The following is a 52202-nucleotide window of genomic DNA, read 5'->3' on the forward strand; positions in this document are numbered from 1 at the left end:
GCGGCGCCGCCGCTCCTGACCCAAAAGCTCACCACTCTTATCGTTGCTATTAGTCATAAACATAACCGTTTGCCTATCCCTTATCGTAAGGGGGAAACGGTGTCCTGTCTTTCATGGGGCTCGTTCATTGTGGACGATAACCCCTTGCACCGGCCACAAGCGGTAGTACACCTGGATGCCCGGGTCGTCATTGGGCCTGCGGGTGTTGATCAGGTCAATCGGCTGGCCGCTGGGCGTACGCGAGCGCACCCACTGGAAATAATGCCCCGGTTCGCCGCCCTCTAAATAGATATGGGCAAGGAACAGATGCTCGTAGAGCCAGCGCGCCACCAGGCTTTCCCGCGCACCGGGCTGATTGAGCAGGTTTTCCCATTGCTGTACTTGCAAGGCTTCCTGGGCACTCGGCGCCAGCCCTTGTTCATCGATGGGCACACCGGAGGCCAACCAGCGTTGCAGGGTTTGGTACTGCTGGTTGGTCAGGCCAGTGACTGCCAGGGGCATACCTTCCTTGGGGTGGTCGCTGGCATAGGCATCGAACTCCTCCGGCAGCGGGCACATGTTTTCCCGGTTCAGGCCCAGCACAATCTCGGCGGGCAACTTGGCATTGGGCGCCAATGGCGTCTTGTGGCCCAGGTCGAGCATCCGCGCCATCAACGCCGCCTGGCTGCCTTGGGCGTCCAAAACCGAACCGAAACCCAGCGCCTTCCACTGCGCCTTGCCGAACGCATCGTAAAACAAGCGCGTGGGCTGCGAAGCCTGGCTGCGCTCACCGTCGTAGACCGCAACCTTGCTCGCACCCCGTGCGGCGCCTTCGCCGCTGCCCAGGTTGAGCTGGCAGGCCGAGTCGTAGCAGGCATGGCAGGCCACGCACTTCTCGGTGAAAATCGGCTGGATATCACGGATATAGGAAAGGCTCTGCGCGGGACCTTGTGCCTGTGTGCTGCTGGCGATCAGCGCAAGAACGACGCTGATGATGAGGCGAAGTGACATGTTTCCGGTCCCGATTTAATGCATCCGGTGAAAATCCCGGTGATTCTACCGACCTGCACCCTCGCCCAACATGAGCGATATTCATGCAAAAGCTGAACATGCTCTAAAAGCGCACAGGTTTGCTATGATCCACTCCCTCCGTAATGCCTGACCAGAGTAGTCCCATGTCCGATCGTAGCGCTCGTCTGCAAGCCCTTCACCAAGCCCTCAAGGAACGCATCCTGATCCTCGATGGTGGTATGGGCACGATGATCCAGAGCTACAAACTGGAGGAAGAGGACTACCGTGGCAAACGCTTCGCCGATTGGCCAAGCGACATCAAGGGCAACAACGACCTGCTGATCCTCACTCGCCCAGACGTGATCGGCGGGATCGAGAAGGCTTACCTGGATGCCGGCGCCGACATCCTCGAAACCAACACATTCAACGCCACTCAAGTGTCCCAGGCCGACTACGGCATGCAAGGGCTGGCCTATGAATTGAACGTAGAAGGCGCCCGCCTGGCGCGCAAGGTTGCCGACGCGAAAACCCTGGAGACCCCGGACAAGCCGCGCTTTGTCGCCGGCGTGCTCGGCCCGACCAGCCGTACCTGTTCGCTGTCGCCGGACGTCAACAACCCCGGCTACCGCAACGTGACCTTCGATGAATTGGTGGAAAACTACACCGAGGCCACCAAGGGCCTGATCGAAGGCGGTGCGGACATGATCCTCATCGAAACCATCTTCGACACCCTCAACGCCAAGGCCGCGATCTTTGCCGTTCAAGGCGTCTATGAAGAGCTGGGTGTCGAGTTGCCGATCATGATTTCCGGGACCATCACCGATGCGTCCGGCCGGACTCTGTCGGGCCAGACCACCGAAGCGTTCTGGAACTCCATCTGCCACGCCAAGCCGATTTCCGTCGGCCTGAACTGCGCCCTCGGTGCCAGCGAGCTGCGGCCGTACCTGGAAGAGTTGTCGAACAAGGCCAGCACCTACGTTTCCGCGCACCCGAACGCCGGCTTGCCCAACGAATTCGGTGAATACGACGAACTGCCGGAAGAGACCGCCAAGGTCATCGAGGAATTCGCCCAAAGCGGCTTCCTCAATATCGTCGGCGGCTGCTGCGGTACCACGCCGGGCCATATCGAAGCCATCGCCAAGGCCGTGGCCGGCTATGCGCCACGCCAGATCCCCGACATCCCCAAGGCCTGCCGTCTGTCGGGCCTGGAACCGTTCACCATTGATCGCAGCTCGCTGTTCGTCAACGTTGGCGAGCGGACCAACATCACCGGTTCCGCGCGCTTCGCAAGGCTGATCCGTGAAGACAACTACACCCAAGCCCTGGAAGTCGCCCTGCAGCAGGTGGAAGCCGGCGCCCAGGTGATCGACATCAACATGGACGAAGGGATGCTCGATTCGAAGAAGGCCATGGTGACCTTCCTCAATCTGATTGCCGGCGAGCCGGACATCTCCCGGGTACCGATCATGATCGACTCCTCCAAGTGGGAAGTGATCGAAGCGGGCCTCAAGTGCATCCAGGGCAAGGGCATCGTCAACTCCATCAGCATGAAGGAAGGCGTGGAGCAGTTCATTTATCACGCAAAACTGTGCAAGCGCTACGGCGCTGCGGTGGTGGTGATGGCCTTCGACGAATCCGGCCAGGCCGACACCGAAGCGCGCAAGAAGGAAATCTGCAAACGTTCCTACGACATCCTGGTCAATGAAGTCGGCTTCCCGCCGGAAGACATCATCTTTGACCCGAACATCTTCGCGGTCGCCACCGGTATCGAAGAGCACAACAACTACGCCGTCGATTTCATCAATGCGTGTGCCTACATCCGTGACGAACTGCCGTATGCGTTGACCTCGGGTGGCGTGTCCAACGTGTCATTCTCATTTCGTGGCAACAACCCGGTGCGTGAGGCGATTCACTCGGTGTTCCTGCTGTATGCGATCCGCAACGGCCTGAGCATGGGCATCGTCAACGCCGGCCAGTTGGAGATCTACGACCAGATCCCGGCCGAACTGCGCGACGCTGTGGAAGACGTGGTGCTCAACCGCACCCCGGAAGGCACCGACGCCCTCCTCGCCATTGCCGACAAGTACAAGGGCGACGGCAGCGTCAAGGAAGCCGAGACTGAAGAGTGGCGTAGCTGGGAAGTCAACAAGCGCCTGGAACACGCCCTGGTCAAGGGCATCACCTCACACATCGTCGAAGACACCGAAGAATCCCGGCAGTCGTTCGCCCGGCCGATTGAAGTGATCGAAGGCCCGCTGATGTCTGGCATGAATATCGTTGGCGACTTGTTTGGCGCCGGCAAAATGTTCCTGCCCCAGGTGGTGAAGTCCGCCCGAGTAATGAAGCAGGCCGTGGCCCACTTGATCCCGTTTATCGAGCTGGAAAAAGGCGACAAGCCAGAAGCCAAGGGCAAGATCCTCATGGCGACGGTAAAAGGCGACGTGCATGACATCGGCAAGAACATTGTCGGCGTGGTGCTCGGCTGCAACGGCTATGACATCGTCGACCTTGGCGTGATGGTCCCAGCCGAGAAAATTCTGCAAGTGGCCAAGGAACAGAAGTGCGACATCATCGGCTTGTCCGGCCTGATCACGCCGTCCCTGGATGAGATGGTGCACGTCGCCCGCGAGATGCAGCGCCAGGATTTCCACCTGCCGTTGATGATCGGTGGCGCTACCACGTCCAAGGCCCACACGGCGGTGAAGATCGAGCCCAAGTACAGTAATGACGCGGTGATCTACGTCACCGACGCCTCCCGCGCCGTGGGTGTGGCGACGCAGTTGCTGTCCAAGGAATTGAAGGCCGGTTTCGTCGAGAGAACCCGCCTGGACTACATCGAAGTGCGTGAGCGCACCGCCAACCGCAGCGCCCGCACTGAACGCCTGAGCTACCCGGCGGCCATCGCCAAGAAGCCGCAGTTCGACTGGAGCACTTACACACCCGTCAAGCCCACATTCACTGGCCCCAAGGTGCTGGACAATATCGACCTGAAAGTGCTGGCCGAGTACATCGACTGGACGCCGTTCTTTATCTCCTGGGACCTGGCCGGCAAATTCCCGCGCATCCTCACTGACGAAGTGGTGGGTGAAGCCGCCACCTCGTTGTACGCCGACGCCCAGGAAATGCTCGCCAAGCTGATCGACGAAAAACTCATCAGCGCCCGCGCCGTGTTTGGCTTTTGGCCGGCCAACCAGGTGCAGGACGATGACCTGGAAGTCTACGGTGATGACGGCAAGCCTCTGGCAAAACTGCACCACCTGCGCCAGCAGATCATCAAGACTGACGGCAAGCCGAACTTCTCCCTCGCCGACTTCGTCGCGCCCAAAGACAGCGGTATCACCGACTACGTGGGTGGCTTCATCACCACCGCCGGCATCGGCGCCGAAGAAGTGGCCAAGGCCTACCAGGACGCTGGCGACGACTACAACTCGATCATGGTCAAGGCCCTGGCCGACCGCCTGGCCGAGGCCTGCGCCGAATGGCTGCACCAGCAGGTGCGTAAGGACTACTGGGGCTACGCCAAGGACGAGCAACTGGATAACGATGCGCTGATCAAGGAGCAATACAGCGGCATCCGCCCTGCCCCTGGCTACCCTGCGTGCCCGGATCACACCGAGAAAGGTACCTTGTTCCAGCTGCTCGACCCTCAAGCCCGCGAAATGCAGGCCGGGAGCAGTGGCGTGTTCCTTACCGAGCACTACGCGATGTTCCCGGCGGCAGCGGTCAGCGGTTGGTACTTCGCCCACCCGCAGGCGCAGTACTTTGCCGTGGGCAAGGTCGACAAGGACCAGATCGCCAGCTACACCGCCCGCAAAGGCCAGGACCTGGCTGTGAGCGAGCGCTGGCTGGCACCGAACCTGGGTTACGACAACTAACGGCGCTGGATTGACTATGCTGTCCATACACACCTTCACCGGGGGATGTATGGACGATCCAGCCAACCACAAACCGCCAACCTTCTGGCAGATGCTTCACAGCGTGATAGCCGCCGCCTTCGGCGTGCAAAGCGGGAAGAATCGCGCCCGCGATTTTACCCACGGCAAACCCAGTCATTTCGTGGTGCTTGGCATCCTGTTCACAGCCATCTTTGCCCTGACGCTGTTTGGCATCGTCAAGCTGGTGTTGCACTTGGCCGGGGTGTGAAAGCGATCAGTGCATCAGCAGTTGCAAGCTGAAAGGGTAACGGTAGGTCGCGGGCCTGCCTTCGGCTGACAGCGCCCGAAAATCCACGTCATAATCCTGGTGAGCATTGATCTCTTGAAGGCGTCGGGCCTGTGCGGGGTCAATCAGCTGGAACAACGCCTCTTGGCGTTCCCGCTCGCCATGCAGGCCGATGCCCACACCCCTGGCATCGTCATGCACCAGTACCATCGCCCAACCGCCCAGGGTGAAGTGCCCAGCCACCAACGCGCTCAACCGTCCATCAAGAAGCGCTGCAAGCACTTGGGGTGAGCTGTTGACCGCACTGAACAGCACATCCTTGCCCGGCCTGCGGCCGCTGTTCTGCAGGGCGGTCATGGCGCCCAGAGCCATCTCGTCATTGGCCGACCACACCAGCGCGGTCTGCGGATAACGCTTGAACAACAGTGTTGCCTGCTCAAAGGCGCGCAGGCGGTTCCATTCGCCGTAAACCAATTGGCGCAGGCGTACTTCGGGATGCTCCCCCAGGGCTCGCTGCAAACCTTGTTCGCGCAGCTGTGCGGTGGGGGTGTTCTTGGCGCCGGAGAAGGCCAGCAAATCGAGGGTTTGGCCGGCGGCGACCGGGCCATGGATGCGCATCAGTTCCTTGAGCATCAGGTAACCGCCCTCCTCGTCGTTGGCGACGAGGCTACCAATCCAGTTGGGATATTTACGTGCGTCCAACAGTTGCACCTGGTCAGGCGTCAGGGCGTTATTGACGATCAGCAACTTGACCCCGCTGCCCTGGGACAGGCGTAGGATTTGCGGGGCGATGTACTGCTCGTTGACCAGCACCAGGTAGTCTGGGCGCTGGGGGCCTTGTAAAGCTTCGCGGGCCTGCTGGAGGGTGTTTTGCGGATCGCGCTCGGAATAACGCACGCGCAAATCCAGGCCGAGGTCCCTGGCGGCGGCCTGCATGAATTGCGCATAGTTGACCCAGAAGGCTTCGGTCGAGGTGCCAGGGTTGAGAAAAACCACCGACGCTGCATGGGCCATCGCCCAGAACGGCATACTCGCCACCAGCAAACACTTGCAGAGAACCTTCAGCATCATTACCTGAGCCCCGGATAGTTGCCGCCCAGTGTAATGGCAATAAGCCGGTCAATCTCGGCTAATCGCCACGGCGGGACAACCCCCAAAGCTCAGGCAACGTCCTTTATTGATGGCTGACCCAGAACACAGCCGTTGAAACCACCAAAATAATCAGAAAGAGAATGGCCCAGGCGTCCACGGAACTGTCGCTTTTGCGGGCTTTAGTCGGATTGCTCATCGCATCGCCTCTTGTCGGTTTTATGGGTGATTGCATTAAGACTCGCCCACAGTAAAGTCCATGATTGCCCCCGTGACAAATGTGGGTAATCCGATAATCAATCTCATTAGTCGATTTGGTTCTTTGCATATGCTTAAACATCACTTTTGCTCATAAACGCAAACTGGTATCGTGCGCCGGCTCCGTTGGAGTGCGCGGCCGTGCGCGCAGATTTGCCGAGAACAGGACCTATATGTACGTATACGACGAATACGATCAGCGCATCATCGAGGACCGCGTCAAGCAGTTCCGTGATCAGACCCGACGCTATCTGGCAGGCGAGCTGAGCGAAGAAGAGTTTCGCCCTCTGCGCTTGCAAAATGGCCTTTATGTTCAGCGCTTTGCGCCAATGCTGCGGGTTGCCGTGCCCTATGGCCAACTCACTTCGCGCCAGACGCGAATGATGGCCAAAATTGCTCGCGACTTCGACAAGGGCTACGCCCACATCAGTACCCGCCAGAACGTGCAGTTCAACTGGCCGGCCCTGGAAGATGTGCCGGACATTCTGGAAGAACTGGCCACCGTGCAAATGCACGCGATCCAGACCAGCGGTAACTGCCTGCGCAACGTCACCACCGACCAGTTCGCCGGCGTTGCAGCCGATGAGGTGATCGACCCCCGCCCATGGTGCGAAATCGTTCGCCAGTGGACCACCTTCCACCCGGAATTCGCCTACCTGCCGCGCAAGTTCAAGATCGCTATCAATGGCTCGACCTCGGACCGCGCGGCGATTGAAGTCCACGACATTGGCCTGGAGCCGGTGTACAACGCCGCCGGTGAGTTGGGCTTCCGTGTGCTGGTGGGTGGCGGCCTCGGTCGTACCCCGGTGGTCGGCGCCTTCATCAACGAGTTCCTGCCGTGGAAAGACCTGTTGAGCTACCTCGACGCCATCCTGCGGGTCTACAACCGTTATGGCCGTCGTGATAACAAGTACAAGGCGCGGATCAAAATCCTGGTCAAGGCCCTGACGCCTGAAGTCTTTGCGCAGAAAGTCGACGCCGAGATGGAACACCTGCGCGGCGGCCAGACCACCCTGACCGACGCCGAAGTGCATCGCGTCACCAAGCACTTCGTCGATCCGGACTACAAGGCCCTGAGCAATCTGGACGCAGAGCTGGTCGAACTCGACCAGCAACATCCAGGCTTTGCCCGCTGGCGTGTGCGCAATACCCTGGCCCACAAGAAGCCAGGCTATGTCGCCGTGACCCTGTCGCTGAAACCAACCGGCGTAGCGCCGGGCGACATCACTGACAAGCAACTGGACGGCGTCGCCGACCTGGCCGAGCGCTACAGCTTCGGCCAACTGCGCACCTCCCACGAACAGAACATCATCCTGGCAGACGTTGAACAGAGCCAGTTGTTCACCCTGTGGGGCGAGTTGCGCGAACAAGGTTTCGCCACGCCGAACATCGGCCTGCTGACCGACATCATCTGCTGCCCGGGCGGTGACTTCTGCTCCCTGGCCAACGCCAAATCGATCCCGATTGCCGAATCGATCCAGCGCCGTTTCGACGACCTGGACTACCTGTTCGACATCGGCGAGCTGGACCTGAATATCTCCGGCTGCATGAACGCCTGTGGTCACCACCACGTCGGCCACATCGGCATCCTCGGGGTGGACAAAAAAGGCGCAGAATTCTACCAAGTGTCCCTGGGCGGCAGCGCCAGTCGCGATGCGAGCCTGGGCAAGATCCTGGGCCCGTCCTTCGCCCAGGAAGCCATGCCCGAGGTGATCGGCAAGTTGATCGACGTCTATATCGAGCAGCGCACCGAAGATGAGCGTTTCATCGACACCTACCAGCGCATCGGCATTGACCTGTTCAAGGAGCGTGTCTATGCAGCGAATCATTAAGAACAACGAAGTGGTCGACGAAACCTGGCACTTGCTGCCCAAGGACACGACCTTCGATGGCATTTCCAACTGCGACGACCTGATTGTGCCGCTGGCCCTCTGGCGCGAGCATGCTCACGCCCTCAAGGCCCGCGACGGCGGCCTGGGTGTATGGCTGGACGCCGATGAAGAAGCCGAAGAGATCGGTGACGACGTGGAACACTTCCAGGTCATCGCCCTGAACTTCCCGGCCTTTACCGACGGTCGCAACTACTCCAACGCCCGTTTGCTGCGTGACCGTTATGGTTACAAGGGTGAGTTGCGGGCGATTGGCGATGTACTACGCGACCAGCTGTTTTACCTGCGCCGCTGTGGGTTTGATGCCTATGCATTGCGTGCAGACAAAGACCCGTACGAAGCACTGGAAAGTCTCAAGGACTTCTCGGTGACGTACCAGGCGGCGACGGATGAGCCTTTGCCGTTGTTTCGCCGGCGTTAAGCTTTAGCCCGCCACACTAAGCCCTGAACCCCGGATAGCTGGAGTTCAGGGCTTTTTTGTGGGCGTTGAAACGATCGTCACCCGGTGAAACATCTTTCGTATGGCCCAGGCCATGCCACTCAAGGTGAACATTGGCAACCATCGAGTTGTCCCCTATTGATCAGCTCACTGACGATTGGAGTTCTTCATGGCGAAAATCACCCTGGCCCAGCAACTGGCGACCACTCTTGAACAAGCAGGCATCAAACGCATCTGGGGCCTGACCGGCGACAGCCTCAATGGCCTCACCGACGCGCTGCGCACTATGGACAGCATCGAGTGGATGCATGTGCGCCACGAGGAAGTTGCCGCCTTTGCCGCCGGTGCAGAAGCCGCGGCCACTGGCGAGCTGACGGTGTGTGCCGGCAGTTGCGGGCCGGGCAACCTGCACTTGATCAATGGCCTGTTCGATTGCCACCGCAACCACGTCCCGGTGCTGGCCATTGCCGCGCAGATCCCGTCCTCTGAGATCGGCCTGAACTACTTCCAGGAAACCCATCCCCAGGAGCTGTTCAAGGAGTGCAGCCACTTTATTGAACTGGTGACCAACCCCGAACAGATGCCCCATGTACTGCACCGCGCCATGCGCTCGGCAATCCTCAATCGTGGCGTGGCGGTGGTGGTCATTCCTGGGGATGTGTCGCTGCTGGAAGTCGAAGACACATTCAAGCCCTGGCCCGCGTTGCTGGCGCCACGTACCTTGCCGGCGGTACAGGACCTGCAACGCCTGACCGACATCCTTGAGCACAGTAAATCCGTCACCCTGCTGTGCGGCAGCGGTTGCGCGGGAGCCCACGATGAAGTGGTGGCCCTGGCCGACGCCCTTGGCGCCCCGGTGGTACACGCGCTGCGAGGCAAGGAGCACGTGGAATGGGACAACCCCTTCGATGTCGGCATGACCGGGTTGATCGGCTTCAGCTCGGGCTATCACGCGATGCTCAACTGCGACACGCTGATCATGCTGGGCACCGATTTTCCCTATCGCCAGTTCTACCCCACCGACGCGAAGATCATCCAGGTCGACCGTAACCCCCAGGCCCTTGGTCGTCGCGCCACGCTGGACCTTGGGATCGCCGCCGATGTCAGCGAAACCATCCAGGCGCTGCTACCACGCCTGACCCGCAAGGCTGACCGCAGCTTCCTTGAGGCGTCCCTCAAACACTATGAAAAATCCCGGCAGGGCCTGGACGACCTGGCACAGCCATCAAAGGCCAACCGACCGATCCACCCGCAGTACGTCACCCGGCTGCTCAGCGAGCTGGCGGATGACGATGCCATCTTCACCGCCGATGTCGGCTCACCCACCGTGTGGGCGGCGCGTTATCTGAAGATGAATGGCAAACGCCGGCTGATCGGCTCGTTCAACCACGGTTCGATGGCCAACGCCATGCCCCAGGCCATCGGTGCCCAGGCAGCGTTTCCCGGGCGCCAGGTTATATCGTTGTCGGGAGACGGTGGTTTCAGCATGCTGATGGGCGATTTCATTTCCCTGGCGCAGTTGAACCTGCCGGTGAAAGTCATCGTCTACGACAACGCTTCATTGGGCTTCGTCGCCATGGAGATGAAGGCCGCCGGTTACCTAGACACTGGCACGGAGCTGAAAAACCCGGACTTTGCGGCCATGTCCAACGCCATGGGTATCCTGGGGATTCGCGTGGAGCAATCCGAAGACCTGGAGCCGGCGCTACGCCGTGCCCTGGCTCATGACGGCCCGGTGCTAGTGGATGTGGTGACGGCGACCCAGGAACTGGTCATGCCACCGAGCATCAAGCTGGAGCAAGCCAAGGGCTTCAGCCTGTATATGCTCAAGGCGGTGATGAGTGGACGCGGGGACGAGGTGATTGAGCTGGCGCGGACTAACTGGTTGCGGTAACCGAACACCACCCTGTGGCGAGCGGGCTTGCCCGCTCGCCACAACCTCAACCCTTCTGCTTTTCCACCCACTTTGCGTAGGCATCAATAAACGCTTGCAGGAACGGCTTGGTCTTCTCCGACACTCTCCCCGACTCATCAAACGCATTGCCAGCGCCGCCCAGGTAGGCTTCCGGCTGCTGCATGCAGGGCACGTCAAGGAACACCAGGGACTGGCGCAAATGGTGATTGGCGCCAAAACCACCGATAGCGCCAGGCGACACACTGATCACCGCACCAGGCTTGCCACTCCAGGCACTTTGGCCGTAAGGACGGGAGCCGACGTCGATCGCATTCTTCAGCGCGGCGGGCACAGAGCGGTTGTATTCGGGGGTCACGAACAACACCGCGTCGGATGAGCTCACGTGTTGACGGAAAGTACTGTAGGCTGCGGGCGGTATTGGGCCGTCAATGTCTTCGTTATAGAGCGGCAACTCGCCGATTTCGACAATATTGAGTTTGAGGTTGGCAGGTGCTAACTCGACCAATGCCAGGGCGACCTTACGGTTGATCGACTCTTTTCTCAAGCTGCCAACCAGTACGGCAATCGTGTAGACCTTGCTCATTGGGGTTTCCCGACGTCTGACTAAAGGAGCTTGTAGTTATAGAGCCTTCACGGCCCGACCACCAGCAGGTTCTGGCAATTCCCCTGACGTTCATCTTGCACTCGCCCGTGTAAGTAACGTCTGAAAAAGTCAACGAATAGTATTTTTTTTCCATAGGTAAACTACCCCGCTCCTCTACGGTCTACAGAACCGCAAATCGAGTGTTTATCTCCAGAGGTTCTAAACAGATGGCAGCAGTACTTGTCGGACAGTTCCATGCCAGAGACGCGGAAGGTCGCGTTTATTCCGTGCATGAGTTCCAGGAATCCACCCCGCCGCTCGACGGCCTGGCTGGCTCGGCGCCCACCACTACCTACAAGCTGGCCATTGGCGACCGTGTAGAAAAAATGGAAGGCGATGAATTCCGATTGATCCAGTCGGGCACCATAATCGTCCGCGAATCGCAAACGACCCACGCTTCATAAGACTTGGTTTCAATACAACGTCTCAGAGGCGAACCTGCTCAGTCCTGGCCATTGATGGCGTGGTGACTGGGCCGGGACGGCTCGACTCCCCCCTCCAGTACTTTTGCATCCCTTATTCAAGCCTGTTCGCCGAGCATCACGTACTTATTTCTCGCGTTCCGACTTCCCCCATTGAATCCCCAATCGGCTGAACATAGACTCCGGGCATGCGTTTACGTCATATCGAAGTGATTCAGGCCATCTTGCAGACCGGACACCTCGGCACGGCCGCCGAATGGTTGCAACTGCCCGTGGCCGATGTTGACGCCGCGCTCAAGGATGCCGAGCAACAATTGGGATTCATGCTCTTCGCCAGCGTGCGCGGGCGGCTGCAAGCTACCCGTGAAACCCTGGAACTGCAGGCCCACATCGCTCATATCCATGAGGCGCTGGAGCCTCTGCAGCGCCTGGCCAGCAGCCTGAAACACCATCACTCCCCGACGCTACGCGCCCTCTGCACACCGCCACTGGCCAACCAACTGCTACCACAAAGCATTGCCCTGCTGCGTCGACGGTTCCAGGACACGCCGTGCAACCTGTCGAGCCAGCCAACCCGGGATATCGTCAAAAGCCTGCTGCTGCACGAAGCGGACCTGGGCCTGAGCCTGCATGATCCTGAACACCCGCAGATTCACAGCACCGTGCTGGCCCAGGGCAAACTGCAACTGCTGGCGCCCCACGGCTGGCTCAAGCCGCGACAGAAGTACATTGCGCTGCAGGAGTTGGCCGGCCAAGCAATGGTCGGCCTGGAGGGGCAAGATCCGCTGAGTCGATTGCTGGACAGCAAGCTACAGGCACTGCGGCCGCTGCCGGTAATCCAGACGCGGGTGCAGACTTACCAGATGATGCGCAGCATGGTGGAGGCCGGGGAAGGTCTGGCGATTGTCGATCCGTTCACCGCCAGCGGCGCGCGAGAAGCAGGGCTGGATGCCTGCCCGCTGTCACCACCGATTCTGGTGACGCTGTATGCATTGACGCTAAAAGACAGCGTCGCTTCCCCGGCGCTGAATGCCTTGGTGGAAATCGTCACGCAAAAGGCCGAGGGGTTGCTGGCGGGCGCTGTGACTTAACCCGAAGAGATCAAACCGCTTCCAGCTCTGACTTGAACAACCGATACCAGAAAATTGCCACTTCCCTGGTCTGCGGATCAATCCCGCGATACCGCAGGTGATCAATCCCGCCCATCACATACCCGCAACGCTCATACAAACGGCACGCGCCAAGATTGTTGTTCTGGGTTTCCAGCATCATTCCCTGCAGGCTTTTCTTGCGGCTCCAGAACTGCGCCACATCCAGCAACGCCTTGGCCACCCCATGGCGACGCGCAGGCAGCACCACTGCCAGCTCATCAACGTGGGCAAAACCGTTCCAATTGGTGCTGACCACTACATGCCCCACAGGGCGGTCATCCAGGTAGGCCATGAACACCGCGCTGTCGGCTGCATCGCGGTAGCTGGCGAACTCTTGCGGGTCGATGCCGTAGCACTTGCGGTACGGCAAGATCTGCTCAAGCGCCCATTGATCGACACGCTTGCCGATCTCCGGTACGCCATAGGCGCTGACATCAAAACTGAAATCGTTGCCCCATACGTAGGGTTCAAATCCCTCGTCGGCGACTCGAACACTGAGCCCCGGGTACTTCGGATTCATTACAGCTTGCATAACCATCCTTAACACTTGATGCAATCGACGGTGTAACAACGACCACCGCCGTCGTCTTCGTGTTGCAATCCATGAACATCGGCAACAAAACCGGGAAAGCTGCTATCGAAGGTCCGGGCAAATGCCAGGTAATCAATGATCGAACGAGTCGATTCGGTAAAGCGTTCCCCCGGCATAATCAACGGAATGCCCGGTGGATAAGGCACCAGCATCACCGCTGCAACGCGCCCTGGCAAGGCATCGATGGACACGGCCTCGACTTCACCACGGACCAATTGATCGTAGGCATCCGCCGGTTTCATCGCAATCTCCGGCAAAACCGTGTACATCCGCTTGAGGTGTTTGGCCGTTGCGTTGCTGCGATAACAGCTGTGCAACTGATCGCACAGGTCTCGCAAGCCCATGCCTTGATAACGCGCGCAGCCTGTTTGAAATACGCAAGGCAAACAGCTTGCAAGGCTGACATTGGCGTCGTAATTGCGTTTGAACTCCAGCAATTCGGTCAGCAGGGTACTCCACTTACCCTTGGTGATGCCCATGGAGAACAACACCAGAAACGAATAAAGACCGGTTTTCTCCACCACCAACCCACGCTCCCATAGAAATTTACTGACGACTGCGGCCGGAATTCCGCACTCACCAAGGGCGCCTCCCGCGGTCAGCCCGGGCATTACCAGAGTGACCTTGATCGGGTCCAGTAGCACGTAATCTTCGGTGATATCACCAAAGCCGTGCCAGTCGGCCTGCGGTTGCAATAACCAATCAGCAGTCGCCACACGGTCAATACCCGCCACCGAAGGTGGCTGCCAGATGGAGAACCACCAGTCTTGCGCGCCAATGTGCTCACGCAGGTTGGCCAGCGCACGGCGAAAGCTCAGGGCCTCGTCAAACATTTCCTGTAGCAGAGAACGCCCCGCTGGCCCTTCCATCATTGCCGAGGCGACGTCCAGGGAGGCGATGATGCTGTACTGCGGCGACGTGGAGATATGCATCATGAACGCTTCGTTGAAGCGGTCGCGGTCCAGTTGTCGGGCGCCGCCGTCCTGCACATGGATCATCGATGCCTGGCTGAAGGCTGCCAGCAGCTTGTGAGTGGAATGGGTGGTGAACACCAGAGGGCTATCAGCCGTGCGTAAAGTGCCCATGCCGTAGCGGCCGGCAAAGAACTCATGGAAGGCCGCGTAGGCGTACCAGGCTTCGTCGAAGTGCAGCACCTCGACACTGTTGCCCAATTGCTGCTTGATCAGCTCGGCGTTGTAACACAAGCCGTCGTAGGTGGAGTTGGTGACCACGGCCAGCTTGACCTTTGGCGCCCGACCTCGGGTGAGCGGGCTGGCGTCGATCTTGGCGCGAATGGATTCAGGACTGAACTCACTCAAGGGAATGGGCCCGATAATGCCCAGCTCATTGCGTTCCGGGCACAGGTATATCGGGATGGCACCGGTCATGATGATCGAGTGCAGCACCGACTTGTGGCAGTTGCGGTCTACCAGTACCAGGTCATCGCGCGCGACCATGGAATGCCACACGATCTTGTTGGCGGTCGAGGTGCCATTGATCACAAAGAAGGTGTGATCGGCACCAAAGTTGCGCGCCGCCCGCGCTTCGGCTTCCGCCAGGGGGCCGGTGTGATCCAGCAGCGAACCCAGCTCCGGCACCGACACTGATAAATCCGAGCGCAGGGTGTTCTCCCCGAAGAACTGATGAAATGCCTGCCCCACCGGGCTCTTGCGATAGGCCACCCCACCGCCGTGGCCAGGGGTGTGCCAGGAATAATTGGAGTCAGCCGTGTGTTGCACCAAAGCCTTGAAGAACGGCGGCAAGAGGCCATCGAGGTAGGTGCGAGCGGCGCGGGCCACCTGTCGAGCCAGGAACGGCACCGTGTCTTCAAACAGGTAGAGAATGCCCCGCAACTGGTTGAGTTCACTCATGGCGTCAGCGGGGGCATTTTCCAGGGTCACTTGCTCACCCAGGGCGAAGATCGGCAGATGCGGCGCCCGCACTCGCGCCAGGCGAATCAGCTCAACCATGTTTTGCAGCAGATGGGTATTTTCCCCGGCGCCTTCGGCGGCGATCAGCATGCAGGCCAAGCCATGATGGGTCGAGGCCACCAGCCGGCCTTCGGCGTAATCCATCGCTGAGAAGATACTGAAGCCTTCCTGTTCCAGCTCCCGGGCGATGCCCCGGACCCGATCACCGGCGACGGTGTCGGCCTTGATGTCGCGATGCACGATAAGGATGGGGAACTTCAGGTCTTTGTACATGGGAGCTTGGCGTCCTGAGAGCAATGTACTCAGGGTAGAAGCTGGGGGCGGTTGTAGCGAATGAAGAGCGTCAAATGAGGGATTTCAACTGGCAATTGTCGAGCCCCAGCGAGGCTACGTCAGCCACACCGTCGTCCTCAAATCAGCTCCCAGCACCAAGTCGCCCCCACGCAGCCTCGCTAAAGCTTGACCGTGAACTGAGTCTCTACGGGAAGGCTATTGTTCGCACAGTTGGGTCCACAGCGCAGGAGCGCCAGCGGATTTCGCAATCGCCTCCAGGCGTGCCGCATGCTCGGCCATGTCCTGCTCGCTGGCACGAATGATTGCGGTGGGCGTGCGATCGGCCGGCAGGCGGCGAATTTGCGAAGACCGATTGCCGGAGCCTTCTGCCGAACCGTTGCCATCCGAGGCATTACCCGCCAGGGACAGGCTGGTCTGCCCGCCGGTCATGGTCAGGTAGACGTCGGCCAGAATCTCGGAGTCGAGCAAGGCGCCGTGCAGCTCACGGCCGGAGTTGTCGACGCCATAGCGTTTGCACAAGGCATCGAGGCTGTTGCGCTGGCCCGGGTGACGTCCACGGGCCATCATCAGGGTGTCGAGGATCGAGCAGTGCCGGGTGATATCGGCGCGATCCGTCTGACCCATCAGGGCGAATTCATTATTGATGAAGCCGACGTCAAACGCCGCGTTATGGATAATCAACTGGGCGCCGTTGATGAATTCAAAGAACTCATCAGCGACTTCGGCAAAATGCGGCTTGCCCACCAGGAATTCGTTGGTAATGCCGTGGACGCCGATGGCGCCCTCGTCACTTTCCCGGTCCGGTTGCAGGTACACGTGGAAGTGGCGGCCGGTGAGGCGGCGTCCCATCAGCTCGACACAACCGATTTCAATGATCCGGTGGCCGTCGGTCACCGGCATGCCGGTGGTTTCGGTATCGAGTACAACAGATCGGATGGCCATCAGGGTTCAGCTCTCAACGGGTCGGTGTATTTCAAGGGGCGGGATATTAGCACGTCATGCCACAGACGGCCCAAGGCCGACATGCAACGGGCAACAGCGATTGCTGCTCTATAAGCCCGCCGCAACACAGGGACTATGCACCGCCCGCCTTTAGCTCTGCTTGTAACCCCGCACGTCATCCACACCGCGATTGGCCAACTGATCGGCCCGTTCGTTGCCGGGATGCCCGATGTGCCCGCGAACCCACTTCCAGGTGATGTTGTGGCGATTGCATTGCTCATCGAGCAACTTCCATAGGTCGGCATTTTTCACCGGTTCCTTGGCCGCAGTCTTCCAGCCGCGCTTCTTCCAGTTGACCATCCACTCGTTGATGCCTTTCATGACGTACTGGGAGTCGGTCACCAGCAGCACGTCGCAACGGCGCTTGAGTTCTTCAAGGCCGCGAATGGCACCCATCAGTTCCATGCGGTTGTTGGTGGTGTTGGCTTCGCCGCCCCACAGTTCCTTCTCCACGCCCTGGCACACCAGCAAGGCGCCCCAACCGCCGGGACCAGGATTGCCCTTGCAGGCACCATCGGTGAAGAGTTCTACGCTATCGGTCATTGCATACTTTCCATAAAAGCCGGGGGCCATCAAAGCGGGCTGCCGATAATCGACCAGCAAAACCCGAGGCCGAGAAACTCGACCGAAATACTAAAGAGTGTTTTATTGCTCGCTGGACCGGCGATTGACCTTGGCCATCGGCATCGGCACCAGCTTGCCTATCCGTTCGCGCCGGACCTGGCTCACTGGCCGTAGCCCGACCACAATCTTGCGGGCCACCAGTAAATAGAAACCACCACCGGACAACTGCCAGGCTCCGGCTTTGCGCTCCCATCCTGCCAGGCGGCCCTGCCACTTGGTCGACGCGAGCGGCGGACGATAGCACCCGAAGCGGCGTTTCTCCAGCGCGAAGCCCAGCAGGTTAAGCCAGTCACCCACCCGTGACGGCGAGATGCAGCGGGCCTGGCGCAACCCGTCATGGGCGAACACATGCCGCAGGCCCCACGAGCTCCAGGGATTGATGCCGACGATCAGCAAATGGCCACCAGGGCGCACGCTGCTGGCGGCCTCGCGCAGCAATCCATGGGGAGATAGGCAGAAATCCAGGCCATGTTGCAGCACCACCACATCGGCGGCGTGCTCGCTCAACGGCCAGGCCTGCTCCTCGCAGACAATCTCCACCCCCGGCAACGGAGCGCCCAGGCGCACATTGCGCTGTACCTGGGGAGCAACCGGCGGAGGCTGTGCCGAGGGACCGTAGTGCACCAGATAACCGCCGAAGAACCGCCCCAGCTCGTCTTCGAGCATGCGCCGCTCTTCATCCAGCAAAAATTGCCCGATAGGCCCGGACAGCCATTCACGGGCGGCGCCGATCAGGGCCAGCCACTCGGGATCGGCCTGGGCGAACGCTTTATCAGTCATTGCATTCTCCAACTCACCAAGACGTTCTAAGATGCACCAATGTGTTCAGCTTGGCGAATCAAAGAATGATACAGATCAGTGCCCTGCCCGCCTTCACCGATAACTACATCTGGTTGTTACAGGATCATCGCAGCCATCGCTGCGCGGTAGTCGATCCCGGTGACGCCGCGCCCGTCCTGGGTTGGCTCAAGCAGCATCCGGAGTGGACCCTCAGCGATATCCTGGTCACTCACCATCACCATGATCATGTCGGTGGCGTCGAGCAACTGAAAAGTATTTCAGGCGCAACGGTTTATGGCCCGGCGAATGAACAGATCCCGGCCCGGGACGTCGCCCTGAACGATAATGACCGCATCACCGTGCTGGGCTTGGAGTTCGACGTCTTCGCCGTGCCCGGCCATACCTTGGGGCACATTGCCTTCTATCAGCACGGCCTGCTGTTTTGTGGCGACACCCTGTTCGCCGCGGGTTGCGGTCGACTGTTCGAAGGCACCCCCGAGCAGATGCATGCTTCTCTGGAACGTCTGGCTGCCCTACCCGCCGACACCCTGGTCTACTGCACCCACGAGTACACACAAAGCAACCTCAAATTTGCCCAGGCCGTGGAACCGGGTAACGCCGATATCGCCGAGCGAGTGGAGAAAGTCCGTCAGTTGCGGGCCATCGGCAAGATGACACTGCCTTCGACCCTAGCCCTGGAAAAACTCACGAACCCTTTCCTGCGCACCTCGGAAACATCTGTTAAAGAAAAAGCGGACGAACGGAATGGCCTGGATAACCGGTCCGGGAGCGCGGTTTTTGCTAGCTTGCGGTCTTGGAAAGATACGTTCTAAGAAGACAGGTTCTGGTACGAAATTTCTGAATGGTTGACCGCAACCAAAGCGCTTTCTAGAATCGCCCGACATTTTTGCCCGGAACTAACTTCCAGCCAATGTCGTCATCTATTCGTAAATCCAACCATTCAGACGCATTGACCCGCTTGGCTCAAGCCATTGCGGTGGCTGTCTCCGCGACTCTGGCGGGCTGCCAAACGACTAATTTCGCTGCACAATCCACCGTGCAACCCAAACCCATTCTTGCTGCCAAAATCAAGCAAAAGCCCCTTTGGTTATCAGAGAAACCAAGCCCCCAGGTGCCCCAGGATGTCTGGGAACGCATGCGCCAGGGTTTCCAATTGCAGGACGGGGTGGGCGTCAACCCGCGCATCGAGCAACAGCGCTTGTGGTTTGCCAGCAATCCATCCTTCCTGGAGAATGCCGGCGAACGCGGCAGTCTCTATATTCATTACATCGTCGAACGCCTTGAAGAGCGCAACATGCCCCTGGAGCTGGCGCTGCTGCCAGTGATTGAAAGCGCCTACAACCCGATGGCCTATTCACGCAGCGATGCGGTCGGCTTGTGGCAGTTCATTCCTTCCACCGGGCGCTACTTCAACCTGCGCCAGACCCGCGCCTACGATGGCCGCCGCGACATCACCGCCTCCACCACCGCCGCCCTGGACTATCTGACACGTCTGCATGACATGTTCAACGGCGACTGGTTGCTGGCCCTGGCAGCCTATAACGCGGGTGAAGGTACGGTCAGCCGGGCCATCGAGCGCAACGAAAAGCTCGGTTTGCCGACGGACTACTGGAACCTGCCACTGCCCCAGGAAACCAAGGACTACGTACCCAAGTTCCTGGCGCTGTCCCAGGTGGTGCTGGCCCCCGAGGCCTACGGCGTCAACCTGAACCCGATCGCCAACACGCCCTATTTCGAAGTGGTCGAAGTCAAGCAAAGCATGGACCTGTCCCGGGTCGCGGCGCTGGCAGAGATCGACGAAGACGAATTGTTCCAGCTTAACCCGGCCCTCAAACAGCGCACGACCCTGGATGGCCCTCAGCATTTGCTGGTGCCGACGTCCAAGGCGCAGTTGCTGGCCAGCAGCCTGTCGGCGATGAATCCCGAGGAGTTGCTGAGCCTGCGACCGAAAAAGCCGGTGTTCGACGAAGTGGAACACAAGGCCATCGCCGGTCGCTCGCGCAGCTACAAGGTCAAGAGCGGTGACAACCTGACGTTCATTGCCAAGGCCAACAAGGTCGATGTCCATGACCTGCAGCGCTGGAACAAGCTAAACGGCCAGAGCCTCAAGGTCGGCCAGACCCTGGTCATGCAAGACACCCGCAAGGTGATGGCCAAGGCCGGCGGCAAGAAACCAGCGCAGTACAAGGTCAAGAAAGGCGACTCGCTGTACATCGTGGCCAAGCGCTTCAACGTTGAGATGCAGCATCTCAAGCGTTGGAACCCGCGTACTGGCCTGGCGCTGAAGCCGGGGCAGATGCTGGTGGTTTCCGGACCGCGCTAACTGACAAAACCTCTTGGGGCTGACTTATTTGTCGGATCGCCGCACCGCTGCATTGGGCTGCGCAGCAGCCCCATTAAGGTATCCATATTCCGAGGGCCGCTTCGCGGCCCAACGCGGGCAAGCCCGTTCGCCACAATAACTAGCTCTCACCTCGGATAGCCGCCATCTTTAACAACCTTTTTCCAGCCGGAACAAGCTGTTACTGTACCGATCATAAAGCCCAAGCCGCCTGGATCGGATCTCTGACTTGAAGCGTTCCCTCCTTCTACTAATAAGTCTGGCCTTGAGCTTTTCCGCGAACGCCACCATTACCGAGAGCCACGGTTATGCGCAGTTCGGCACGCTCAAGTACCCGGCCAAATTCACCCACTTCGACTGGGTAAACCCCGCAGCGCCCAAGGGCGGCACCTTGCGGGTCATGGCCGCGGGCACCTTCGACACCCTCAACCCTTATACCTTCAAGGGTACGAGCCCGGTGTCCACTGCCAATTTCCTGCAATACGGCGTCAACGAGCTTAACGAGCCGCTTATGGTCGGGACCGGCCAATACGCCCCCTCCGGCGATGAACCCACCTCCAGCTACGGCCTGATCGCGCAATCGGTGGAATACAGCGAGGACCGCAGTTGGGTGGTGTTCAACCTGCGCCCGCAAGCCCGTTTCCACGATGGCAAGCCGATCACCGCCTACGACGTTGCGTTCTCTTATCGCACGCTGCTGACCGAAGGCCACCCGCAATACCGCACCAACCTTCAGGAAGTGGCGCGGGTAGACATCCTCAATCGTCATCGCATCCGCTTTGTGTTCAAGCGCGCCGGCAATCCGCTGCTGATCCTGCGCCTGGGCGAGTTACCGGTGCTGCCCCAGCACTACTGGAAAAACCGCGACTTCAAGGCCACCACGTTCGAGCCCCCGCTGGGCAGCGGGCCCTATCGGATCGCCAAGGTCCAGCCGGGCCGGCAACTGGTGTTCGAGCGGGTCACGGACTATTGGGGCAAGGACCTGGCAGTCAACCGTGGCTTTTACAACTACAACAAGGTCGAGGTGGAGTTCTACCGCGATAGCGACGTGGCTTTTGAAGCCTTCAAGGCCGGTGAGTTCGATATCTATATCGAGCATCAGGCGAAAAACTGGGCCAACGGCTACAACTTCCCGGCGGTCAATCGTGGCGACGTGATCAAGGCGCAGATTGCCCACCAGATCCCGACCCAGAGCCAAGGCCTGTTCATGAACAGCCGACGCCCGACTTTCAGCCAAACCAAGGTCCGCGAAGCCCTGGGGCTAATGTTCGACTTCGAGTGGACCAACCGCACCCTGTTCAGCGGCGCCTACAAGCGCACGCTCAGCTACTACCCCAACAGCGAATTCGCCGCCACCGGGGTACCGGTGGGCCATGAATGGCTGATGCTCTCGCCCTATCGCGAGCAACTGCCGGCCAACCTCTTCACCCAGGCCTTCAGTTTGCCCCAGACCGACGGGCGCGGTATTCCCCGAGACACCCTGCGTCGCGCCCTGGCGCTACTGGCCGAAGCCGGCTGGAAGCTTTCCGGCCAGCGCCTGCTCAACAGCGAGGGGCAGCCGCTGCGCTTCGAGATACTGCTGGTCAACCCGAACCTGGAACGAATCCTTCAGCCTTATGTGGAGAATCTGACGAGCATCGGTATCGACGCCCGCTTGCGCACCGTTGACCGGGCGCAGTACAAACAACGGCTCGACCAATTCGACTTCGATATGATTCTGATGACACTCAACCAGACCCTTAGCCCTGGGCTTGAGCAGTGGCAGTATTTCCATTCCAGCCAGGCTGGGATCAAGGGCAGCAAGAATTACGCGGGCATCGCCAGCCCGGTGGTCGACCATCTGCTGGAACAACTGTTGGCCGCGCAGACCCGCGACGAGCAACTGGCAGCGGGCCGAGCCCTGGACAGGGTCCTGCTTTGGCAGCACTACAGTATTCCCAACTGGTACCTCAACTATCATCGCCTGGCGTACCGCAATCGGTTCGCCTTCGTCACTACGCCGCCCTACAGTCTGGGCCTGAGCGCATGGTGGCTGAAAGCTTCGGAGAAAGCCCAATGATACCTTTGCGTACTGTGATTCTTGGTGGCCTGTTGTTCTGTGCTGCGGCCAATGCCGCGCCGAAACATGCCCTGACCCTCTATGACGAACCGCCCAAATACCCCGCCGATTTCAAGCACGTCGACTATGTAAATCCCAACGCGCCCAAGGGCGGCACCTTTCGCGAGTCCAGCATGGGTGGTTTCGACAGCCTCAACCCCTTCATCAACAAGGGCGTAGCGGCGGACAACATCACCCTGGTCTACGACACTCTCGCCCAGCAAGGCCTCGACGAGCCCATTACCGAATACGGCCTGATTGCCGGCAAGATCGAAAAAGCCCCCGACAACAGCTGGGTGCGTTTCTACCTGCGGCCCGAAGCACGCTTCAATGATGGCCACCCGGTGCGCGCCGAAGACGTGGTATTCAGCTTCCAGACCTTGATGAAACAAGGCTCGCCGATCTATCGCACCTACTACGCTGACGTCGACGAAGTGGTGGCCGAAGACCCACTGCGGGTGTTGTTCAAGTTCAAGCGCACCAACAACCGCGAACTGCCGCTGATCCTCGGTCAGTTGCCGGTGCTGCCCAAGCATTGGTGGGCGGCTCGGGACTTTGCCAAGGGCAACCTGGAGGTCCCACTGGGCAGCGGGCCGTACAAGGTCGTCGAGGTCAAGCCCGGCCGGTCGATTCGCTACGAGCGGGTCAAGGACTACTGGGGCAAGGACCTGCCGATCAACAAGGGGTTGTACAACTTCGATTACCGAGTCACCGACTATTACCGCGACAACACCGTTGCACTGGAAGCACTCAAGGCCGGCCAGTTCGATTACTGGCAGGAAATCAGTGCGAAAAACTGGGCCAATGCCTACAACATTCCAGCCGTCACCCAGGGCCGACTGATCAAGGAAGAGATCCCCAATGGCAACCCGACCGGGATGCAGGGTTTCGTCTTCAATATTCGCAAACCCATGTTCCAGGATGTGCGCGTACGCAAGGCCATCAGCCTGCTGCTGGACTTTGAATGGAGCAACAAGCAACTGTTCAACGGTGCCTACACCCGCAGCCGCAGTTACTTTGAAAACTCGGACATGGCGGCCATTGGCCTGCCCGGCCCCGAAGAGTTGGCAATTCTTGAACCGCTGCGCGACAAGATCCCGCCCCAGGTATTCACTGAAGCCTTCCAGCCGGCAAAAACTGATGCCAGCGGCATGATCCGCACCCAGCAGCGCGAAGCCTATCAACTGTTGCAAGAGGCCGGCTGGCGCATCGTCGACGACAAGATGGTCGACGCAACCGGCAAGCCGGTGACCATCGAGTTCCTCCTGGCCCAGACCGAGTTCGAGCGCATTTTGTTGCCGTTCAAGCGCAACCTGTCGGACTTGGGGATAGACCTGGTGATTCGTCGGGTCGACGTCTCTCAATACATTAACCGCATCCGCTCCCGTGACTTCGACATGGTGGTGGGCAGCTTCCCGCAATCCTCCTCACCAGGTAACGAGCAGCGTGAGTTCTGGAAATCTTCCAGCGCCGACAATCCGGGCAGCCGTAACTACATCGGCCTGAAAGACCCGGCCATCGACCAGTTGGTGGAAGAGCTGATCGACGCCGACTCGCGCAAAAGCCTGATAGCCCACGCCAAGGCCCTGGACCGGGTGCTGCAGTTCGGCTACTACGTGATCCCCAACTGGCACATCAAGACCTACCGAGTGGCCTACTGGGATCACCTCGGCCACCCGAAGGTCCCGCCGCGCTATGACGTCGGTATCGCCACCTGGTGGATCAAGCCCGATGCCAAACCGGCCGTGACCCTGGACACAGACCCAACCGCCGATCCGGCGAGCGGAGGCGATTAACATGCTGGCCTATATTTTTCGCCGACTGCTGCTGATTATTCCGACCCTGTTCGGCATCCTGCTGATCAACTTCGTCATCATCCAGGCCGCTCCCGGTGGCCCGGTGGAGCAGATGATCGCCAAGCTCGAAGGCTTTGAAGGCGCCACCAGCCGAATTGCCGGCGGCGGCGCCGAAGTGTCGGTGGCGGGCTCCAGCTACCGTGGTGCCCAGGGTCTGGACCCGGCGCTGGTCAAGGAAATCGAGAAGATGTACGGCTTCGACAAGTCGGCGCCGGAACGCCTGTGGATCATGATCAAGAACTACGCCAGGCTGGATTTCGGCGACAGTTTTTTCCGTGACGCCAAGGTCATCGACCTGATCAAGGAAAAGATGCCGGTGTCCATCTCCCTCGGGCTGTGGAGCACCCTGATCATGTACCTGGTGTCGATCCCGCTGGGGATCGCCAAGGCCACGCGCCATGGCAGCCACTTTGACGTCTGGACCAGTTCGGCGATCATCGTCGGCTATGCGATACCGGCGTTCCTGTTTGCGATTCTGCTGATCGTGGTGTTTGCCGGTGGCAGTTATTTCGACTGGTTTCCCTTGCGAGGACTGACCTCCAATGACTTTGACGAGTTGAGCTGGGGCGCCAAGGTACTCGATTATTTCTGGCACCTTGCGTTGCCCGTCACCGCCCTGGTAATCGGCAACTTCGCCACCATGACCTTGCTGACCAAAAACAGCTTCCTCGATGAGATCAACAAGCAATACGTGGTGACCGCCAAGGCCAAGGGCCTGACCAACCATCGCGTGCTCTACGGTCATGTGTTTCGCAACGCCATGCTGTTGGTGATCGCCGGTTTTCCTTCGGCGTTTATCGGCATCTTCTTTACCGGCTCGTTGCTGGTGGAAGTGATCTTCTCCCTCGACGGCCTGGGCCTGATGAGTTTTGAAGCGGCGATCAACCGCGACTACCCGGTAGTGTTCGGCACGCTGTTTATCTTCACCTTGCTGGGCCTGGTGGTGAAGCTGATCGGCGACCTCACCTACACCCTGGTGGACCCACGCATCGACTTCGAAAGCCGGGAGCATTGAGATGAATCTATCCCCCCTCAATCGCCGTCGTTTCGAGCGCTTCAAGGCCAACAAGCGTGGCTGGTGGTCGCTGTGGCTGTTCCTGATTTTGTTCGGCGCAAGCCTGGGCGCCGAACTGATCGCCAACGACAAACCGCTGGCGGTGCATTACGACGGCGACTGGTATTTCCCGGCCCTCAAGCGCTACCCGGAAACCACCTTCGGCGGCGAGTTCCCCCTGGAAGCCAACTACAAAAGCCCGTACATCCGTGAGCTGCTCAAGGCCAAGGACGCCTGGACCCTGTGGGCACCGATCCCTTATAGCTACCAGAGCATCAACTACGACCTGAAAGTCCCGGCCCCTGCCCCGCCTTCCACGGACAACCTGCTGGGCACCGACGACCAGGGCCGCGATGTGCTGGCACGCGTGATTTACGGCTTCCGTATTTCGGTACTGTTTGCCCTGACATTAACGGTACTCAGCTCGATCATCGGTGTGGTTGCCGGCGCGTTGCAGGGTTTCTATGGCGGCTGGGTCGACTTGGTCGGGCAGCGGTTCCTGGAGATCTGGTCGGGTTTGCCGGTGCTGTACCTGCTGATCATCCTCGCCAGTTTCGTGCAACCGAACTTCTGGTGGCTGCTGGGGATCATGCTGCTGTTTTCCTGGATGAGCCTGGTGGACGTGGTGCGCGCCGAGTTCCTGCGTGGGCGCAACCTGGAGTACGTGCGCGCGGCCAGGGCCCTGGGCATGCAGAATGGCGCGATCATGTTCCGCCATATCCTGCCCAACGCCATGGTCTCGACCATGACCTTCATGCCGTTCATTCTGACTGGCGCCATCGGTACCCTGACCGCCCTGGACTTCCTGGGCTTTGGCCTGCCAGCCGGTTCGCCGTCTTTGGGTGAGTTGGTGGCCCAGGGTAAATCCAACCTGCAAGCGCCGTGGCTGGGCATGAGTGCCTTTGCCGTGCTGGCGATCATGTTGAGTTTGCTGGTGTTTATCGGCGAGTCCGCTCGCGATGCCTTCGACCCGAGGAAATGAGATGAATCAGGACAATCTGATCGAAGTCCGCGACCTCTCCGTCGAGTTCGTGGTGGGCGCCAACCACCAGCGCGTGGTCGATGGCGTGAGTTTTGATATCAAGCGCGGCGAAACCCTGGCCCTGGTGGGCGAAAGCGGCTCTGGTAAATCGGTGACCGCTCACTCGATCCTGCGCCTGCTGCCCTACCCGCTGGCGCGGCATCCGTCCGGCACTATCCAGTACGCCGGGCAAGACTTACTGACCCTGAAAGAAAAAACCATCCGGCATATTCGCGGCAACCGCATTGCGATGATCTTCCAGGAGCCGATGACCTCGTTGAACCCGCTGCATTCCATCGAGAAGCAGATCAACGAAGTGCTGGGCCTGCACAAGGGCCTGACCGGCAAGGCCGCCACCATACGCACCCTGGAGCTGCTGGAGCTGGTGGGCATCCCCGAGCCCCACAAACGCCTCAAGGCCTTGCCCCACGAACTGTCCGGCGGCCAGCGCCAGCGGGTGATGATCGCCATGGCCCTGGCCAACGAGCCGGAACTGCTGATCGCCGACGAGCCGACCACCGCCCTCGACGTGACCGTGCAGTTGAAGATCCTGGAACTGCTCAAGGAGCTGCAGGCACGGTTGGGCATGGCCTTGCTGTTGATCAGCCACGACTTGAACCTGGTGCGGCGCATTGCCCATCGCGTGTGCGTGATGCAGCGCGGCTGTATCGTCGAGCAGGCTGATTGCGAAACGCTATTTCAGTCACCGCAGCATCCTTATACCCAGGAACTGCTGGCCGCCGAGCCCAGTGGCTTGCCAGCCACCAATGTCATCGGCCCGCCATTGCTGGAGGTCGATGACCTGAAGGTCTGGTTCCCGATCAAGAAGGGGTTTCTGCGCACTACCGTCGATTACGTCAAGGCAGTAGACGGCATCAACTTCAGCCTGCCCCAGGGCCAAACCCTGGGCATCGTCGGTGAAAGCGGCTCGGGCAAGTCAACACTAGGCCTGGCTATCCTGCGGCTGATCGGCAGCAAGGGCGGTATTTGCTTCGAAGGCCAGCAACTGGATCGCCTCACCCAACAACAGGTGCGACCGTTGCGCCGGGAAATGCAGGTGGTGTTCCAAGACCCATTCGGCAGTTTGAGCCCGCGCATGTGCGTCAGCGAGATTGTTGGCGAAGGCCTGCGCATTCACAAGATGGGCAGCCCGGCCGAACAGGAGGAAGCGATTATCGCCGCCCTCAAGGAAGTCGGCCTGGACCCGCAAACCCGCCACCGTTACCCCCATGAGTTCTCCGGCGGTCAACGCCAGCGCATCGCCATCGCCCGGGCACTGGTGCTCAAGCCAAGGCTGATCCTGCTGGACGAACCGACCTCGGCGCTTGACCGCACGGTGCAGCGCCAGGTAGTGGAGCTACTGCGCAACCTACAGGCCAAGTACAACCTGACCTACCTGTTCATCAGCCATGACCTGGCGGTGGTCAAGGCCTTGAGTCACCAGTTGATGGTGGTCAAGCATGGGCAAGTGGTGGAACAGGGTGATGCGCAAGCGATCTTCGCCGATCCCCAGCATGCGTATACCCGGCAGTTGCTGGAGGCGGCATTTCTGGTGCCGTACCCAGAGAGCTCCTGAATCTATCCCCCTGTAGCGGCACGGGCCCTGAGGAAATACACCCAAAAGCAAACCAATATCATTTGCACTGTTTTCGCCTCTTTGCTTTAATCGCGACCAATTCCTATTTACACCAAGGCATCTGTGCCGGATGGATATTGTGTCGACCTCGCCTACCTCATTCAGCCTCCTCTATGGCACTCACCATTCCTGGCTGCTGGGGCTGTTGCGTCGGCGCCTGAGCAACCGCTGGGATGCAGCCGACCTGGCCCACGACACGTTTATCCGCGTGCTCAAGCGCCCACTGGCCGAGGCTGGTGAAGTACGCGAGCGCTCCTATTTGGCCACCATCGCCCGTGGCCTGTGCATTGATCACTGGCGCCGGCGACAGCTGGAACAGGCTTGGCTGCAAAGTCTCGCTGCACGCCCTGAAGCCGTACAGCCATCACCGGAACAACGGGCAATCATCGTCGAGACCCTCTACGAAGTGGACGCGATGCTGGCTCGCCTGCCCCAGAAGGTCCGCGAGGCCTTCCTGCTGGCCCAGTTGCACGCAATGCCCTACAAGCAAATCGGCATTCAGCTCGGGGTGTGCGAACGGATGGTGAAAAAATACCTGGCCCAGGCGCTGCTGCATTGCGCGGTGCTGGAAGCGGAACTGGACGGGATGCTGGTGGAATGAACAGCCCTGGAAAGCTCAGCCACGCCAGCCTGGAACAAGCCGCGCAATGGTACGTACGCCTGCAGGATCAGCCGGTGGGCGCGCAGGCACAGCAACACTGGCAGACCTGGCTGGGGCAAAGTCCTGAGCACCAGGCTGCCTGGCGTTATGTGGAGCGTGTCAGCCAACGCTTTGCGCCGCTGGCCGAGGAGTCCCATGGCGCCAGCCGCGCCCTGCGCAGTTCCCGACGCCAGACCCTCAAGGCCCTGCTGGTGCTGTGCGCAGGTTCAACGCTGGCCTGGGGTACCTGGCGCAACACCGCCCTGCCCCGGCTGGTGGGCGGCTGGAGTGCAGACTATGCCACCGCCAGCGGTGAAACCCGCGAAGCGCTGCTGGTTGATGGCAGCCACGTATGGCTCAACGCATTGAGCGCCCTGGATGTGCGCTTTGATACCGTTCAACGCTTGCTGCACCTGCGCTTTGGCGAAGTGCTGATCGAGACCGCCAAGGATGGGAATCGTCCGTTCCTGGTGGAGACCGAACAGGGCCGCCTGCGCGCACTGGGCACCCGCTTCAGTGTCTTGCAAGACGGCGACAGTACTGCCCTCAATGTGTTTGAAGGCCGGGTCGAGGTGCGCACCGCCGCCAGCCAGCAGGTGCGAATTATCGAGGCCGGGCAGCAGGTGACATTCACCCGCGACAGATTCAACGCCACCTCGCCAGCGTCCGCCACCCGAGAAGCCTGGTGCCGCGACGTGTTGCTGGCGGACAACCTCCCTCTCGGCAAGCTGATCGCCGAACTCAACCGCTATCGCCCAGGCCATCTGGGTTGCGATCCGGCGGTGGCACAACTGCCGGTGATGGGCTCATTCCCCCTCAAGGACAGCGATCACGCGCTGCACCTGCTGCAAGCCGCACTGCCGATTCGCGTGGACACACTCATGCCATGGTGGGTCACGGTCGGGCCGAAAAATCCTTCGGCATAAAAAAGTTTCCGTTATCAGTTCCCTTTTCCAACGCTCGTTCGGTTAACCCAGCAGACGCTTTCGTATTCACCGAACGACTTGATCCAACGCCTGGAAAAAAGGGAAACCCTCCATGTTGCAACCCGCTGCTTTCGCTGTACGTCCGTTGGCGCTGGCCATCACCGCTACCCTGCTCTGCCTGGGCTCGCTCAATGTCCAGTCCGCCGAAGCGCCATCGACCCAAGAAGCCACCCGCAGCTACAACATCGCCGGAGGCTCCCTGGTCAGCGTGTTGAACCGCTTTGCCGAGCAGTCGGGAATTTTCATCGCCGGTCACAACAGCCTGGCCACCGGAAAAACCAGCCCAGGTCTCAGTGGCAGCTACACACCGGCCAGCGGTTTGCAGCGCCTGTTGCAAGACAGTGGCCTGCAAGCCCTACCCCAGGGCAACAACGGCTACGTGCTGGAACTGGCGCCTGTCAGCACCGGCGCCCTGGAACTGGGCGCCACCACCATCTCCGGCCAGGGCCTGGGCGCCACCACCGAAGACAGTCACGCCTACACCACCAGTTCGATGTCTTCGGCCACCGGCTTGCCGCTATCGATCCGCGAGACACCACAATCGGTGACGGTGATTACCCGCCAGCAAATGGACGACCAGGGCTCCAACAGCATCGCCGACACCCTGCGGCGCGCGCCGGGCGTCAGCGTGCAGAACTACGACAGTGAACGCTGGGAGTTCTCCAGTCGTGGCCTGCCGATCACCAATTTTCAGTACGACGGCGTCAACTCCACCTACGACGGTGTGTATGACTACGGCACCACCAGCACCGACATGGCCGTCTACGATCACCTGGAAATCATCAAGGGTTCTTCGGGCCTGATGACCGGTGCTGGCGACCCATCAGCCACGGTCAACCTGATCCGTAAAAAGCCCACCAAGGAATTCAAGGCCTCGGTGACCGGCACCGTCGGCTCCTGGGACAACTACCGCACCGAAGGCGATATTTCCGGCTCGCTGACCGAATCGGGCAACGTGCGCGGGCGCTTTGTCGGGGTCTATCAGGATCGCTCGTCCTACCTGGATCACTACCAGAACACCAAGGATATCGCCTACGGCATCCTCGAAGCCGACCTGACGCCGGACACCTTGCTGACCTTCGGCATCGACCAGCAGGACACCCGCTCCCGTGGCGCCAGCTGGACCGGGTTCCCGATGTATTTCAGCAACGGCAATCGGACTAATTTCTCCCGGTCCTTCAACCCGGCCGCCGACTGGAGCCGCCGCGACTTCCAGAACCAGACGCTCTTCGCCTCGGTGCAACAAAAACTGGCCAACGACTGGTCGCTGAAAGTCAGCCTGGACCGCAAGCGCAGCCAGCACGACACCCTGCTCGCCTCCGCCAGTGGCGGCAACCCGGACCAGGTCACCGGCGACGGCATGTACATGTTCATGGGCAAGTACAAGGGCGATCAGGTGCAGAACACCCTGGACGTCAACCTCAACGGCCCGTTCAGTCTGTTTGGCCGCGAGCACGAGTTGGTCATGGGCTTCATGGCCACCCGCTCGAAACAGGACATTCCGGTCTACGGCTCGATTTACCCGCCAGTGGGTGGCAGCATTTATGACTGGCGCGGCGAATACCTGAAACCGAACATCCCGCGCAGTGGCCAGACCGACATCGTCGAGCGCCAGACCGGGGCCTATCTGGCCACCCGACTGAAGCCCACCGATGACTTGTCGGTGATCCTTGGCACACGGGTCAGCAACTTCAGCAGCAACGACAACACCGATTTCTACGACCCGGCGACTGCCGATAATCGCACCAGTTACAAGCAGACCGGCGTCGTCACCCCGTATGCCGGTATTGTCTACGACCTCAACGATATCTGGTCGGTGTACACCAGCTACACCAAGATCTTCCAGCCGCAAAACAGCAAGGACGTCGACCGTAAACTGCTTGACCCGATCGAAGGTGACACCTACGAAGCCGGCCTCAAGGCCGCATTTTTCGACGGTCGTCTGAATGCCAGTTTCGCCGCTTTCCGCATCGAGCAGGACAACGTTGCCCAATACGTCTCCGGCTTTGAAACCGACTCGGTGTATCGCCCGATTGCCGGCGCCACCACCAAGGGTTTCGAGGTGGAACTGGCCGGTGAAGTGCTCGATGGCTGGAATGTCTCGGCCGGCTACACCTACCAGCACACTCGCGATGCCAACAACGACTACGTCTACAGCTCAGTCCTGCAAACCACCACGCCGCAGCAAGTGGTGCGCCTGTTCAACTCCTATCGCCTGCCAGGCGCCCTGGAGAACGTGACGCTGGGCGCCGGCGTGAACTGGCAGAGCGAGTTCTTCGGCAACGTGTTCCAGCCCAATCCCAATGACTCGATCAACTTCGGTCAATACGAACGTATCACCCAGGACAACTACTTCCTGGTGGACCTGATGGCGCGCTATCGCTTCAACGAGCATTTGAGCACCACCTTGAACGTCAAGAATGCCTTCGACAAAAAGTACTACACGGGCCTGGGCAACTTTGGCACCGGCTTCTATGGCGAGCCCCGCAGCCTGCAACTGGCGACCAAGTGGGACTTCTGACCTGATGCACGTGGCGATTCAGCGCAAGGCTGTGTAATGTTCCAGGCTCGACCTTGCTCGGGATGGAGCTACGGACATGTCGCTGAACGCCACTGATCAACCTTCGTGTGCGCCGCGCTTCTGGCGCGACGACAGCCTGCCTTTCATCGAGGCCCGGACCATCGTCGATGGTCGCAAGGTCTGCTACACCCGGCATTCCCACGAGCACTTTTCGATTGGCGCAATCACCGCCGGGCAGAGCCTGTATATCCACGGTTCGTCTACTTTCCAGATCAGCGCCGGCACCGTGGTCCTGATGAACCCCGGCGACGTCCACGCCTGCAATCCCATCGACGACCAGCCCTGGTCCTATCACATGCTGTATATCGACACGCCCTGGCTGACCGATCTGCAACATCAATTGGGGTTCAGCACAGAGCTGGACTTTCGTCAGTTCACCACCACCCACACTCGCGACCCCGTGCTATTTGGCGGCTTGAACGAGCTGTATGAAGTATTGGTGGACGAGCAGGCCGAGCACTTGCACAAGCAGAGCGCGGTGGTGAGTTTTTTCAGTGAGGTGCAGTTACGCCTGAACCCGGCGACAACCGTTGTACGTGAGGTCAACCACAAGCTGGAGCGGGCCGCCGAGTACATCCGCGAACATTGTACCGAGGCGCTGAAACTGGAAGACATCTGCCAGGCGGTGCAGTTGTCGCCGTCGTACCTGATCCGGGCGTTCAAACAGTATTACGGCATGACGCCCCATGCGTTCCTGGTTAACCGTCGCATCCAGTTTGCCCGCGCCCAACTGCGCGACGGCCAGTTGATCGCCGACGTGGCACTGGCCGCGGGCTTTGCCGACCAGGCGCATTTCCAACGCACCTTCAAGCAGCACTTGGCGGCCACGCCAGGGCAGTATCGCGACTGAGTCAGGCCAGCAGCAGGTACACCACGCTGATCACCAGCAACAGCGCCATCACACGGTTGAATAGGCGCATGCCACGGGCATTACTCAGGTAACGGCGAAAGAACGTCCCAACGTAGGCCCAGCACGCCACCGATAGATAACAGACCACCAGATACACCGCCGCCAGTTGCCAGACCTGCCGGGCTTCTCCCTGAGCGGCGAACAGCCCCATCCCCGCGACACAAGCCAGCCAAGCCTTGGGATTGAGCCATTGCATGATCGCGCCGTAGAGCATCGACGGCGCGGTCGCCGTCCCTTCTGCATCAAGCCGACCATCGTCGACGGCCAGTTTGTAAGCCATGTAGAGCAAGAAGGCGACGCCGGCCCATTGAATGCCCTGAGTCAGCACCGGCCAGCGCACCAACAGCTCATGTAACCCCAGGCCGATCAACACCAGCAGCAAGGTGAACCCCAGGGATGCCCCAGCCACATGCTTCTGGCTGGCGCCAAAACCAAAACGCGCCCCCGAACTCAAGGCCACCACGTTCACCGGCCCCGGTGTAATGGAGGTGGCCAGTGCGAAGGCGGCCATGGACATGATCAAACTCATTGCGCTTCCCTTTTGTTTTGTCAGGTGGGTATGACAAACACGATAAAGCGCCTTGCTGATCAGGTATTGAAGAAAATGCCCCTCACTCCCCCGTCATCCGCTCCAGGCTATTGCTCAAATGCAGCAACATCGCCGCCCGCGCTACCGAACCTGCGGCAATGGCCGCGTCACCGTAGGCAAACACGCCGGTTATGCCTGATGGATGATTTTTTGTGGTGAGGGCCAAGGCCACTCACCACACCGTTAATCCGCAGACAACGCCGCCTTGAGCAACCGTAACTCCAGGTACTGCAGCAACATGATGGTCTTGCCATCAACGATCTCACCACGCTCCACCATGGCAATCGCCTCTTCAAACCCCAGCTCCAAGACCTCGATATCTTCGCCCTCATCTTCCAGGCCACCGCCATCCCCCACACGGTCACTGGGCTGGTATTGGCCAATAAAAAAATGAATGCGTTCGGTCACCGAGCCTGGGCTCATAAAGGCCGAATAGATCTTTTCCACATGCCCGACCCGGTAGCCGGTTTCTTCCTCTGCTTCCAGGCGAATGCGTTCCTCGGGGCTGGCGTTGTCAAGCAACCCCGCTGCGGATTCGATCAGGTAGCCACCGTGGCCGTTGACGAACGTCGGCATACGGAACTGGCGGATCAACAGCACGGTGCGTTGCAGGGCGTTGTACAGCAGGATGGTTGCGCCGTTGCCACGGTCGTAGACCTCGCGGGTCTGTGCCTGCCAGCTGCCGTCGCGACGGCGTAGGTCAAAGCTGTATTTTTTCAGCAGGTACCAGTTGTCCGAGAGGGTTTCTTCAGCAGTGATGCGTACAGAGCTGTTGTCCATGACCAGGCCTTTTTTCCTTGGGATATGGAGCATGTCGTTGCCGCTCGCGCATCGTCAAGCGGACGATGGCGCAACACCCCGTAGATCCGGCTACAATCGCGCCCCATCTTCATCCCGCTGACGGCTCAAGAGCCAGGCTGCGCCACTTCCAGGCGTCCCTCAGGGGGTATCTCGACAGTGCGTTTGCGGGGTCAAGGACATGATGCTGCACATTCCAACACTGCTGATGGTCTCGGTGTTCATTTTTTGCCTGATGGGCCTGCTGACCGTTCACGCCTGGAGCCGTGTGCGTGAGCCAACCCTGGGCTACCTGGGTGTCATGCTGCTGCTCGCCTCCCTGGGCACAGGGCTTATCGTGGTGCGCGGCGTGGGCATGGATTTCGTTGCGCTGATCCTGGGTAACATCGTGCTGCTGTTGAGCGCCGCAATGAACTGGACGGCCATGCGCCTGTTTGTCGGGCGCCAACCCTGTGTGCCGGGCATCTTTGGTGGCGCCGGCCTGTGGCTGGTGATGTGCCTGGTGCCGCAGTTCTACGGCTCAATGTCCGCACGGGTCTCCCTGTATTCGCTACTGGCGGCCAGCTATGGCGTGCTGTCGGCCCTGGAGCTGTGGCGTCATCGCAAGGCCCTTGAAGTCGCCTACATGCCGGCGCTGGTCCTGACCGTTTGGCACACCTCTTTCTACTGCATGCGTAGCCTCATCGATCGAGGGCTGCCCATCAAGAGCGAGCATGCCTTGCTGGGTGAAGGGGTATCGTTTTTTTCCTTCATGCTGTTTGAATCCATGTTGTATGCCATCGGCATTGCCTACGTAACCCTGGCGATGGTCAAGGAGCGGGCCGAACTGCGGTTCAAGGCCGCCGCCTTCAGCGACGTGCTGACGGGAATCGGCAATCGCCGGGCCTTCATGCTCTACGGCGAGCAACTGTTAACCAACAGCCAGCAACGCGCCACCAGCGTGGCGCTGCTGCTCTGCGACCTGGACCACTTCAAGCGTTTGAACGACAGTTTTGGCCATCCCATGGGCGACCAGGCGTTGATTGCCTTCAGCCGAGTGACCCAGTCAGCGTTGCGCAAAAACGACCTGTTCGCCCGCATTGGCGGGGAAGAGTTTGCTTGCCTGCTGGCCGACACCGATAAACAAGGCGCCATCCACGTGGCCGAGCGCATTCGCCAGGAGTTTGCCAACCTGGACCTGTTGGCGCCGGGATTCCTGAGTGTGAGCATCGGCGTCGTAACGACGACCCCGGTTTGCTACGACCTTTCGCGCCTGCTTTCGCAAGCCGATCAAGCCCTGTATCGGGCCAAGGATCGGGGACGCAACCGCGTCCAGATGGACTAGGCATCTGTCCTGAACCGGTGTCGTATCGCCAGGCCCTTAATGGCTTACTGCAAGCGAAGATGCCCGCGCAGGTTGCCGGGCCTGTTCCTACACGCGGCGGCAACGCGACATAAGCTGATCCGGCACCGGTTTTGCCTGCGCGTGTCAAGCGCAAGCCCGCCCTATACGGGCCTGCAACGTTGCCTGATCAAATATTAACCTTACGTTAAATAGCCATCCCCACCGGGCTCGCGCAAGGTTATCCACAGAGATACCCACGGTTTTCGTGGACAACTCTTTTTGCGCTGGAAGCATTTTTATTGGGGGAAAGTGCCCGGCAGCAAAATCTCCCGGTTCACATTGCGAATATCGTTATAGCCGCACAACGCCATTGACACATCCAGCTCCCGCGCAATGATATCCAGGGCCTTGGTGACACCCGCTTCACCCATCGCCCCCAAGCCATACAAATGCGGGCGACCGATCATCGTGCCCTTGGCGCCCAGGGCCATAGCCTTGAGCACGTCCTGGCCGGAACGAATGCCGCCGTCGAGCCACACTTCGATGCGTTCACCCACCGCCTCGACGATGGCCGGCAACTGGCTGATGCTCGACGGCGCGCCATCGAGCTGACGCCCGCCGTGGTTGCTCACCACCAAGGCATCAGCGCCGGAATCCGCCGCCAACCGAGCATCTTCCACATCGAGAATACCCTTGATGATCAACTTGCCGCCCCAGCAACGCTTGATCCATTCGACATCGGCCCAACTCAGGCGTGGGTCGAATTGCTGGGCCGTCCAGGACGACAGGGAACTCATGTCCGCCACGCCCTTGACGTGCCCGACAATGTTGCCGAAACCGTGGCGCTTGGTGCCAAGCATGCCCATGGCCCAACGAGGTTTGGTCATCATGTTGAGGATATTGGGCAGGGTCAGCTTGGGCGGCGCCGACAGGCCATTGACCAGGTCCTTGTGGCGTTGCCCGAGGATTTGCAGGTCCAGGGTCAACACCAGCGCATCAACGCCAGCGGCCTTGGCCCGCTCAATCAATTGTTCGATAAAGGCGCGGTCGCGCATCACATACAGCTGGAACCAGAACGGCTTGCCGACGTGTTCGGCAATGTCCTCAAGCGAGCAGATGCTCATGGTCGACAAGGTATAACGCAGGCCAAACGCCGCAGCCGCACGGGCGGTGAGGATTTCGCCATCGGCATGCTGCATGCCGGCAAGCCCGGTGGGAGCCAGTGCCACCGGCATGGCCATGTCCTGGCCGATCATGGTGGTGCGTATCGAGCGCTCGTCGATATTGCGTGCCACCCGCTGGCGAAACTTGATCTGGGCAAAATCCATTTCATTGGCGCGGTAGGTACTCTCGGTCCACGAGCCGGAGTCGGCGTAGTCGTAGAACATTCGCGGTACGCGTTTTTGTGCCAGCTTGCGCAAGTCTTCGATCGTAGTGATCAGCGTCATCGATGCCACCTCTCCCTGAACTGAACCCAGAGAGTAACCGGCTGTGGCGGGCATGGGTATCACCAATGGTGCCTTCGTCCCCAGCGGGTAATGGCGTCGGTAACGCACAAGAACACAGGCGCCTCGGCGCCTGTTTGCTTTGCCCATTCCCTGTCAGGTTTTGCTGTGCCCAGGGCCGGACGCCCCTTTGGTCGCGCCTTTTGGCCCGGTGACCGCCCAGAGAATCAGCCCCAGCAGCGGAGCAAATACAATCACCACCACCCATAGCAATTTGGTCTCGGAGCGACTGCCACTGCGCAGTACACAATTGATCGCCCATAACTCCGACAGCACCAATAGCGCCGCCAGAACGATCCAAACGTATTCTATTTGCATGATTCACCTCCTGAGGTCTCAAGGCTTAGGTCCGGCAACGGGCGCGAGGGTTCATTAAAAATTGCAGGCCCCGGCTCACACCCACTGGCAGGAAGGATGACCAGGGTTCCCATCGCACCAGAGCTTGAGTTCGATATTGGCTGAGGGGGGTAAATAGCAGGTGGGATTTTGCGTTGCGAACCATGGCGTTCCCTGGCTGAGTTCCTTTCAGGGCGCACATTGTGCCGAGGCCGTTGCCTATCTATGTCCAGCGCTGTTGTCAGCCAGGCTCGGGCACCTTGTCAGTGGCAATCAACGGATCAATCCCCCAGTCGCCATGCAGGTACCAGTCGTCCCCGATCATCTCTGCCGGATGCATGGTGCGGTCGGCGCCATTGCCACAAGCCAGGTCAGTGGTCGCGCAGTAGCGGTCGCAGCCCCAGCAGATACGTTCGGGATGCTTGGGATGCAGGGGAAAGGGCTTGGCCATGACCTGGCTCCATGGTGACGGGCAGTGATTCGAGCCTAGCGCCACGATCGTTTCACGACCTTGATCAACGTCAAGAACCACCAGGTAAATATCTCCTGAAAACTTGACAGGAATCATTATTATTTACAGTGAAAGTTTCTAGACTCGGGTCAAAATTCCCCCCTATCAGGAAGCATTCCATGCGTATCCCCTTCACGCTGTCACTGGCCCTGCTGTTGTCGACATCCACAGCCTTCGCCAAGGAGTACCCCATTGGCGAACCGCAGATGTGTCCTGGGCTGGAAGTCGGCGCGGTGTACCTGCAACCGATTGAAATGGCGCCCGCAGGCATGATGCGCGCCACCGCCGATTCCGACGTGCACCTGGAAGCCGATATCCGCGCCACCGCCGACAACCAGCAAGGTTTCCAGGAAGGCAGCTTCGTGCCGTACCTGACCGTGTCATTCCGTCTGGAAAAACAAGGCAGCGCCACCCCTATCAGCGGTGACTTTCACGCCATGGTGGCCAATGACGGTCCGCACTACGGCGACAACGTCAAACTGCAAGGTCCTGGTAAGTACAAGCTGACCTTCACCATCCTGCCGCCCAGTGGTCACGCCTCCCTGGGCCGCCACACCGACAAGGAAACCGGCGTCGCTCCCTGGTTCGAGCGTTGCGAGTTGCACTACGAGTTCGTCTACGCCGGCATCGGCAAAAAAGGCGGTTATTGAATGACCCGCTCCCTGGTTTTGGGCGGCCTGATGCTGGTGGCCGGCAGCACGGCCCTGGCTGCACCGTTGCCCACCTATGAACTGACCCTGCAAGACGGTCACTTCAGCCCGGCGCAACTCAAGGTGCCCGCCGGGGAGCGCTTCAAGATCGTGCTCAAGAACATCGGCCAGGGCCCGGCCGAGTTTGAAAGCACGCCGTTGCGGGTGGAAAAAGTGCTGTCGCCGGGAGTGACCACCTTTGTGGTGATCCATCCCCTCAAACCTGGCGAGTACCCGTTCTTCGACGAATTCAATTCACAGTTGCCCGAAGGCAGCATCCTCGCCCAATAACGGCCCTGGAGCGTTTGATGAATCAATCAATGTTTATCGTCTGGCGCGAAAGCGTCGAGGCGTTGCTGGTGATCGGCATCCTCCAGGCCTGGATCAGCCAGCGACCCGACGGCTCGCGCCTGGGCCGTTTCCTGTGGGCGGGCGTGATCCTGGGGCTGCTGTGCTCCGGGCTACTGGCCGGCCTGATGCTGTGGGCCGGCGACGCCATGAGCGGCGCCAGCGGCGAATGGTTCCAGGCCGTGCTGACCCTGGTCGCCAGCCTGTTGATGGTGCAGATGGTGTTCTGGATGCACCGCCACGGCCCCACTCTCAAGCACACGCTGCTGCGGGACGCCGACCAGCGCTTGGCACGCCAGGGCGGCCTGGGGTTGTTGTTACTGGCGCTGTTGGCGGTCAGTCGCGAAGGCAGCGAAACCGTGGTCTTCCTGTTCGGCGCCGGCGCACACTTGCACGGCCCAGCGCTGGGTCTGTTCGCTCTCGGCGGCGTATTGGGGCTGATACTGGCGGGCTTGACGGTGATGCTGTTACGCAGCACCCGTCGTTTCATCTCCTGGTCACGCTTTTTCGCCCTCAGCGAAGCCCTGCTGTTGCTGCTGGGCGCCGCCTTGCTGGTGGCCGCCGCTGAACGCATTGGCGGGCAATTGCTGGCGATGGACATGCCCGAATGGGTCTACGCAAGCTTCGGTGAAGCCTGGTGGGACAGCAGCGCCCTGCTCAGCGACAGTCATGGTGTCGGCGCCGTGCTCGCCGGGTTTGCTGGTTACCGGGCGACACCCAGCGTCGTCACCCTGCTGGTGCTCGCTGGCTACTGGTTGCTGGTGGGCTGCGGCCTGCATCAGACCCGTCGAGCGTCATTGTGAATACCCCCTGGTTGCAGAGTTTTGGCGACGGCATGCGCCGTCATGCCCGGCTGATTCGCCTCGCACAATGGACAGTGGTGCTTTTTTACGCCGGCCTGCTGTTGCTCCCCACGCTACTGCCTTTGCCCGATAGCCAGGCACGTATACTGGATAACCTGGTGCTGCTGGCACAATTCCTGTTCTGGGGCATCTGGTGGCCGTTTGTGCTGCTGTCGATAGTGCTGTTTGGGCGCCTGTGGTGCGGCGTACTCTGTCCGGAAGGATCGCTCAGCGAATGGGCCAGCAACCATGGTCGCGGCCTGCGCATTCCCGGCAGCCTGCGCTGGGGTGGCTGGCCGACGTTGGGGTTTTTCCTGACCACCCTCTATGGCCAGTTGATCAGCGTCTATGACTACGCCCAGGCGGCGCTGCTGATCCTTGGCGGGTCCACGGTCGCCGCGGTGATCGTCGGCTTGCTGTTCGGGCGTGGCAAGCGGGTCTGGTGTCGCTACCTGTGCCCGGTCAGCGGCGTCTTCGCCCTCCTCGCCCGCCTGGCGCCGATGCATTTCCAGGTGAACGAACAACGCTGGAAAGCCAACGATGGCCCACGCCTGCCATTGCCCAATTGCGCCCCCTTGCTGGACATCCGTCGCCTGCAAGGTGCCAGTACTTGCCATGCCTGTGGGCGTTGCAGCGGGCAACGTGGCGCGGTGCAGTTGATCGCTCGCTCGTGTAACGAAGAAATCCTCCAGGCACCGCACAGGCCAGCATCAGTGTGGGATGCGCGGCTGTTGCTGTTTGGTGTGATCGGCTTGGCGATGGGCGCGTTTCAGTGGACGGTCAGCCCATGGTTTATTGGTCTCAAGCAGTTTCTGGCGCAGTGGCTGGTGGAGCGCGATTGGCTGTGGCCGTTGCAGGACACGGCGCCCTGGTGGCTGCTGACGCATTACCCACAAGCCAATGACAGCTTCAGTTGGCTGGATGGGTTTTGTATTGTGGTTTATCTGGGGGCCTCTTCATTGCTGATCGGCGGTGGGTTGCTGATCCTGCTGCGCCTGGCTGCACGCCTTGCCGGTGATCGCACGCTGTATTGGCCTCTGGCGCTGACCCTTACGCCCCTCGGTGGTGCGGGGCTGTTTCTGGGGCTGTCGGCGACCACGGTGAAATTGCTGCGCTACGAAGGGCTATTGCTGGAATGGGTGCAGCCGGCGCGGGGGCTGTTACTGGCCGCCGCGATGGGCTGGTGCTTGTGGCTGGGATGGCGGCAACTCAAGGATATTGCCCTGGCGCCGCGCGCGAGTGCATGGTTTTGCCTGCTGCTGGGCGTCGGGCTGGTCGGGCATGGTTGGTGGTTGCAGTTTTGGGGGTGGAGTTGACTGTATATATCCGTTATGGGGGGTAACGGACATACACAAAAACCCCCTCAATCAAACCACTCCCCCCGCTCCCGAAACGTATTAAGGACCAGCTCAACAATCAACTCCACCTCCTGCAGGTGCTCAACCTGGGCATTGACCGCCATCCACACCTGACGCTGCATACTCTGGGCAAACAACCCCGGCAAGGCCGTCAAGCCACGGTCAAAGCAGCTCATATAGCGCGGCAGTAAACCGATGCAGGCGCTGCAACGAATCATCTCCAGCATCAACGGATACGCCTGCACCTGTACCACTCCGGCCAGGCGCTGTTCCACCACACTGTTCCAGGGCCGCAAGGCTTCGATCTGCCGGTCGTGCTGCCATTGCACCAGCATGTAATCGGCCAGATCATCAACGCTGTCCGGTCGCGCCGCCAGCCGCGAGTAGCGCTTGGCGATATGGGGCAGGTAATCCAAGCGAGCCAGGGCTTGCGGTGCTTGTGTGGCAAAGCTCGGCCCCGGCTCAGGCGAGTCGATGCCTGCCAGCCACAGCACTACGTCGGCCTCCACGGCCTGCAACGACAGCTGATTGTCGATGGAGATAATGTCCAGCCGTACGCTAGCATTGCGCCGCAGCAGCGCGATCAGGTCGCGGCCGATAATGTCGTGCAGGATCGACTCGGCAACCGCCAGGCGAATCAACGGCTGCTCGATCACCGGCAAGCGCCGCTCATGGGCCAGGGCAATCAGCCGCGCCTGCAACTGCTGGCCGTCGCGACTGAGGGCCAGTACGTTGCCCTGGTAGCTGAACAGCGTGCGGCGCATTTGCTCCTCCAACTGCGCCAGCCGTTTACGCAACAGCGTGGCCTTGATATTGAGGCTGCGGGCCGCCTGCATGAAGCAGCCGCAACGGGCGCTGATCAGGAAGTAACGGGCCACCTCCGGGTCGATAGTGGCAGCCACGGCCAGCCAGGTCTCTCGCCCTTCGCCAGGCGCACGGTATGGCGTCATACCTTGGGGTGCAGCGGGTTCTAAATAGGCCATGAGGGACTCCCTGTCTGATGGGTCTGTGCATCCATGCGTGCAGTGGCCGGTTACTCCAGAACCTTGTTCAACTCGGCGCCATCAATGCTCAGGGTGGCGGTGTTGAGCATGCCTTCCAGGTAGGCCTTGGCGATCTGTTCCTGGCGTTGCGCACGCAGTGCCTGAGTCAGGCGTTCGCGTAGTTCGTCGAGGCTGGCAGTGCGCGCCGGCTGTTGCCCGGTGAGTTTGAGCACATGAAAGCCCGCCGCACTCTGCACCACGTCCGACACCGCGCCCATTTTCAGGCGCGAGACCGCAGCGCGCACCTCCGGTACCAGTTGCTGCAACGGTTGTAGACCGGAATCGCCACCGCGCTGGGCGCTGTCGGGGTCCTGGGAATACTGGCTGGCCAAGGCACCAAACTCACCCGGCGCCGACTGGGCACGGCGGCTCAATTCCTGGGCCTGGCGGCGCACCGTTTCGACCATTTGCGAATCATTCACCGCAAGGAAAATCTGACTGACCTGGTACAACGGCGGCGTCACCCACTGCGCCTTGCCGCTGTCATAGGCCTGTTGCAACTCCCCAGCACTTGGGTAATCGGCCGGCACCTGGCTGACCGACAACATGTAGTCGCGAAACACGATCTGCTCGGTGGCTGCGCGGGTTTGCTGCTCCACCTCCGGGCGCTGGCGCCAGCCTTGGGCATCGGCTTGTTCGAGTACCGCTTTTTGCGCCAAGCGCGAACGAATCCAGGTTTCCAGGGCGCCACGATTGCCGCGCAACTGCTCGCGGGAATCGGCCGGCAAGGTCGCCAGCAAGGCCTGGAGTTCGGGCAGTGCAACCTGTTGATTGCCCAGCCGCGCCACCGCGGGTCCATCAAGGCTGACAGCAGGCGCCGGTTGCTGGGCGGCGACCGGGTCGCTGCCCGGCCGCAGGCTCAAGCCCACCGCCACCACCAGCAGGGCCAGCGCACCGGCGCCGACCACCAGGGTTGGTTTTTTCACAGGGCAGGCGCCTCTTCACGGGTATCCACGGCAGGTGCGTCTTCGGCCTGAGCCTGAAGTTGGGCGGCCTGCTGGCTGTACTCACGCAGGTAGACGATAAATTCCTGCAACAGCCGATCCCACAGCTCCAACTGGCTGCGCAAGTGAGTGGCGCCGACGCCGGCCACTACCACATCCATTTCCATCAACAAAAACTCGCCCTGCAACGACAGTCGCGCAAATCTCCGTGATGCATTCCACACCTGGGCCAGGCCCTCGGGCAACTGGCCCTGAACCCGCAGCGCGCAGCTGTAGGTGAAATCCACGTAGCTGGACTGCTCTGCCGCCGGGTTGCCGAAGCGCACGGCAAAGCCAATGCCCTGGCTGGCGCTGAGCAACTGCACGATGCCGTTCTGTTCAGTCTGGTTGACCCGATAACCGGCTTCTTGCAGCAACTCGGTCAGGCTCTGGGGGGTGACGCTGGTAATCAATTCGCTCATGGTCATCTCTTCCTTGTTGATCAGTGATTAACGCCTGCCTGGGGGGCATCAAAACGGGTTTTGTACAGATCGTCGCCAAAGCCCTGGGCCATTTCTTCAAACTTGACCCGAGCGCTGCTGGCGAAGGGTTGGCGAATGCTCATCACCTGGGCCACATCGATTTTTTCGTAGGCCGCGAGCAACTGCTGGGCCACGCCGTACATCTGTTGATTCTTGGCTGAACATTGCTGCACTTGTGTGTCACGTTCGGTTAATTGCACTTGCAAGAGCGCCCGCTCGGTCTCTTTGCCACGGGCCATGACCAGCAATTCCTCGTAGGCTTTCTTGAACTTGCCGGTCTGTTCATTACTCGCAGTCACCTGAGCCTGGGCTTGGCTGTGCAGGCTTTGTTGCTGGCCGGCCAGTTGCTCGGCGACGCCCCGGGCCTTGTCCAGCTCAGCGGTTAATTGCTTGATTTGCACCTGAGCCTGTTTGGCCTGGTTTTCGGCGGCGATGCGTGCGGCAGCGGCCTGGGCCTGTTCGCTTTGCAACGTCTGCAACTGCGCGGTGGTGCTGCGCAGTTGGGTGCGCAAGCGTTCCTCCATGCCTTCGGCCGAGGCGCCGCTGGCGGCCAGGCAGCCTAGGACCAACAGCAGCCCGCAAATTCGCGTGTTCATGTGGCGTCTCCCTGCGCGTCAAAAGCGCGTGTTGATTTCCAGCTGCATGACGTCGACTTCAAACGGCGCGCCATACACTTCGGAGGCGCTGAGCCAACGGGCACTGGCGTAGATATTCTTGTCGATGCCGTAGTTGCCACCGATGAAATAACCCTTGGCGTTGGTGCCACCCAGGTGGAACGAGGAATCGTTAAAGCCGTCTGGCAACGCATCGGGCTGGATGTACTTGTAGCCGGCCAACAGGTTCCAGTCGCCGGCCTTTTTCATCTCCAGCGCGCTGCCCAGGGTGAACTGCACCATCAAGGCATTGGCGCCGCTTTCGAATTCGCCCTTGCGGTTAATGTTGTTGACGATCTCGCCTTCGCTGCGTTTGAGCATCTCGCCCTTGTCGTAGGCCAGGTTGTGAATGAAGTTGGTCTGGCTACGCAGCTTGAGGTCGTCCGGCAACTCGCTGTCCCACACCAGGTTCAGGTCCAGTACATCAAACTTGGAGGCGAGGCCCACGTACTGCGGTTGCGGGGTCAGCCCAGGGGTGGCTGGGTTGGCGTTGATATTGCGCAGCAGGAACACGCTGTTGCCCTTTTGCATGAAGGCCACGCGCGAGCCGTCGGTGTCGCAACCCGGCGCACCGGCCCACGGCGAGCACGGGCTGGAGCGCTGCCCTTCGATATCGTCGAAGCGGTAGTAGGCCAACGCACCCTTGAGGCTGTTGCTGCGGTTGATCTTCCAGTTGGCGCCAATCTGTCCGCCAAACAGCCATTTATTGTCGCTGTCTTCCTTGTCGAAACCGTTGCTGCTGGCGGTGTCGGAGCTGTATTCCACCGGGAACGCGCCGAGGGTGCCGAACACGCCCCAGTCGTTGTTGAGTCTGTGATTGAAGATTGCTGCCACACCGTCGAAGTTGAGGTCGTTGGAGTACATCATGTCGGTGGAATAGAACGGGTTTGCGATCCGCCCACCCGTCAACGTCAGGTCTTGGGTGGCTTTCCAGGTCAGGTAGCCCTGGTCAAGCCAGATGTCTTTCTTGCCAAAGCCGCCGCCCAAGGTTTGGGTGGTGGAGACCGGGTTGTTGTCGGAGCCCGTGCCGATGCGAATGCCGGCGGTCCATTCCGGCGAGATGATGGCTTTCATGCCCAGGCGAGCGCGCAGGCGGAACAGGTTGTCGCGGTCTTCACGGGTGTTGAGCAGGGGCGGTAGCCGGGTATTGGTGTTTTTGTTGACGTCGTAGGGGCCGCTCTCGTTGAGCTTGGCGTAGTCGACGATTTCATTGCTGTTACTGCCCGAGAAGAACCGCGACTCGTCCCGCAGGCGGATGTCGCCGTCGAAGCTGATGCGCGAGACCCAGTCGGGGAAAGTGTTGGGCTGGGCCCAGTTTTCCTGCTTGGCGGTGGCCATGACCTCGGCCTTGACCTGGTCGCGAATCTGGTCACGAACTGCCGCCGGTACATACTGCACCCGCACGTCCCCCGCCGCCGTGGCCGGGCCTGCTGCTGCCGCCGCTGTGGCGGTACTGGCCTGACGTGCTTGCACTGCCTCATTTTCGGCCTGGGCAATCAACCCTTCGGCCTGTTCCTGCTTGAGCACACCTTGCTGCACCAGCAGGCGGATCAGGTTGATCGTGGCGTTTTGCGAAGGCGCAGCCGGGGCTGCCGCCGCCTGGCCGACCAGGGTCGCGATGACCATGCCGACCGCCAGGGTCAATCGATTCACGTGGAAAATCATCTGCACACAACTCCTGTAGAAACTGCAAAAAGGGTTCGATCAATCCGGGCGCCGGCCCTTGAGAGACAGGCGTACCGGCAGGGTCAGCGAGGCCGGCGTGCGCTCCTTGAAGCGCGGCGTGGCACGCAAGGCTGCCAATATCTGGGCGTCGGTCTGGGCATCGCCGCTGGACTTCGCAAGCTCCACGCAGGTGACTTGGCCATCAGCGCTCAACCACAAATCGGCCTGGACCGCGTAGGCCTTCTTGCGCAGCTGCGGGTCTTCACGCAGCAGGCGCTGGAAGACGCCGGCCAGGTACTGCTTGAACGTCCCGGTTCCCAAGCCGCCACCACCAGAGCCGGCCATGCCGCCGCCCTTGCCTGCGCCGATGTTGAAACCGTCGTTCCCAGCCTGGGCATCACCGTCGATTTGCATCGGGTTGGCCAGGTCATCGGCGGGGCTTGGTGGAGCTTCTTCCTCGGGTTTGACCTCGTCGGGGGTGGGCGTTGGTTCTGGCTCAGGCACCGTTTCTTCCACCTGGGGCTCGGGCTCCTTGGGTTTTTCCGGTGGCGGTGGTGGCGGTGGTGGCAACGGAATAATCATTGGCACCTTGGGCGCTTCACGGCGCACGCCGCTCATGTCATTGGCCCATTGCCAGAGGAACCAGGCCGCCACGGCGCCCAGCAGCAGGCCTGCGCCCCACTTCAGCAGGCGCAACGTCGGCTTGTTTTTCACAGGCATGGGCGGGCTCGGGATCTGTGCGGTCATGGCTCAGCCCTGGCTCGGTTTGCCGGTGACCAGCCCGACCTGGGACAGCTCAAGCCGGCGCAGTAAGTCGAGCACCTCGATCACCTTCTGGTACTGCACCAGGGCATCGCCGCGCACGATCACCGGAAAATCCGGGTTCAGCGCCTTCTCGATGCGCAGGCGCTCTTCCAGCTCACCGAGGGTCACCGGGTAGGCGTCGAGGAACACCTGGCCGCCGTCATTCACCGAAATGGCCTTGGTCTTGGCCTCGGACAGCGACACCGAAGCACTGGCCTTGGGCAAGTGGATCTGAATCCCCGAGACCTGGGCGGTGGCGGTAAGGATAAACATCACCAGTACCACCATCAGCACGTCCACCAGGGGCGTGATATTGATGCTGTCGACGGGCGCATCATCGTCATCGTCGTGGGAGGCATTCACGGAAGCCATGCGGGTTCTCCTCAGGCCGATACGGTGACGTGGTGGCCGCGCGTATGCGCCGCTTCACTGGACTGGCTTTCGCCGTGCATCTCCGCCAGGCGAGTGATGAACTCGTCGACAAATACGCGCATGTCGGCGCTGACTTCCTTGTTGCGGGTAATCAGCCGGTTGTAGCCAAACAGCGCCGGAATAGCGACGAACAGGCCCATGGCCGTGGCCAGCAAGGCCGCCGCCATGCCGGGGGCGATGGCGTTGATGTTCACATCGCCGGCCATGGCCGTGCCAAGGAACACCACCATGATCCCCAGCACCGTACCCAGCAGGCCGATATACGGGCCACCGGCGATGGCGTTGGAAAGCGTCGAGAGCTTGGAACTCAGTTGCTGGTTTTCACGGGTGCGCACGCCATCCATGGAGCAGCGGATGGCCTCGATGGTCGCCGCCGAGACCGACGTGGTATCGGCGCCCTGGGCACGTCGGGTACGAATTTCCTTGACCGCCACGCGGTACAGGCGCCACAGCGAGGAATAGGTCAACCGCTCGGCCAGCACAGCGTCGTCGTAGTACATTTCCAACCGTGTACCGATCTGCGAAAACTGTTCGCGGAAGATCTCGTTGGCGCTGCTGATCCGGCTAACCATGCGGTTTTTACGGATCATAATGACCCACGACTGAAACATCATCGCCACCAGCACCAGGATGATCACCCAGGCATCCACCGGCACGGCGTTGAGCAAGAAACCCAGGCTGCCGAAACCGAAGCCCGACTGCTCTTCATCGACCCCGTAAGCCACCAGTTTCGACTCGGCGCCCTGGGCGCCGGCATCAGCCAGCAACAGGTTGGCCGGACGAGCGACCTTGGACAGGCGCAGTTCATCCATGGCCCCGGCCAATGGCAGGAAGCTGCTGACCGCTTCCGGCAAATCAGCACCGATGGCCAACTGCGAATTGAACGCCGGCATCGCCATGGCCAAGGTCGCGGTTTCGCGGCCATTGACATACAGCGTCACCTTGTCGCCCTCGGCCGTCAGTGCCAGGTGCTGCCATTGGCCTGGGTTCAGCGGCTGGGTCGATACCGCGCGCTGGCCGTCGATTTCCACGAACGGCATGCCTTGGTTCAAGCCCAGCAGCAGGCTGACTGCGCCTTCGCGACGGGCCAGCACCACTTGTTCACCATTGGCCTGGTCCAGACGCAGCCAGGCACTGAAGGTAAACGCGCTGCCGGCGTTGTGTTGCAGCGATGGGCTGGCGGGCAGCAGCAACGGCTGGCCGTTGAACTGCAATGCACGACCGATCACCCCGTCGATGCTGGCGCCGATAGCGTTCAGCGCGGTGTTGCCGTAGACCGTGGTGTCGCGGGGCGGCGTGCCGTTGGCACCGTCAAAATGGTAGAGCGCGGTGTAGTTTGGATCGAACGTCAGTTGACCGTTGGCGGTGGCCGGGGCCTTCTGGTTGCCGTAGTACATCCACAGGTCCTGGCGCTGGGCGCCTTCGACCTTGGGCACATCAACCCAGATCAACGCCATACCCATCAGCGGGTCAAAGCTTTCGATCTGGTGGTTGAATACGGTCTTGTCGTCGGCGCTGACAAAGCGCAGGTCGGCGCCGTCGTCCTTGACCCCGTCGAAGGTGAAGTTGCCGGTGTGCAGACGCACCAACAATGCGGTGCGGCCCAGGGCCTGGTTGATCGCCGCTCCCTGGGGGGTGGTGTCCACCGAAATTTGCTTGCGGTAATGCCAGTCGTCCTGCCACCAGGCATGGGCGGTGGCCGGGAGCGCGAAGCCCAGGCAGATCAACAGGCTCAGAAATAGGCGTTGCATGTGAAGGGATCTCCGTAAAAAGGGTCAGAAAGTCGCCTGCACACTGAAGTGCAGTCGCGAGTCCTGTTTCTGGGTGTTTGGTCCATCGAGCAGCGGATAGCCCCAATCCAGGCTGCCGGACAACCACTTGCTCAAACTGGCGCGGGTGCCCAGGCCGACACTGGCCAGGCTGTATTCATCTTCTTGCTCGGGGAGTGGGTCATGCAGGCGCAAGCGAGCGCCTTCGGCGAAGGCGTAGAAGCGCCACTCCTGCACATAACTGCCGAGAAACTTGGCCAGGGACGGCGTGCGCAGTTCCTGGGATAACAGGTAGCCCTCATCGCCGGTGCGCTCGGCGGCCAGGTACCCGCGTATCGAAGTAGCGCCGCCAGCGGAGTACTGCTCGTTGGATACCAGGGGCCCTGAGGCCAACTGGAAACCGGCCTTGGACGCCGACTGCCAGTCGCCGGTAAAGGTGTAGGTGTAATTCAGGTCGCCCTTAAGCACGGCAAAACTGGGGCTGGCTTTGTCACGTTTGTACTGGAACTCTTCGTCATCGCTGCCGTAGCCGAAAAATGCCCGGGTGCCGACCACCAGGTTCAAACCCAGCCCCAGTTGCGAGTTGTCGCTGTAGCGGTAGCCGTTGTAGCCGAAGGTCAATGGTGCGTACTTGAGTGGAATCTGATCGCTGCTGGCGCCAAACTTCATCTGCTCATCGAAGTCCTTGAAGTCCACCCCCACCGACAGCGAGTTGGCCCAGTTGCCCGCCGCCGGCAGGATGTAAATGGCCGACACACCGTAGGAGTGGCCCTTGCCGAGGACGTTGCTGCCGCCGATGGTCGCGATGTTGCTGTCGGACTGATAACCGGAGAACTGCAAGGTCCAGCGCTCGCTCAACGGCGCGCTATAGGAGCCCGACCAGACCTTCGCGTTTTCACTGTCCTGGGGCGCCGTGAAGTAAGTCAGGGAAACGATGTGGCCCAGTTGCCAGAGGTTGTCGTAACCCAGGGTGGTGACGCTGCGCAGCTTCTCGGTGTCGGCGCTGTAGTCGTTGTTCAGGCCGATACTGGCGTGCCAGGGATTCTTGTCTTCGACTTGCAGGTCGACGTCCATGGTGCCGGGGCGCTGGCCTTCGCGCACCAGCGGCGTGACCTGGCGCCCGGCGCCGCGATTGAGGCCAGCCAACTGGGTTTGTACGCGGGCGAAATCCGGTACGGCCCCTTCCTTGAGCGCGGGAACTTCGTCGCGGATTTCAACGGGCGAATAGTGCTTGGCACCAACCACCCGCACCCGACCGACCGTGGTCTCACTGACTTGCAGGTAGACGATGCCGTCATCGACCTTCTGCTCCGGCAGCTCGACAAACACCGACTGGTAGCCGCGTTCCTGGTAGATCTTCTGCAAGGCATCGCGAGCACCCTCGATATCTCCCAGGTTTTTTTGCGGCCCCAGGAACGGGTACACCGCCTCCTCGATGGCCCGGGCATCGAGCACGGTATTGCCGCGCACGAAGTACTCATTGACGTCCACCAGCCGCACCGGAGCCTGGGGCTCGGCGCCCTCCTCCTCGGCCTGCACCGGCTGCGCCAGTGCTACCAGCGTCAGCCAGCACAGCGCCAGCGTTGACTTGAACAGATGCTCCACACCGCCCCCTAGATTGCTGAAAATATTCGCCGTCGCTGTCTGCACAGCGTTTGGCCTGCTCAATGGCTGGATGCCTTGGTGTGGACGTGCCGTGCCAGCCAGGTATGCAGCAAGGCGAAGTTCAGCGAGAACTCCGGCATGTGCAGCAAGGCACCACAGAACACTTCACCGATGATTTTCTGGATCAGTTGCACCGCCTGCGGGTTGTCCAGCAGCGTGGCGATGTCGCGTTGCAGGACGTTGATGCCCCAAACTTTCTGGTGGAGGTCCAGGCCGACGAACCAGCGGAACAGCAGGTTGTAGTTGAGCTGTTCGTGCAGTTGCTGGTCGCTGGGGACCGAATACAGCAGTTGCAGCAAAAGGATTTGCAGCACGGTGCGGGGAGCAATCAACATGCCCGGCTCGGTGTTGAGGGCCTGGAGCAGGTCGCGGTGCTGGTCGAACACCTCGTCGATCTGCGGGCGCAGCAGCACCAGCGAGTGGCCTGCGGGGATGTAGTTGGAGACTTCTTTCAGGGCGCCTTGCCAGTCGTCCTGGGAAACGATCCAAACCCACGGCGCGCCGTAGCGATAGACCGAAATCGGCTTTTTGCGCGCGGCCTCGACGATCTTCGACAGGCGCTGATCGAGCTCTTGCATGCCTACTTTTGAGTAACGTTCCATAGTGCCCATCCCGCCCTACTCCTGGCTTGCTGCTACCGGCTGAAAAAGCGCCTTGCGGCGGTCTCAAGCGCGTTACATAGGCAAGACGGGGGTGGGGTGGAGCTACCGAACTTTTGTCATAAAAGCTTCATTCGGGGGCGGGCTGGTAGCGGGCCGGTTTTTTTTGTTGGAGTGCATATCCGTTGCTGCGGTAACGGCTACTTAGGGTCCGGAGGTTTGAACCCACGCTGTTTTTTAACGAAACGTCCTACCACGCGGCCAGATAACCTCTACTCCCCGGCCTTGTAAACCTCTGCAAAGTCTCTCGCCTGATCACTCCGCGCGAGGGAACGCCGATGCTTTTTCCAATTGACGCCCTACCCAATGGGCCTGCCTCTTGAATCCCGCCATTGGCTTTATGGTCCTGGCGGCGATGGACTCGAAGACGCGCGACGTCGATTCGGTCCTCAGCGACTTCAGGCAATGCCTTAACACCTATGA

Annotated in this window: 46 protein-coding genes and 1 pseudogene; 23 read left to right on the forward strand and 24 right to left on the reverse strand. The window is 60.4% G+C overall.

Annotated features, from left to right (window positions below):
• Positions 1-129: 129 nt before the first annotated feature.
• A pseudogene (locus FQ182_RS26690) lies at positions 130-990 on the reverse strand (fatty acid cis/trans isomerase); the annotation flags it as partial.
• 164 nt (positions 991-1154) lie between these two features.
• Between FQ182_RS26690 and metH the strand changes: the two are divergent.
• A complete protein-coding gene (gene metH, locus FQ182_RS26695; RefSeq protein WP_149414986.1) occupies positions 1155-4865 on the forward strand; it encodes a methionine synthase in 3711 nt (1236 codons plus the stop codon).
• 49 nt (positions 4866-4914) lie between these two features.
• Positions 4915-5133 carry a DUF2970 domain-containing protein gene (locus tag FQ182_RS26700; protein ID WP_149415001.1) on the forward strand — a complete coding sequence of 73 codons (219 nt, stop codon included), beginning with the start codon at positions 4915-4917 and terminating at the stop codon, positions 5131-5133.
• Between the two features lie 6 nt (positions 5134-5139).
• On the opposite strand, the gene FQ182_RS26705 is transcribed toward FQ182_RS26700, so the two are convergent.
• Positions 5140-6219: an ABC transporter substrate-binding protein gene (locus tag FQ182_RS26705; RefSeq protein ID WP_149415000.1), complete on the reverse strand. Its 1080-nt coding sequence runs from the start codon at positions 6217-6219 to the stop codon at positions 5140-5142.
• Positions 6220-6671: 452 nt separating this feature from the next.
• Here FQ182_RS26705 and FQ182_RS26710 point away from each other — a divergent pair, with 452 nt between their 5' ends.
• From FQ182_RS26710 to poxB, 3 genes are all read left to right on the forward strand, one after another.
• Complete coding sequence (locus tag FQ182_RS26710) at positions 6672-8330, forward strand: nitrite/sulfite reductase (RefSeq protein WP_149414987.1); 1659 nt, start codon at positions 6672-6674, stop codon at positions 8328-8330.
• A complete protein-coding gene (locus FQ182_RS26715) occupies positions 8314-8808 on the forward strand; it encodes a DUF934 domain-containing protein (protein WP_133103220.1) in 495 nt (164 codons plus the stop codon). The genes FQ182_RS26710 and FQ182_RS26715 overlap by 17 nt, the downstream gene beginning before the upstream one ends.
• Positions 8809-8995: 187 nt before the next feature.
• Complete coding sequence (poxB, locus tag FQ182_RS26720; protein WP_149414988.1) at positions 8996-10720, forward strand: ubiquinone-dependent pyruvate dehydrogenase; 1725 nt, start codon at positions 8996-8998, stop codon at positions 10718-10720.
• Between the two features lie 46 nt (positions 10721-10766).
• Here poxB and FQ182_RS26725 read toward each other — a convergent pair whose 3' ends face one another.
• Positions 10767-11324 carry an NADPH-dependent FMN reductase gene (locus tag FQ182_RS26725; protein WP_149414989.1) on the reverse strand — a complete coding sequence of 186 codons (558 nt, stop codon included), beginning with the start codon at positions 11322-11324 and terminating at the stop codon, positions 10767-10769.
• Positions 11325-11551: 227 nt separating this feature from the next.
• On the opposite strand from FQ182_RS26725, the gene FQ182_RS26730 reads away from it, so the two are divergent.
• Positions 11552-11788, forward strand: coding sequence for a hypothetical protein (locus tag FQ182_RS26730; RefSeq protein ID WP_133103217.1), 237 nt, complete (start codon positions 11552-11554; stop codon positions 11786-11788).
• 206 nt (positions 11789-11994) lie between these two features.
• Positions 11995-12897, forward strand: a complete 903-nt coding sequence (locus FQ182_RS26735; RefSeq protein ID WP_149414990.1) for a LysR substrate-binding domain-containing protein — start codon at positions 11995-11997, stop codon at positions 12895-12897.
• 10 nt (positions 12898-12907) lie between these two features.
• Here the strand turns inward: FQ182_RS26735 and FQ182_RS26740 are convergent, their stop codons facing one another.
• From FQ182_RS26740 to FQ182_RS26760, 5 genes are all read right to left on the reverse strand, one after another.
• On the reverse strand, positions 12908-13477 hold the full coding sequence (locus FQ182_RS26740) for a GNAT family N-acetyltransferase (RefSeq protein WP_149415002.1): 570 nt from the start codon (positions 13475-13477) through the stop codon (positions 12908-12910).
• Between the two features lie 20 nt (positions 13478-13497).
• Complete coding sequence (locus FQ182_RS26745; RefSeq protein ID WP_149414991.1) at positions 13498-15753, reverse strand: arginine/lysine/ornithine decarboxylase; 2256 nt, start codon at positions 15751-15753, stop codon at positions 13498-13500.
• Between the two features lie 216 nt (positions 15754-15969).
• Entirely contained in the window at positions 15970-16710 is a 741-nt protein-coding gene (gene dnaQ, locus FQ182_RS26750; protein WP_178114538.1) for a DNA polymerase III subunit epsilon, read from the reverse strand.
• 156 nt (positions 16711-16866) lie between these two features.
• A complete protein-coding gene (rnhA, locus tag FQ182_RS26755; protein ID WP_149414993.1) occupies positions 16867-17319 on the reverse strand; it encodes a ribonuclease HI in 453 nt (150 codons plus the stop codon).
• A 102-nt stretch (positions 17320-17421) separates the two neighbouring features.
• A complete protein-coding gene (locus tag FQ182_RS26760) occupies positions 17422-18180 on the reverse strand; it encodes a class I SAM-dependent methyltransferase (protein ID WP_149414994.1) in 759 nt (252 codons plus the stop codon).
• A 65-nt stretch (positions 18181-18245) separates the two neighbouring features.
• Between FQ182_RS26760 and gloB the strand changes: the two genes are divergently transcribed.
• The 11 genes from gloB to FQ182_RS26815 all read left to right on the forward strand — a co-directional run bounded on the left by gloB (position 18246) and on the right by FQ182_RS26815 (position 33264).
• Positions 18246-19013 (forward strand): hydroxyacylglutathione hydrolase, encoded by a 768-nt coding sequence (gloB, locus tag FQ182_RS26765; protein ID WP_149414995.1) that lies wholly within the window; start codon positions 18246-18248, stop codon positions 19011-19013.
• Positions 19014-19111: 98 nt separating this feature from the next.
• A complete protein-coding gene (locus FQ182_RS26770) occupies positions 19112-20524 on the forward strand; it encodes a lytic transglycosylase domain-containing protein (RefSeq protein ID WP_149414996.1) in 1413 nt (470 codons plus the stop codon).
• Between the two features lie 247 nt (positions 20525-20771).
• Complete coding sequence (locus FQ182_RS26775; protein ID WP_149414997.1) at positions 20772-22601, forward strand: extracellular solute-binding protein; 1830 nt, start codon at positions 20772-20774, stop codon at positions 22599-22601.
• A complete protein-coding gene (locus tag FQ182_RS26780) occupies positions 22598-24436 on the forward strand; it encodes an extracellular solute-binding protein (RefSeq protein WP_149414998.1) in 1839 nt (612 codons plus the stop codon). The genes FQ182_RS26775 and FQ182_RS26780 overlap by 4 nt, the downstream gene beginning before the upstream one ends.
• Position 24437: 1 nt before the next feature.
• Positions 24438-25511 (forward strand): microcin C ABC transporter permease YejB, encoded by a 1074-nt coding sequence (locus tag FQ182_RS26785; RefSeq protein ID WP_149494056.1) that lies wholly within the window; start codon positions 24438-24440, stop codon positions 25509-25511.
• A 1-nt stretch (position 25512) separates the two neighbouring features.
• The gene (locus FQ182_RS26790; protein ID WP_149494057.1) at positions 25513-26532 is read left to right on the forward strand and encodes an ABC transporter permease; all 1020 of its coding nucleotides are present in this window, start codon (positions 25513-25515) and stop codon (positions 26530-26532) included.
• 1 nt (position 26533) lies between these two features.
• Positions 26534-28147: an ABC transporter ATP-binding protein gene (locus FQ182_RS26795; protein WP_149414954.1), complete on the forward strand. Its 1614-nt coding sequence runs from the start codon at positions 26534-26536 to the stop codon at positions 28145-28147.
• A 130-nt stretch (positions 28148-28277) separates the two neighbouring features.
• Entirely contained in the window at positions 28278-28808 is a 531-nt protein-coding gene (locus FQ182_RS26800; protein WP_149414955.1) for a sigma-70 family RNA polymerase sigma factor, read from the forward strand.
• Entirely contained in the window at positions 28805-29773 is a 969-nt protein-coding gene (locus FQ182_RS26805) for a FecR domain-containing protein (RefSeq protein ID WP_149414956.1), read from the forward strand. Before FQ182_RS26800 ends, FQ182_RS26805 begins: the two co-directional genes overlap by 4 nt.
• A gap of 112 nt (positions 29774-29885) precedes the next feature.
• A complete protein-coding gene (locus FQ182_RS26810) occupies positions 29886-32354 on the forward strand; it encodes a TonB-dependent siderophore receptor (RefSeq protein ID WP_149414957.1) in 2469 nt (822 codons plus the stop codon).
• A gap of 76 nt (positions 32355-32430) precedes the next feature.
• Entirely contained in the window at positions 32431-33264 is an 834-nt protein-coding gene (locus FQ182_RS26815; RefSeq protein WP_149414958.1) for an AraC family transcriptional regulator, read from the forward strand.
• A 1-nt stretch (position 33265) separates the two neighbouring features.
• Here FQ182_RS26815 and FQ182_RS26820 read toward each other — a convergent pair whose 3' ends face one another.
• The 3 genes from FQ182_RS26820 to FQ182_RS26825 form a co-directional block, all read right to left on the reverse strand.
• Entirely contained in the window at positions 33266-33853 is a 588-nt protein-coding gene (locus FQ182_RS26820; RefSeq protein ID WP_149414959.1) for a LysE family translocator, read from the reverse strand.
• A gap of 82 nt (positions 33854-33935) precedes the next feature.
• Positions 33936-34079, reverse strand: a complete 144-nt coding sequence (locus FQ182_RS29935; protein WP_178114537.1) for a hypothetical protein — start codon at positions 34077-34079, stop codon at positions 33936-33938.
• Between the two features lie 17 nt (positions 34080-34096).
• Entirely contained in the window at positions 34097-34693 is a 597-nt protein-coding gene (locus FQ182_RS26825; RefSeq protein ID WP_149414960.1) for an NUDIX domain-containing protein, read from the reverse strand.
• Between the two features lie 199 nt (positions 34694-34892).
• Between FQ182_RS26825 and FQ182_RS26830 the strand changes: the two genes are divergently transcribed.
• On the forward strand, positions 34893-36035 hold the full coding sequence (locus FQ182_RS26830) for a diguanylate cyclase (protein WP_149414961.1): 1143 nt from the start codon (positions 34893-34895) through the stop codon (positions 36033-36035).
• A 296-nt stretch (positions 36036-36331) separates the two neighbouring features.
• Here the strand turns inward: FQ182_RS26830 and FQ182_RS26835 are convergent, their stop codons facing one another.
• The 3 genes from FQ182_RS26835 to FQ182_RS26845 all read right to left on the reverse strand — a co-directional run bounded on the left by FQ182_RS26835 (position 36332) and on the right by FQ182_RS26845 (position 38327).
• A complete protein-coding gene (locus FQ182_RS26835; RefSeq protein ID WP_149414962.1) occupies positions 36332-37483 on the reverse strand; it encodes an alpha-hydroxy acid oxidase in 1152 nt (383 codons plus the stop codon).
• Positions 37484-37636: 153 nt separating this feature from the next.
• Positions 37637-37858, reverse strand: coding sequence for a PLD nuclease N-terminal domain-containing protein (locus FQ182_RS26840; RefSeq protein ID WP_149414963.1), 222 nt, complete (start codon positions 37856-37858; stop codon positions 37637-37639).
• Between the two features lie 259 nt (positions 37859-38117).
• Positions 38118-38327: a DUF3079 domain-containing protein gene (locus FQ182_RS26845; protein WP_149414964.1), complete on the reverse strand. Its 210-nt coding sequence runs from the start codon at positions 38325-38327 to the stop codon at positions 38118-38120.
• 179 nt (positions 38328-38506) lie between these two features.
• Here FQ182_RS26845 and FQ182_RS26850 point away from each other — a divergent pair, with 179 nt between their 5' ends.
• The 4 genes from FQ182_RS26850 to FQ182_RS26865 are packed head-to-tail and all read left to right on the forward strand — an operon-like array spanning position 38507 to position 41582.
• Entirely contained in the window at positions 38507-39037 is a 531-nt protein-coding gene (locus FQ182_RS26850) for an iron transporter (RefSeq protein WP_149414965.1), read from the forward strand.
• The gene (locus tag FQ182_RS26855; RefSeq protein WP_149414966.1) at positions 39038-39367 is read left to right on the forward strand and encodes a cupredoxin domain-containing protein; all 330 of its coding nucleotides are present in this window, start codon (positions 39038-39040) and stop codon (positions 39365-39367) included.
• Positions 39368-39384: 17 nt separating this feature from the next.
• Positions 39385-40227 carry an FTR1 family protein gene (locus FQ182_RS26860; protein WP_149414967.1) on the forward strand — a complete coding sequence of 281 codons (843 nt, stop codon included), beginning with the start codon at positions 39385-39387 and terminating at the stop codon, positions 40225-40227.
• Positions 40228-40259: 32 nt separating this feature from the next.
• Positions 40260-41582: a 4Fe-4S binding protein gene (locus tag FQ182_RS26865; RefSeq protein ID WP_149414976.1), complete on the forward strand. Its 1323-nt coding sequence runs from the start codon at positions 40260-40262 to the stop codon at positions 41580-41582.
• A gap of 47 nt (positions 41583-41629) precedes the next feature.
• Here FQ182_RS26865 and FQ182_RS26870 read toward each other — a convergent pair whose 3' ends face one another.
• From FQ182_RS26870 to FQ182_RS26915, 10 genes are read right to left on the reverse strand one after another with little or no spacing between them, the layout of a single operon-like run.
• Positions 41630-42607, reverse strand: a complete 978-nt coding sequence (locus FQ182_RS26870; RefSeq protein WP_149414968.1) for a LysR family transcriptional regulator — start codon at positions 42605-42607, stop codon at positions 41630-41632.
• Positions 42608-42657: 50 nt separating this feature from the next.
• Complete coding sequence (locus FQ182_RS26875) at positions 42658-43593, reverse strand: peptidylprolyl isomerase (protein WP_149414969.1); 936 nt, start codon at positions 43591-43593, stop codon at positions 42658-42660.
• A complete protein-coding gene (locus FQ182_RS26880; RefSeq protein WP_149414970.1) occupies positions 43590-44078 on the reverse strand; it encodes a YbjN domain-containing protein in 489 nt (162 codons plus the stop codon). Before FQ182_RS26880 ends, FQ182_RS26875 begins: the two co-directional genes overlap by 4 nt.
• 14 nt (positions 44079-44092) lie before the next feature.
• Positions 44093-44728 carry a DNA repair protein gene (locus tag FQ182_RS26885; protein ID WP_149414971.1) on the reverse strand — a complete coding sequence of 212 codons (636 nt, stop codon included), beginning with the start codon at positions 44726-44728 and terminating at the stop codon, positions 44093-44095.
• A gap of 18 nt (positions 44729-44746) precedes the next feature.
• The gene (locus FQ182_RS26890; protein ID WP_149414972.1) at positions 44747-46450 is read right to left on the reverse strand and encodes a putative porin; all 1704 of its coding nucleotides are present in this window, start codon (positions 46448-46450) and stop codon (positions 44747-44749) included.
• Positions 46451-46489: 39 nt separating this feature from the next.
• Positions 46490-47197 carry an energy transducer TonB gene (locus tag FQ182_RS26895; protein ID WP_149414973.1) on the reverse strand — a complete coding sequence of 236 codons (708 nt, stop codon included), beginning with the start codon at positions 47195-47197 and terminating at the stop codon, positions 46490-46492.
• A gap of 3 nt (positions 47198-47200) precedes the next feature.
• Positions 47201-47626, reverse strand: a complete 426-nt coding sequence (locus FQ182_RS26900; protein ID WP_133103182.1) for a biopolymer transporter ExbD — start codon at positions 47624-47626, stop codon at positions 47201-47203.
• A gap of 11 nt (positions 47627-47637) precedes the next feature.
• A complete protein-coding gene (locus tag FQ182_RS26905) occupies positions 47638-49437 on the reverse strand; it encodes a DUF2341 domain-containing protein (RefSeq protein ID WP_149414974.1) in 1800 nt (599 codons plus the stop codon).
• Between the two features lie 24 nt (positions 49438-49461).
• A complete protein-coding gene (locus FQ182_RS26910; RefSeq protein WP_149414975.1) occupies positions 49462-51060 on the reverse strand; it encodes a ShlB/FhaC/HecB family hemolysin secretion/activation protein in 1599 nt (532 codons plus the stop codon).
• Between the two features lie 59 nt (positions 51061-51119).
• Positions 51120-51722 (reverse strand): transposase, encoded by a 603-nt coding sequence (locus FQ182_RS26915; protein WP_149414977.1) that lies wholly within the window; start codon positions 51720-51722, stop codon positions 51120-51122.
• Between the last annotated feature and the right edge of the window lie 480 nt (positions 51723-52202).

It is taken from the genome of Pseudomonas sp. ANT_H4, assembly GCF_008369295.1.
Lineage (GTDB): Bacteria > Pseudomonadota > Gammaproteobacteria > Pseudomonadales > Pseudomonadaceae > Aquipseudomonas.

What these genes read in the sequence shown, in the direction of transcription:
- metH (WP_149414986.1), top strand. Translation starts at nt 1,155, where the DNA reads ATGTCCGATCGTAGCGCTCGTCTGCAAGCCCTTCACCAAGCCCTCAAG.
- FQ182_RS26700 (WP_149415001.1), top strand. Translation starts at nt 4,915, where the DNA reads ATGGACGATCCAGCCAACCACAAACCGCCAACCTTCTGGCAGATGCTT.
- FQ182_RS26705 (WP_149415000.1), bottom strand. Translation starts at nt 6,219, where the DNA reads ATGCTGAAGGTTCTCTGCAAGTGTTTGCTGGTGGCGAGTATGCCGTTC.
- FQ182_RS26710 (WP_149414987.1), top strand. Translation starts at nt 6,672, where the DNA reads ATGTACGTATACGACGAATACGATCAGCGCATCATCGAGGACCGCGTC.
- FQ182_RS26715 (WP_133103220.1), top strand. Translation starts at nt 8,314, where the DNA reads ATGCAGCGAATCATTAAGAACAACGAAGTGGTCGACGAAACCTGGCAC.
- poxB (WP_149414988.1), top strand. Translation starts at nt 8,996, where the DNA reads ATGGCGAAAATCACCCTGGCCCAGCAACTGGCGACCACTCTTGAACAA.
- FQ182_RS26725 (WP_149414989.1), bottom strand. Translation starts at nt 11,324, where the DNA reads ATGAGCAAGGTCTACACGATTGCCGTACTGGTTGGCAGCTTGAGAAAA.
- FQ182_RS26730 (WP_133103217.1), top strand. Translation starts at nt 11,552, where the DNA reads ATGGCAGCAGTACTTGTCGGACAGTTCCATGCCAGAGACGCGGAAGGT.
- FQ182_RS26735 (WP_149414990.1), top strand. Translation starts at nt 11,995, where the DNA reads ATGCGTTTACGTCATATCGAAGTGATTCAGGCCATCTTGCAGACCGGA.
- FQ182_RS26740 (WP_149415002.1), bottom strand. Translation starts at nt 13,477, where the DNA reads ATGAATCCGAAGTACCCGGGGCTCAGTGTTCGAGTCGCCGACGAGGGA.
- FQ182_RS26745 (WP_149414991.1), bottom strand. Translation starts at nt 15,753, where the DNA reads ATGTACAAAGACCTGAAGTTCCCCATCCTTATCGTGCATCGCGACATC.
- rnhA (WP_149414993.1), bottom strand. Translation starts at nt 17,319, where the DNA reads ATGACCGATAGCGTAGAACTCTTCACCGATGGTGCCTGCAAGGGCAAT.
- FQ182_RS26760 (WP_149414994.1), bottom strand. Translation starts at nt 18,180, where the DNA reads ATGACTGATAAAGCGTTCGCCCAGGCCGATCCCGAGTGGCTGGCCCTG.
- gloB (WP_149414995.1), top strand. Translation starts at nt 18,246, where the DNA reads ATGATACAGATCAGTGCCCTGCCCGCCTTCACCGATAACTACATCTGG.
- FQ182_RS26770 (WP_149414996.1), top strand. Translation starts at nt 19,112, where the DNA reads ATGTCGTCATCTATTCGTAAATCCAACCATTCAGACGCATTGACCCGC.
- FQ182_RS26780 (WP_149414998.1), top strand. Translation starts at nt 22,598, where the DNA reads ATGATACCTTTGCGTACTGTGATTCTTGGTGGCCTGTTGTTCTGTGCT.
- FQ182_RS26785 (WP_149494056.1), top strand. Translation starts at nt 24,438, where the DNA reads ATGCTGGCCTATATTTTTCGCCGACTGCTGCTGATTATTCCGACCCTG.
- FQ182_RS26790 (WP_149494057.1), top strand. Translation starts at nt 25,513, where the DNA reads ATGAATCTATCCCCCCTCAATCGCCGTCGTTTCGAGCGCTTCAAGGCC.
- FQ182_RS26795 (WP_149414954.1), top strand. Translation starts at nt 26,534, where the DNA reads ATGAATCAGGACAATCTGATCGAAGTCCGCGACCTCTCCGTCGAGTTC.
- FQ182_RS26800 (WP_149414955.1), top strand. Translation starts at nt 28,278, where the DNA reads ATGGATATTGTGTCGACCTCGCCTACCTCATTCAGCCTCCTCTATGGC.
- FQ182_RS26805 (WP_149414956.1), top strand. Translation starts at nt 28,805, where the DNA reads ATGAACAGCCCTGGAAAGCTCAGCCACGCCAGCCTGGAACAAGCCGCG.
- FQ182_RS26810 (WP_149414957.1), top strand. Translation starts at nt 29,886, where the DNA reads ATGTTGCAACCCGCTGCTTTCGCTGTACGTCCGTTGGCGCTGGCCATC.
- FQ182_RS26815 (WP_149414958.1), top strand. Translation starts at nt 32,431, where the DNA reads ATGTCGCTGAACGCCACTGATCAACCTTCGTGTGCGCCGCGCTTCTGG.
- FQ182_RS26820 (WP_149414959.1), bottom strand. Translation starts at nt 33,853, where the DNA reads ATGAGTTTGATCATGTCCATGGCCGCCTTCGCACTGGCCACCTCCATT.
- FQ182_RS26825 (WP_149414960.1), bottom strand. Translation starts at nt 34,693, where the DNA reads ATGGACAACAGCTCTGTACGCATCACTGCTGAAGAAACCCTCTCGGAC.
- FQ182_RS26830 (WP_149414961.1), top strand. Translation starts at nt 34,893, where the DNA reads ATGATGCTGCACATTCCAACACTGCTGATGGTCTCGGTGTTCATTTTT.
- FQ182_RS26835 (WP_149414962.1), bottom strand. Translation starts at nt 37,483, where the DNA reads ATGACGCTGATCACTACGATCGAAGACTTGCGCAAGCTGGCACAAAAA.
- FQ182_RS26840 (WP_149414963.1), bottom strand. Translation starts at nt 37,858, where the DNA reads ATGCAAATAGAATACGTTTGGATCGTTCTGGCGGCGCTATTGGTGCTG.
- FQ182_RS26845 (WP_149414964.1), bottom strand. Translation starts at nt 38,327, where the DNA reads ATGGCCAAGCCCTTTCCCCTGCATCCCAAGCATCCCGAACGTATCTGC.
- FQ182_RS26850 (WP_149414965.1), top strand. Translation starts at nt 38,507, where the DNA reads ATGCGTATCCCCTTCACGCTGTCACTGGCCCTGCTGTTGTCGACATCC.
- FQ182_RS26855 (WP_149414966.1), top strand. Translation starts at nt 39,038, where the DNA reads ATGACCCGCTCCCTGGTTTTGGGCGGCCTGATGCTGGTGGCCGGCAGC.
- FQ182_RS26860 (WP_149414967.1), top strand. Translation starts at nt 39,385, where the DNA reads ATGAATCAATCAATGTTTATCGTCTGGCGCGAAAGCGTCGAGGCGTTG.
- FQ182_RS26865 (WP_149414976.1), top strand. Translation starts at nt 40,260, where the DNA reads ATGCGCCGTCATGCCCGGCTGATTCGCCTCGCACAATGGACAGTGGTG.
- FQ182_RS26870 (WP_149414968.1), bottom strand. Translation starts at nt 42,607, where the DNA reads ATGGCCTATTTAGAACCCGCTGCACCCCAAGGTATGACGCCATACCGT.
- FQ182_RS26880 (WP_149414970.1), bottom strand. Translation starts at nt 44,078, where the DNA reads ATGACCATGAGCGAATTGATTACCAGCGTCACCCCCCAGAGCCTGACC.
- FQ182_RS26885 (WP_149414971.1), bottom strand. Translation starts at nt 44,728, where the DNA reads ATGAACACGCGAATTTGCGGGCTGCTGTTGGTCCTAGGCTGCCTGGCC.
- FQ182_RS26890 (WP_149414972.1), bottom strand. Translation starts at nt 46,450, where the DNA reads ATGATTTTCCACGTGAATCGATTGACCCTGGCGGTCGGCATGGTCATC.
- FQ182_RS26895 (WP_149414973.1), bottom strand. Translation starts at nt 47,197, where the DNA reads ATGACCGCACAGATCCCGAGCCCGCCCATGCCTGTGAAAAACAAGCCG.
- FQ182_RS26900 (WP_133103182.1), bottom strand. Translation starts at nt 47,626, where the DNA reads ATGGCTTCCGTGAATGCCTCCCACGACGATGACGATGATGCGCCCGTC.
- FQ182_RS26905 (WP_149414974.1), bottom strand. Translation starts at nt 49,437, where the DNA reads ATGCAACGCCTATTTCTGAGCCTGTTGATCTGCCTGGGCTTCGCGCTC.
- FQ182_RS26915 (WP_149414977.1), bottom strand. Translation starts at nt 51,722, where the DNA reads ATGGAACGTTACTCAAAAGTAGGCATGCAAGAGCTCGATCAGCGCCTG.